This window comes from Pseudomonas sp. Ma2-10, assembly GCF_054330215.1.
In genome coordinates this window covers 57672-102047 of sequence record NZ_JBTEYL010000019.1, presented here as the reverse complement: position 1 = coordinate 102047, position 44376 = coordinate 57672, and the positions used below count along the sequence as shown (strand labels likewise).

Annotated in this window: 41 protein-coding genes and 2 pseudogenes (1 of these 43 cut by a window edge); 32 read left to right on the top strand and 11 right to left on the bottom strand. The window is 58.3% G+C overall.

Going from position 1 to position 44376, the window contains the following annotated elements:
* Positions 1 to 126: 126 nt before the first annotated feature.
* Positions 127 to 915, bottom strand: coding sequence for an MlaA family lipoprotein (locus ACXPVS_RS20470; RefSeq protein WP_458511551.1), 789 nt, complete (start codon positions 913 to 915; stop codon positions 127 to 129).
* Positions 908 to 2206 (bottom strand): serine/threonine protein kinase, encoded by a 1299-nt coding sequence (locus tag ACXPVS_RS20465; protein WP_458511550.1) that lies wholly within the window; start codon positions 2204 to 2206, stop codon positions 908 to 910. The genes ACXPVS_RS20470 and ACXPVS_RS20465 overlap by 8 nt, the downstream gene beginning before the upstream one ends.
* Before the next feature lie 224 nt (positions 2207 to 2430).
* Between ACXPVS_RS20465 and ACXPVS_RS20460 the strand changes: the two genes are divergently transcribed.
* Positions 2431 to 2799 (top strand): hypothetical protein, encoded by a 369-nt coding sequence (locus tag ACXPVS_RS20460; RefSeq protein WP_458511549.1) that lies wholly within the window; start codon positions 2431 to 2433, stop codon positions 2797 to 2799.
* Between the two features lie 51 nt (positions 2800 to 2850).
* Here ACXPVS_RS20460 and ACXPVS_RS20455 read toward each other — a convergent pair whose 3' ends face one another.
* Positions 2851 to 4446: a glycoside hydrolase family 17 protein gene (locus ACXPVS_RS20455; protein WP_458511548.1), complete on the bottom strand. Its 1596-nt coding sequence runs from the start codon at positions 4444 to 4446 to the stop codon at positions 2851 to 2853.
* 287 nt (positions 4447 to 4733) lie between these two features.
* Between ACXPVS_RS20455 and ACXPVS_RS20450 the strand changes: the two genes are divergently transcribed.
* From ACXPVS_RS20450 to ACXPVS_RS20430, 5 genes are all read left to right on the top strand, one after another.
* Positions 4734 to 5585, top strand: a complete 852-nt coding sequence (locus ACXPVS_RS20450) for a glycine betaine ABC transporter substrate-binding protein (protein WP_458511547.1) — start codon at positions 4734 to 4736, stop codon at positions 5583 to 5585.
* 227 nt (positions 5586 to 5812) lie between these two features.
* Positions 5813 to 6124: a DUF485 domain-containing protein gene (locus ACXPVS_RS20445; RefSeq protein ID WP_458511546.1), complete on the top strand. Its 312-nt coding sequence runs from the start codon at positions 5813 to 5815 to the stop codon at positions 6122 to 6124.
* Positions 6121 to 7779, top strand: a complete 1659-nt coding sequence (locus ACXPVS_RS20440) for a cation acetate symporter (protein WP_458511545.1) — start codon at positions 6121 to 6123, stop codon at positions 7777 to 7779. The genes ACXPVS_RS20445 and ACXPVS_RS20440 overlap by 4 nt, the downstream gene beginning before the upstream one ends.
* A gap of 433 nt (positions 7780 to 8212) precedes the next feature.
* Positions 8213 to 9883, top strand: coding sequence for a sodium:solute symporter family protein (locus ACXPVS_RS20435; RefSeq protein ID WP_458511544.1), 1671 nt, complete (start codon positions 8213 to 8215; stop codon positions 9881 to 9883).
* Complete coding sequence (locus ACXPVS_RS20430) at positions 9865 to 9996, top strand: putative transporter small subunit (protein WP_458511543.1); 132 nt, start codon at positions 9865 to 9867, stop codon at positions 9994 to 9996. The genes ACXPVS_RS20435 and ACXPVS_RS20430 overlap by 19 nt, the downstream gene beginning before the upstream one ends.
* 139 nt (positions 9997 to 10135) lie before the next feature.
* Here ACXPVS_RS20430 and gltA read toward each other — a convergent pair whose 3' ends face one another.
* Complete coding sequence (gltA, locus tag ACXPVS_RS20425; protein ID WP_458511542.1) at positions 10136 to 11425, bottom strand: citrate synthase; 1290 nt, start codon at positions 11423 to 11425, stop codon at positions 10136 to 10138.
* Positions 11426 to 11788: 363 nt separating this feature from the next.
* On the opposite strand from gltA, the gene sdhC reads away from it, so the two are divergent.
* From sdhC to ACXPVS_RS20365, 12 genes are all read left to right on the top strand, one after another.
* On the top strand, positions 11789 to 12163 hold the full coding sequence (sdhC, locus tag ACXPVS_RS20420) for a succinate dehydrogenase, cytochrome b556 subunit (protein ID WP_458511541.1): 375 nt from the start codon (positions 11789 to 11791) through the stop codon (positions 12161 to 12163).
* Complete coding sequence (gene sdhD / locus ACXPVS_RS20415) at positions 12157 to 12525, top strand: succinate dehydrogenase, hydrophobic membrane anchor protein (protein WP_123510546.1); 369 nt, start codon at positions 12157 to 12159, stop codon at positions 12523 to 12525. Before sdhC ends, sdhD begins: the two co-directional genes overlap by 7 nt.
* 3 nt (positions 12526 to 12528) lie before the next feature.
* Positions 12529 to 14304: a succinate dehydrogenase flavoprotein subunit gene (sdhA, locus tag ACXPVS_RS20410; RefSeq protein WP_458511540.1), complete on the top strand. Its 1776-nt coding sequence runs from the start codon at positions 12529 to 12531 to the stop codon at positions 14302 to 14304.
* An 11-nt stretch (positions 14305 to 14315) separates the two neighbouring features.
* Positions 14316 to 15020, top strand: a complete 705-nt coding sequence (locus ACXPVS_RS20405; protein ID WP_458511539.1) for a succinate dehydrogenase iron-sulfur subunit — start codon at positions 14316 to 14318, stop codon at positions 15018 to 15020.
* 263 nt (positions 15021 to 15283) lie between these two features.
* Complete coding sequence (locus ACXPVS_RS20400) at positions 15284 to 18115, top strand: 2-oxoglutarate dehydrogenase E1 component (RefSeq protein WP_458511538.1); 2832 nt, start codon at positions 15284 to 15286, stop codon at positions 18113 to 18115.
* A 42-nt stretch (positions 18116 to 18157) separates the two neighbouring features.
* The gene (odhB, locus tag ACXPVS_RS20395; RefSeq protein ID WP_458511537.1) at positions 18158 to 19375 is read left to right on the top strand and encodes a 2-oxoglutarate dehydrogenase complex dihydrolipoyllysine-residue succinyltransferase; all 1218 of its coding nucleotides are present in this window, start codon (positions 18158 to 18160) and stop codon (positions 19373 to 19375) included.
* Between the two features lie 110 nt (positions 19376 to 19485).
* Complete coding sequence (gene lpdA, locus ACXPVS_RS20390) at positions 19486 to 20922, top strand: dihydrolipoyl dehydrogenase (RefSeq protein ID WP_458511536.1); 1437 nt, start codon at positions 19486 to 19488, stop codon at positions 20920 to 20922.
* 200 nt (positions 20923 to 21122) lie between these two features.
* Positions 21123 to 22289 (top strand): ADP-forming succinate--CoA ligase subunit beta, encoded by a 1167-nt coding sequence (sucC, locus tag ACXPVS_RS20385; protein ID WP_458511535.1) that lies wholly within the window; start codon positions 21123 to 21125, stop codon positions 22287 to 22289.
* Positions 22289 to 23170, top strand: a complete 882-nt coding sequence (sucD, locus tag ACXPVS_RS20380) for a succinate--CoA ligase subunit alpha (protein ID WP_458511534.1) — start codon at positions 22289 to 22291, stop codon at positions 23168 to 23170. Before sucC ends, sucD begins: the two co-directional genes overlap by 1 nt.
* A 334-nt stretch (positions 23171 to 23504) precedes the next feature.
* A complete protein-coding gene (gene brnQ / locus ACXPVS_RS20375; protein ID WP_458511533.1) occupies positions 23505 to 24818 on the top strand; it encodes a branched-chain amino acid transport system II carrier protein in 1314 nt (437 codons plus the stop codon).
* 159 nt (positions 24819 to 24977) lie between these two features.
* Positions 24978 to 25715, top strand: coding sequence for a DUF599 domain-containing protein (locus tag ACXPVS_RS20370; RefSeq protein ID WP_458511532.1), 738 nt, complete (start codon positions 24978 to 24980; stop codon positions 25713 to 25715).
* Positions 25715 to 26116, top strand: coding sequence for an MAPEG family protein (locus tag ACXPVS_RS20365; RefSeq protein WP_458511531.1), 402 nt, complete (start codon positions 25715 to 25717; stop codon positions 26114 to 26116). The genes ACXPVS_RS20370 and ACXPVS_RS20365 overlap by 1 nt, the downstream gene beginning before the upstream one ends.
* Before the next feature lie 78 nt (positions 26117 to 26194).
* On the opposite strand, the gene ACXPVS_RS20360 is transcribed toward ACXPVS_RS20365, so the two are convergent.
* Positions 26195 to 26428, bottom strand: a complete 234-nt coding sequence (locus ACXPVS_RS20360) for a hypothetical protein (protein WP_458511530.1) — start codon at positions 26426 to 26428, stop codon at positions 26195 to 26197.
* A 158-nt stretch (positions 26429 to 26586) separates the two neighbouring features.
* Here ACXPVS_RS20360 and ACXPVS_RS20355 point away from each other — a divergent pair, with 158 nt between their 5' ends.
* The 4 genes and pseudogenes from ACXPVS_RS20355 to ACXPVS_RS20340 all read left to right on the top strand — a co-directional run.
* Positions 26587 to 27063 (top strand): PaaI family thioesterase, encoded by a 477-nt coding sequence (locus ACXPVS_RS20355; protein WP_458511529.1) that lies wholly within the window; start codon positions 26587 to 26589, stop codon positions 27061 to 27063.
* Entirely contained in the window at positions 27060 to 27497 is a 438-nt protein-coding gene (locus tag ACXPVS_RS20350; RefSeq protein ID WP_458511528.1) for a PaaI family thioesterase, read from the top strand. Before ACXPVS_RS20355 ends, ACXPVS_RS20350 begins: the two co-directional genes overlap by 4 nt.
* 96 nt (positions 27498 to 27593) lie before the next feature.
* Complete coding sequence (htpG, locus tag ACXPVS_RS20345; RefSeq protein ID WP_458511527.1) at positions 27594 to 29498, top strand: molecular chaperone HtpG; 1905 nt, start codon at positions 27594 to 27596, stop codon at positions 29496 to 29498.
* Positions 29499 to 29564: 66 nt separating this feature from the next.
* Positions 29565 to 29678, top strand: a pseudogene (locus ACXPVS_RS20340) (dienelactone hydrolase family protein); the annotation flags it as partial.
* A 70-nt stretch (positions 29679 to 29748) separates the two neighbouring features.
* On the opposite strand, the gene ACXPVS_RS20335 reads toward ACXPVS_RS20340, so the two are convergent.
* Both ACXPVS_RS20335 and ACXPVS_RS20330 read right to left on the bottom strand, forming a co-directional pair.
* The gene (locus ACXPVS_RS20335; protein ID WP_458511526.1) at positions 29749 to 30609 is read right to left on the bottom strand and encodes a pirin family protein; all 861 of its coding nucleotides are present in this window, start codon (positions 30607 to 30609) and stop codon (positions 29749 to 29751) included.
* 61 nt (positions 30610 to 30670) lie between these two features.
* Complete coding sequence (locus ACXPVS_RS20330) at positions 30671 to 31087, bottom strand: OsmC family protein (RefSeq protein WP_458511525.1); 417 nt, start codon at positions 31085 to 31087, stop codon at positions 30671 to 30673.
* A 251-nt stretch (positions 31088 to 31338) separates the two neighbouring features.
* On the opposite strand from ACXPVS_RS20330, the pseudogene ACXPVS_RS20325 reads away from it, so the two are divergent.
* The 4 genes and pseudogenes from ACXPVS_RS20325 to ACXPVS_RS20310 form a co-directional block, all read left to right on the top strand.
* Positions 31339 to 31824: pseudogene (locus ACXPVS_RS20325) on the top strand (MCP four helix bundle domain-containing protein); the annotation flags it as partial.
* 96 nt (positions 31825 to 31920) lie between these two features.
* A complete protein-coding gene (locus tag ACXPVS_RS20320; RefSeq protein WP_458511556.1) occupies positions 31921 to 32964 on the top strand; it encodes a methyl-accepting chemotaxis protein in 1044 nt (347 codons plus the stop codon).
* Between the two features lie 148 nt (positions 32965 to 33112).
* Complete coding sequence (locus ACXPVS_RS20315; protein ID WP_458511524.1) at positions 33113 to 34489, top strand: pyridoxal-phosphate dependent enzyme; 1377 nt, start codon at positions 33113 to 33115, stop codon at positions 34487 to 34489.
* Positions 34486 to 35664 carry a trans-sulfuration enzyme family protein gene (locus ACXPVS_RS20310; protein WP_458511523.1) on the top strand — a complete coding sequence of 393 codons (1179 nt, stop codon included), beginning with the start codon at positions 34486 to 34488 and terminating at the stop codon, positions 35662 to 35664. The genes ACXPVS_RS20315 and ACXPVS_RS20310 overlap by 4 nt, the downstream gene beginning before the upstream one ends.
* A 63-nt stretch (positions 35665 to 35727) precedes the next feature.
* On the opposite strand, the gene ACXPVS_RS20305 is transcribed toward ACXPVS_RS20310, so the two are convergent.
* From ACXPVS_RS20305 to purM, 3 genes are read right to left on the bottom strand one after another with little or no spacing between them, the layout of a single operon-like run.
* Positions 35728 to 36441, bottom strand: coding sequence for a DUF3108 domain-containing protein (locus ACXPVS_RS20305; protein ID WP_458511522.1), 714 nt, complete (start codon positions 36439 to 36441; stop codon positions 35728 to 35730).
* An 8-nt stretch (positions 36442 to 36449) separates the two neighbouring features.
* Positions 36450 to 37100, bottom strand: a complete 651-nt coding sequence (gene purN, locus ACXPVS_RS20300; RefSeq protein WP_458511521.1) for a phosphoribosylglycinamide formyltransferase — start codon at positions 37098 to 37100, stop codon at positions 36450 to 36452.
* Positions 37100 to 38158, bottom strand: a complete 1059-nt coding sequence (gene purM, locus ACXPVS_RS20295; protein WP_008148639.1) for a phosphoribosylformylglycinamidine cyclo-ligase — start codon at positions 38156 to 38158, stop codon at positions 37100 to 37102. Before purM ends, purN begins: the two co-directional genes overlap by 1 nt.
* 382 nt (positions 38159 to 38540) lie before the next feature.
* Here purM and ACXPVS_RS20290 point away from each other — a divergent pair, with 382 nt between their 5' ends.
* The 6 genes from ACXPVS_RS20290 to ACXPVS_RS20265 all read left to right on the top strand — a co-directional run bounded on the left by ACXPVS_RS20290 (position 38541) and on the right by ACXPVS_RS20265 (position 43892).
* Positions 38541 to 39602, top strand: coding sequence for a DUF2066 domain-containing protein (locus ACXPVS_RS20290; RefSeq protein WP_458511520.1), 1062 nt, complete (start codon positions 38541 to 38543; stop codon positions 39600 to 39602).
* Between the two features lie 46 nt (positions 39603 to 39648).
* Complete coding sequence (locus tag ACXPVS_RS20285; protein WP_458511519.1) at positions 39649 to 40722, top strand: AI-2E family transporter; 1074 nt, start codon at positions 39649 to 39651, stop codon at positions 40720 to 40722.
* Between the two features lie 230 nt (positions 40723 to 40952).
* Positions 40953 to 41657, top strand: coding sequence for a DnaA regulatory inactivator Hda (gene hda / locus ACXPVS_RS20280; RefSeq protein ID WP_458511518.1), 705 nt, complete (start codon positions 40953 to 40955; stop codon positions 41655 to 41657).
* Positions 41658 to 41871: 214 nt separating this feature from the next.
* The gene (locus ACXPVS_RS20275) at positions 41872 to 42522 is read left to right on the top strand and encodes a C40 family peptidase (protein WP_458511517.1); all 651 of its coding nucleotides are present in this window, start codon (positions 41872 to 41874) and stop codon (positions 42520 to 42522) included.
* Between the two features lie 164 nt (positions 42523 to 42686).
* On the top strand, positions 42687 to 43223 hold the full coding sequence (locus ACXPVS_RS20270) for a C40 family peptidase (protein WP_458511516.1): 537 nt from the start codon (positions 42687 to 42689) through the stop codon (positions 43221 to 43223).
* 15 nt (positions 43224 to 43238) lie between these two features.
* Positions 43239 to 43892: a class I SAM-dependent methyltransferase gene (locus ACXPVS_RS20265; RefSeq protein ID WP_458511515.1), complete on the top strand. Its 654-nt coding sequence runs from the start codon at positions 43239 to 43241 to the stop codon at positions 43890 to 43892.
* Between the two features lie 4 nt (positions 43893 to 43896).
* Here ACXPVS_RS20265 and ACXPVS_RS20260 read toward each other — a convergent pair whose 3' ends face one another.
* Positions 43897 to 44376: the 3' portion of a PQQ-dependent sugar dehydrogenase gene (locus tag ACXPVS_RS20260; protein ID WP_458511514.1), read on the bottom strand. 834 nt of this gene lie beyond the right edge of the window; the window shows 480 of its 1314 coding nt (coding positions 835–1314); its start codon lies beyond the right edge, outside the window; the stop codon is at positions 43897 to 43899.

The following is a 44376-nucleotide window of genomic DNA, read 5'->3' as shown; positions in this document are numbered from 1 at the left end:
GCCGGAACAATAGCTTTGCACGGCTGCGAGTTTTGCCCGCTCTGTGTACTTACCCATGACACCCTCAAAGGTTGTGTCCAACCTTTGGGGGTCAGTTCATAGCGTGGGAACGGTCTCAAGGAAGCATTACTCGGCGATCTGCAACTTGCGCGACTCGGTGTACACGTAGCGCACTTTCTCGTACTCGAACGGCGAGTTCAGCTGGCCATAGCGGAAGCTGGTCTGGTAGCGCTTGTCGACGCCACGCAGTAGCCAGACCTCAGGATGGTTGGAGCTGACTTCGGAGACGTTCAGGAAGTTGATCGCCGATTCCGCGCTGAAGTCCACCACCAGGCCGCCGGTGTCGCGGATGTTCGAAGGGCCGAGGATCGGCAACACGAAGTAGGCGCCGCTTGGCACACCGTAGAAGCCCAGCGTCTGGCCGAAGTCTTCGTTCTGGCGCGGTAGACCCATGGCGGTGGCCGGGTCCCACAGGCCCGCGATGCCGAGGGTGGTGTTGAACAGCAGCCGCGCGGTGGTTTCCATCGAGCGCTGACCCTTGAACTGCAGCAGGCTGTTCAACAGGTTCGGCACGTCACCGAGGTTGTTGAAGAAGTTGCTGACGCCGGTACGCAGGAAGTTCGGCGTGATGTAGCGATAGCCATCGACCACTGGCAGGAATACCCATTGGTCGAAGCGGTAGTTGAAGTGGTAGACGCGCCGGTTCCACTCTTCCAGCGGGTCGTAGATGTTCAGCGCGTTAAGCGTCGAGCGTTCGAACTCACGCTGATCCAGCCCCGGGTTGAATTTGAGTTTGCTCAATGGCTCCTTGAAGCCGTCACTGTCAATCACAACCGGTGCGTTGGCTTTGCTGTTGTCGGCATTGGCGACGCCTGCACAGAGTAACGCTGCGATAAGCAGGAGATATTTAGCCACGGAAGAACTCCAGCATGGCGTCGCTGTTGACGCGGTAATTAAGGTTGCCGCAATGGCCGCCCAGTGGATAAACGGTCAAACGATCACCAAAGGTCTTGCGCAGGAAACCAAGGTCGCCAGGGCCGAGAATGACGTCGTCGGCGTTGTGCATGACGGCGATTTTCGGGCTGTCGTGCAGGTAATCCTTGAGTGCATACAAACTGACCTGGTCGATCAATTGCAGCAGGCTGCCTCCGTCGGTGCGGGCGCGCCACATCGGGATGACCTGTTCGGTGATGTAACAGTCGAAGTCGCACTGCAGCGCGCGTTTGAGGAACGGCGTGAGGGTGGTGCCTTCGGTGATCGGGTATTTCGGTGGAGTGATCAGGCCGCGACGGTTGATCAGGTCCGAGGTGAAGGCAATGTCGGCTGCCGAGAAGCGGAACGAAGTGCCGATCAGCATGGCCATCTGTTCGTTGCTCAGGTGCTGCTTGGACTGCTGGAAGTCGTAGAGCAGGGCATCGTTGAGGTCGATGTAGCCTTTCTGCTGGAAGTAACGCGTCAGCTTGCTCAGCACCAGTTCATAGAACGTTGTGCTGTTGTTGATGCCTTTGACCTCGGTCTGGACCAGCTTGTCCAGGTTGGTAATCGAGGTGTAGAGGTTCACCGGCGGGTTGAGTAACAAGACTTTCTTGAAATTGAAACTACGGCGGGTTTCGTCCAGGTGTGCGACAAATGCCGCGTCCAGTGCGCCCAGGCTATAGCCGGTCAGGTAGTAATCAGTGACGGGCACTTTCGGGTTTTGTGCCCGCACAGCCTGCATCACCCGATACATGTCTTCGGCGTCTTCCTTGGTGATGCCGGGTGTGGCGAATCGTGAGGCGGCGCTTATGAAGTCGAAGCTGGTGGGCGACGACAGTTGCACCACGTGGTAGCCGGCCTTGTAGTAGAGCTTTTTCAGGTATTCGTTGTGGCTGCTGTCGTAGCGCGCGCCGGTGCCGGCGATCAGGAAGATCAGCGGTGCGGCTTTATCTTGTGTGGCGATGCGGTAGGTGAGTTTTTTCACCGCCCAGAAGTTGTCTGGCAGGTCGAACTCACGCTCCGGGCGCAATCTGACGCTACGGTCGGTCTGATTGATGTCGTCGTCCAGCGGCAACTCCGGACGCAAGTCCGGCGGTGTCGTGGCAATGGTCGCCTCGAACGGGTTGGTCAAGGGGTAGCCATAACTGGCGGCGTCGATGTCTACCGCCAGTGCGGACGCACTCAAAATAAGGCCGCCAAACAGGGCGGCGAAGCGCAAGGAATGGAGCATGACTAGATCCCTTAGAGAGAGGTACCGAATGAAGTTCGCAGGCTATGACCACGGGGTTTGCGTCAAAGTGCCCTGGATCGGCACCCATCAGGCCTAATTTCGGAGTAATAGTAGCTGGACGATACACTTTGCAGCTATTTCGTGACCAATTATCTGTTACACGCGCTTGCTTACCGCTGGCGGGGGATTAAGCTGGCCGCCGTTTTCGTTTATTGGAGTGTTTCATGTCCCGCCGTCTGCCTGTGATTCTGCTGCTCGTTCTCCTGCCGTTATGGCTAGCCGCCAGTTATGGCGCGCGTTATGGCTTCATGGAGGATGCTCAATGGGTCGGCATCTGCGTGGACGAAGCGAGTCGCTGGGAATGCCAGGCTCGTTCGAGCCTGGGCCTGATGATTCACTTCAATGTCTTGGGCTTCGCGGCATTGGCGGCAGCCGCTATCGGTTTTGTGCTACCGGGCCGGGCCGGGTGGTGGTTGGCCGTGCTCGCGCTGGTGTTCGGGTTTCCAGCGTTGGCGTTGTACAACACGACGTTGGCTGTTTTTGCGGTGGTGATTGCCGGGTTGCGGTTGGTTCGGGAAAACCGCGTCGCCTGATACAGAAAGATCGCAGCCGCAGGCTGCGATCTTTTGATCTTGCTTTGCCGATTACACCTTGCGCACCCGCAAACTGCGCCACAACGCTGCAACCATCAACACACTCACCAGCGCCCAACCCCAGGCCTGCTGATTCTGCAACCCTTCACGGTACAGTTGTGGCGCAATGCCAGCACCGATGATGAAGGTCAGCAGGGCAATCTCCCGACGCGGCACGCTTACCGGGCGGCACAGATAGACCAGCGCCGGCAGGATGAATGCGACACTCGGGAAGCTGCGATAACGCGGATCGAACACCAGTTCCAGCATCGTCACCGCAGCGGCAAAACCGGCCGCGGCGAGCAACCAACCCGCCCGACGTTCCAGCGTGCCGAACGCGCGTCCGCGCCAGCCAGTGCGAGCGCTCAGGGTCAGTGCCGCATGCGCCAGCACCCACAGATTCAAAGCCGTCAGCAAAGCGACCCACAACCATTCACTGGTAAACCGCGTAGTGACACGGGCCAGGTCGCCCCAGGCGCCAATCGAGCAAGCGGCCAGTGCACCCAGCAGCGGTAGAACCAGCGCTGCGCGAGTGCTGTGTACACGGCCGCCGAGAATCAACGTGCCAAGGAAGATCAAACCCCCCACCACCAGCCACTGCGCCCAGTAAGGCACGTTCGACACCGGACCGGCGAGCACGCCCTTGTCCTGGCGATCGGCATCGAACAGCCCCCAGTAACCCCCGACCGCCCCTTCGCTGGCGCGTTTCCATGGCTGGTCGAAGGCTTCGATCAGGTTGTAATGCCAGCCTTGTTGCTCGGCCATGATGACAAAACCGCGAATGAACTTGGCTTCATTGACCCGGCTTGGCAGGGCGGTTTCACGCTGGCGGCCTTCGCTGGGCCAGCCAGTTTCGCCAATCATCACCTCCTTGGGTGCGAACTTGTTGCCGAACACCTGACGGACCTCGGCCACATGTTGCAGGGCGGCGTCGATATTCGAGGGGTCATCTTCCCAGTACGGCAGCAAATGGATGGTCAGGAAATCCACCGCTTGGGCGATTTCCGGGTACTTGAGCCAGAACTCCCAGACGTCGGCGTAAGTGACAGGTTGTTTGACCTGGCTTTTGACTTTATTAATGAGCGTGGCCAGTTGCGCGCCAGTGACTTCCTTGCGCAACAGGGCTTCATTGCCGACGATCACCGAGGTCACCACGTCTGCGTTGGCGTTGGCCGAGGCGATCAGCAGGTCGACTTCCTTGGCGGTGTCAACCGGGTTGCTGTTGACCCAGGCGCCGATCATCAGCTTCAAGCCGTGCTTGCGTGCCAGGTCGGGCAGGGCTTCGAGACCGGTCATGGAATAGGTGCGGATGCATTCGAAGCGAGTGGCCAGCAACGCAAGGTCGGCGTCCATGCGCTCGGGGCGCAGCTTGAACGGCTGGTCGAACGGCGATTGGTCCTTGTCGAACGGGGTGTAGGAGGCGCATTGCAGCTTGTGCGTCGCGCTGGCGACGTCCGGCAGCACCACCGGTTTACCGAGGCCGTACCAGAAGCCACCCAGGGCAAAAAGCCCCAGCAGGCAGGCGAATAGATAAGCAAAAAAAGGAAAGCGGGATGTCGCGGGCATGGTCAGGCCGTCTGGGAGCAAAGCCGCGCATGTTACCTTCATTTGCCGCGAGCTTGGTGGCCTGCATGATTTTGACATGCAAAGTTTGGGCGGGTTGGCCGTCGGGCTTTCGGTGGTCTACATTAATGGCGTTCTGATGTCGTTTCTCGATGCCTTGAGGTCGTTGACAGAGCAGGTCTCGGTTGGCGTCAGGTTGATTATCAAGGCATCAGTACTCCGCTGATGTTCGAACGAGTTTGCGGCGAGGCGTGATGGGGGCGCTGTGTACCATAACAATATGTTGAAGTCGCTCGGCAACCGCCGGGCGCAGCACTTTCGGGGAAGTAACGATGAAGATGCGACGACTTATAGGCGCGAGTGCCGTTCTGGCACTTGCGGTTGGCTCCACATTCGCCAATGCCGAGAGCAAAACCCTGAGCATCGGTTACGTTGATGGTTGGACCGACAGTGTCGCGACCACTCACGTGGCCGCTGAAGTGATCAAGCAGAAACTTGGTTATGACGTGAAACTGCAAGCCGTCGCCACCGGGATCATGTGGCAAGGGGTGGCCACTGGCAAACTCGACGCTATGCTGTCGGCATGGCTGCCGGTGACTCACGGCGAATACTGGGCCAAGAACAAGGACGACGTTGTCGACTATGGCCCGAACTTCAAAGATGCAAAAATCGGCTTGATCGTTCCAGAATACGTCAAGGCCAAAAGTATTGCGGATCTGAAAACCGACGCGAGTTTCAAGGATCGCATCGTTGGCATCGACGCCGGTTCAGGCGTGATGCTCAAGACCGACCAGGCGATCAAGGATTACGGTCTGGACAACTACTCCCTCAAGGCCAGTTCCGGCGCCGGCATGATTGCCGAGTTGACCCGCGCCGAGAAGAAAAAAGAATCCATTGCTGTGACCGGTTGGGTGCCGCATTGGATGTTCGCCAAGTGGAAGCTGCGATTCCTCGACGACCCGAAAGGCGTTTACGGTGAGGCTGAGACCGTGAACAGCATCGGTAGCAAAGAACTGGCAACAAAAGCGCCGGACGTTGTGAAATTCCTGAAAAACTTCCAGTGGAATTCGAAAGACGAAATCGGTGAAGTCATGCTGGCGATTCAGGATGGCACCAAAGCGGAAGAAGCGGCGAAAGCCTGGGTGGCCAAACACCCGGAACGCGTTGCCGAATGGATCAAGTGATTTGATCACAAGCGTCTAGTCAGTACCTTTCAGAGCCCCCTGGCATTTATGCCCGGGGGCTTTTGCGTTTCTGCGGTTCAACAGGGTGCAAAGCAAGCTGATTATTTTCTTCTGGAAAATGGCAAAACGATCATGTCGTTCTAATACTAAGGTCGTCTGGAACCAGTTCCGCAGCCGCATAGAGTGGATAACGTTCCAACTTCATCTGTGCTGCGAGGATAAAAACAATGAACGACAGCATTTACCTCTCGATTCAAAACAGCCCGCGTTTCAAGGAGCTGGTTAGTAAGCGAGAAAGATTCGCCTGGACTCTTTCGGCGATCATGCTTGGGCTTTACGCCGGATTCATCCTTTTGATTGCTTACGGGCCGCATATTCTGGGGGCGAAAATCAGCCCCGAGTCTTCGATTACCTGGGGGATACCCATTGGTGTCGGGCTGATTCTCTCGGCCTTTATCCTGACTGCAATCTACGTACGACGCGCCAATGGCGAATTCGACGACCTGAACAATGCGATTCTCAAGGAGGCTCAGCAATGATCCGGCGTCTAATGGCTCTATTGAGCATCGCAGCCTTTGCACCTGGCGCCTGGGCAGGTGAAGCCCTGACCGGCGAAGTGCAGAAACAACCACTGAACGTTTCCGCGATCCTGATGTTCGTCGCGTTCGTCGGTCTGACCCTGTGCATCACCTACTGGGCCTCCAAGCGCAACAATTCGGCGGCTGACTACTATGCGGCGGGCGGCAAGATCACCGGTTTCCAGAACGGTCTGGCGATTGCCGGTGACTACATGTCGGCGGCGTCCTTCCTGGGTATTTCCGCCCTGGTGTTCGCCTCTGGCTACGACGGCCTGATCTACTCGATCGGGTTCCTGGTGGGCTGGCCGATCATTCTGTTCCTGATCGCCGAGCGCCTGCGTAACCTGGGTAAATACACCTTTGCCGACGTGGCGTCTTACCGCCTTGGGCAAACCCAGATCCGCACGCTGTCTGCTTGCGGTTCGCTGGTGGTCGTGGCGTTCTACCTGATCGCGCAAATGGTCGGTGCCGGCAAGCTGATTCAGCTGCTGTTCGGTCTCGACTACTACGTTGCCGTGATCCTGGTCGGTATCCTGATGTGCATGTACGTGTTGTTCGGCGGCATGCTGGCGACCACGTGGGTGCAGATCATCAAGGCAGTGTTGCTGCTGTCCGGTGCTACGTTCATGGCACTGATGGTCATGAAACATGTCAACTTTGACTTCAACTTGCTGTTTTCCGAGGCAATCAAGGTTCACCCTAAAGGTGAGGCGATCATGAGCCCTGGCGGCCTGGTGAAAGATCCGGTGTCGGCATTCTCGCTGGGTCTGGCGCTGATGTTCGGTACGGCTGGCCTGCCGCACATTCTGATGCGTTTCTTCACCGTGAGTGATGCGAAAGAAGCTCGCAAGAGCGTGCTGTATGCAACCGGCTTCATTGGTTACTTCTACATTCTGACGTTCATCATCGGCTTCGGCGCGATCCTGCTGGTCAGCACCAACCCTGCCTTTAAAGATGCGGCTGGCGCGCTGTTGGGCGGCAACAACATGGCGGCGGTGCACCTGGCTGACGCGGTGGGTGGCAGTATTTTCCTTGGCTTCATCTCGGCAGTCGCGTTCGCAACCATTCTGGCGGTAGTGGCTGGTTTGACGCTGGCCGGCGCTACGGCGGTGTCTCACGACCTTTACGCCAGCGTGATCAAGAAGGGCAAGGCCAACGACAAGGATGAGATTCGCGTCTCGAAAATCACCACCGTCTGTCTGGGTGTGTTGGCGATCGGTCTGGGCATTCTGTTCGAAAGCCAGAACATCGCGTTCATGGTAGGCCTGGCGTTCTCCATCGCGGCGAGCTGTAACTTCCCGGTGCTGCTGCTTTCCATGTACTGGAAAAAGCTGACCACGCGTGGTGCGATGATCGGCGGTTGGCTGGGCCTGATCAGCGCCGTTGGTTTGATGGTCCTTGGGCCAACCATTTGGGTGCAGATTCTGCATCACGAGAAGGCTATCTTCCCGTATGAGTACCCGGCGCTGTTCTCCATGGCCATTGCGTTTATCGGGATCTGGTTCTTCTCGATCACTGACAAATCGATCGCGGCTGACAATGAGCGGGCGCTGTTCTTCCCTCAGTTTGTTCGTTCGCAGACTGGCTTGGGGGCGAGTGGGGCAGTTGCTCACTAAGGGTTCGCAAATTCATGATTAAGCTGCGCTAACAAGAAAATGCCCTGGTCGAGAGACTGGGGCATTTTTTGTTTGCTGATGGTCCCGTAGCGCGCTTGAGCCACAAGCTGTGCTTCCAAACAGCACAGTTCGCTCCAACTCTGTATAGTCTTTGCCTGTCCGCATCAGGGTCATCGGTTTCTGATGCAGGACTCATCTTCCGGTTATTACCGGCTCTTGCTGCAAGCACTGGGTTCAACGTGCTAGCGCACGCTTTGCCTTCAGACATGGAGCGCTCTTTGCGCGCCGTCTCTTGTCAGCCTTCACAATGACAACCCCTCGGGCGTCTGTCCGATGTTGCCTGCCTGTCAGGACTGCGGGTTGTTGCGCGCCTGCCAAATTTGGACTGTCGTCCCCTGTACGGTGGCTTTGGCGCGTAAAAAAGGAGAAAGGAATGTTCCAACTTTCCACCCCCACCGTTTTGCTGCTTCTGTTCTGTTTCTATGGCCTGACCTTTTTGGTGTCATTGCGCGTGGGTCGCAAAGACGAAAATGTCGACGGCTATATGGTTTCCAATAACTCAATTGGCTTTGGCATGGCGGCTGCCAGCATGACCGCCACCTGGATCTGGGCCGCCTCGTTCTATGCGTCGGCCAGTTCCGGCTATAAGTTTGGTCTCTCTGGTGCGCTGCATTACGGCTTCTGGGGGGCGCTGATGATTTTATTTATCTACCCCTTTGGTCGGCGGTTTCGCGCGTTGGCCCCCAAGGCCCACACTCTTGCTGAGATCATGCATGCCCGTCACGGGCGGTCCAGCCAGATGATTCTGGCTGGCTCCAACATCGTCGGGAGCATGATCAGCCTGATGGTCAATTTCACCGCTGCCGGAGCGTTGGTGGCCGTGCTCTCTCCGCTGAGTTTTATTCACGGAGTATTGATCGCCGGTTGCGGGGTTCTCTGTTACACCATCTGGTCAGGCTTTCGCTCGTCGGTAATGACCGATTTTGGGCAGTTAATCGCAATGATTTTTGCCGCGGTGGTGATCATCCCGATTATTTTCTTTCAGTTGGGGGGGCCGGAAATCTTCGCCCAAGGCATGCCGAACATCACTGCGGAGCAAGCTAGTTTCTATTCGAAAACGGCCATTTTGGAGCAAGGGGCCCCCTATTTTGTTGCGGTCCTGGCCTACGCTATCGGCAATCAAACGATTGCCCAACGGCTGTTTGCGGTGCGTGAAGACTTGATGAAGTCGACATTTATCACGGCCACCATTGGTTACGCTTCGATTGTGATTGGCCTGGGCATGCTGGGTTTTCTGGCATTGCTGGCGGGTGTACAACCGGTAGACGGCGACTTAAACAACCTGATTCCGCAAATGGCCTCGACTTACCTGTCGCCGTTTGCAGTCGGGCTGTTTTTTATCATGGTGATTGGTTCGTTGTCGTCAACCGCCGATTCGGACTTGTCGGCCCTGTCTGCGCTGGTAATGACCGATGTTTACGGAAAAAACCTGGCCAATGGCAAACCTGATCCCAAAACCATGCTGTTTGTCGGGCGCTTGACCATGGTCGTTGCGACCATGCTCGCCGTAGTGTTCGCCAGCCTTAAGCTGGACATCCTGACCATGCTCATTTTTGTAGGCGCGTTATGGGGCGCCATCGTGTTTCCGGTCATTGCCAGTCTGTATTGGGGGCGAATTACCAATGCGGGCTTCACCAGTGCCGCTATCGCGGGCTTCTTGATGTTTTTGGCTGCGCGCTTTGAGGTCCTCGAGTTGCAAGGAGCGGTCGCACTGTTTTTCGAGCTATTTGCCTCTATCGGAGGCGGCGTAGTGATTGGGTTGATGGCCTTTGGTTTCTTTGGGCGCAAAGTAGGGTTCACCTTGGGCGGGCTCGCATTTTTGGTTCTCGCCCCCTTTGCGTTCGGCTTTTTGCGCGATTACCCGGTATTGCTTAGCTCGCTGACCGCCTACGGCGTCAGTACGGTGGTCTGCGTATTGGTGAGCTTGTTGTCTAACGAAGATTTTGATTTTGACTGCATCAACGACCGGGTCGTGGCATTCCACTACAACACCGATTCCGTTACTGAAGACAAAGGAGTTCCCCTATGTCCAGCTTCGCGTTAACCCTGTATGTGTTGATCTGGCCGGCCATTGCAGCGCTAGTGATGATTACCTTATGCGTCAGCGTGTACCGCGACTTGCGAAAGGCCAAGCGTGATGGCACCGACCTGGTGTAGGTTTTTTCAGCGCTTTAAGCGCGAGCTCTAAGCGGGCCTGCTTTCTATTGCAGGCCTGCGTCGCGCACAAATCAAAACGGCCTCTATTTATATAGAGGCCGTTTGCGTTGCAGCTTAAGACGTTATCGTAAGACAGGTCTTAGTTGCGGTCTTCCAGCTTGGTGATGTCACGCGACTCGTAGCCGGTGTACAGCTGGCGCGGACGGCCAATCTTGTACGGGCTGGAGAGCATTTCCTTCCAGTGGGAGATCCAGCCGACAGTCCGCGCCAGGGCGAAGATCACGGTGAACATGCTGGTTGGAATGCCGATCGCCTTGAGGATGATGCCCGAGTAGAAGTCGACGTTCGGGTACAGCGAGCGTTCGATGAAGTACGGGTCGGTCAGGGCGATCTCTTCCAGGCGCATGGCCAGTTCGAGTTGCGGATCGTTGGTGATGCCCAGTTCCTTCAGCACTTCGTCGCACGTCTGCTTCATGACTGTTGCACGTGGGTCGCGGTTTTTGTAAACCCGGTGACCGAAGCCCATCAGTTTGAACGGATCGTTCTTGTCCTTGGCCTTGGCGATGTACTTGTCGATGTTCGATACATCGCCAATTTCATCGAGCATGGTCAGAACAGCTTCGTTCGCGCCGCCGTGAGCAGGGCCCCACAGTGCAGCGATGCCGGCGGCGATACAGGCGAACGGGTTGGCACCCGAAGAACCGGCCAGGCGCACGGTGGAAGTCGATGCGTTCTGCTCGTGGTCGGCATGGAGGATGAAGATCTTGTCCATGGCGTTGGCGAGTACCGGGCTGATCGGTTTGATCTCGCACGGGGTGTTGAACATCATGTGCAGGAAGTTTTCCGCGTACGTCAGGTCGTTGCGCGGGTACATCATGGGTTGCCCCATCGAGTACTTGTAAACCATCGCTGCCAGGGTCGGCATCTTGGCAACCAGTCGGATCGCGGAAATTTCGCGATGCTGCGGGTTATTGATGTCCAGGGAGTCGTGGTAGAAGGCCGAGAGGGCGCCGACTACACCGCACATGACGGCCATCGGGTGGGCGTCGCGACGGAAACCGTTGAAGAACGTCTTCAGTTGCTCGTGAACCATCGTGTGGTTCTTCACGGTGCTGACGAACTGGGCCTTCTGTTCTGCGGTCGGCAACTCGCCGTTGAGCAGCAGATAGCAGGTTTCCAGGTAGTCCGACTTTTCAGCCAGCTGTTCGATCGGGTAGCCGCGGTGCAGCAGGATGCCGTTGTCGCCGTCGATATAGGTGATCTTCGACTCGCAGGAAGCTGTCGACATGAAACCTGGGTCAAAGGTGAAACGGCCCGTGGCCGTCAGGCCCCGAACATCGATAACATCGGGACCAACGGTGCCGGTTAAAATGGGCAGCTCGACGGGGGCTGCGCCCTCGATGATCAACTGCGCTTTTTTGTCAGCCATGTGGCCTCCTATTTATGCTTGAAATCATCAGACAGACCCCCCACGCAGGGCCCGCACCACTATAGTGAGATAAATTCGAATGTCAATTTGCCTAAAGTCTTGCTCCAGAAGGCTTTAACCGGACTTTTTCCTCGAAATTGCCTGCCGTTTACGCCTTTTATCCAACTTGTGCAATGAGCTATTAGGGGGAGGTGAACGCGTTGTCATTAGTAGCCTAACTGTCTATACTCGGCCACCGACCGCCAGGGGCTTTTTGGCCTGCTTTGTTGGGGGTCGCATCCCTGGGTAGTGGTTACCTGACCAGTGCACTCCCCAACAACTTTGCCCTGATTGTTAGGGGCTCTTCAGTGTGAAAAAAAAGCCGTGAAAAGCCAACGACCTGTAAACCTAGACCTTAGGACCATCAAACTTCCCATCACCGGCGTTACGTCGTTTCTTCACCGTGTTTCCGGCATCATCCTCTTCCTGGGCCTTGGCTTCATGCTGTATGCATTGGGCAAATCTCTGGGTTCCGAGGAAGGTTTTGTCGAGGTGAAGGCATGCTTGACCAGTCCACTGGCCAAGTTCGTAGCATGGGGCCTCCTCTCCGCCTTGCTGTATCACATGGTAGCCGGCGTGCGCCATTTGATCATGGACATGGGCATCGGTGAGACGCTGGAAGGCGGCAAGCTGGGCTCGAAAATCACTATCGCCGTGTCTGCGGTGCTGATCGTTCTGGCGGGAGTTTGGATATGGTAACCAGCGTAACGAACCTGTCGCGTTCCGGCCTCTATGACTGGATGGCGCAGCGTGTGTCTGCGGTAGTTCTCGCGGCTTATTTCATTTTTCTGATTGGATACCTGGCAGCGCACCCTGGCATTGGCTACGCCCAATGGCACGAGCTGTTTGCAAGCAACGGGATGCGTATCTTCAGTCTGCTGGCCCTGGTGGCCCTGGGCGCTCATGCCTGGGTCGGCATGTGGACCATCGCGACCGACTACCTGACGCCGATGGCGCTGGGCAAGTCCGCGACTGCAGTACGTTTCCTCTTCCAGGCAGTATGCGGCGTTGCAATGTTCGCCTACTTCGTCTGGGGTGTGCAGATTCTTTGGGGTATCTGATTCATGTCTACTACAGTTAATACGCTTTCGTTCGACGCCATCATTATTGGCGGCGGCGGTGCTGGCATGCGCGCTGCGCTGCAACTGGCACAAGGTGGTCACAAGACTGCCGTGGTAACCAAGGTTTTCCCGACTCGCTCGCACACCGTCTCCGCCCAGGGTGGCATCACCTGCGCCATCGCGTCCGCTGATCCGAACGATGACTGGCGCTGGCACATGTACGATACCGTCAAGGGTTCCGACTATATCGGTGACCAGGACGCTATCGAATACATGTGTTCGGTAGGCCCGGAAGCGGTTTTCGAGCTCGAGCACATGGGTTTGCCTTTCTCCCGTACCGAACAGGGCCGCATTTATCAGCGTCCGTTCGGCGGGCAGTCCAAAGACTTCGGTAAGGGTGGCCAGGCTGCCCGTACGTGCGCCGCTGCCGACCGTACCGGTCACGCACTGCTGCATACCCTGTACCAGGCCAACCTCAAGGCCGGCACCGTATTCCTCAACGAATACTACGGCGTCGACCTGGTGAAGAACGAAGACGGTGCCTTTGTCGGCATGATCGTCATCTGCATCGAAACCGGCGAAACTTCCTACGTCCGCGCTAACGCCACTGTACTGGCGACGGGCGGTGCAGGTCGTATCTACTCGTCCACCACCAATGCCCTGATCAACACCGGTGACGGCGTCGGCATGGCTCTGCGTGCTGGCGTGCCGGTGCAAGACATCGAAATGTGGCAGTTCCACCCAACCGGCATCGCCGGCGCCGGTGTACTGGTCACTGAAGGCTGCCGCGGTGAAGGCGGTTACCTGATCAACAAGCACGGCGAGCGTTTCATGGAGCGTTATGCTCCGAACGCCAAAGACCTGGCGGGTCGTGACGTGGTTGCTCGCTCGATGGTTAAAGAAATCATCGCCGGCAACGGTTGCGGTCCGGATGGCGACCACGTAATGCTGAAGCTCGATCACCTTGGTGAAGAAGTTCTGCACAGCCGTCTGCCAGGCATCATGGAACTGTCCAAGACCTTCGCCCACGTCGATCCAGCCGTGTCGCCGATCCCGGTCGTTCCAACCTGCCACTACATGATGGGCGGCGTGCCGACCAACATTCATGGTCAGGCAATCACTCAGGATGCTGAAGGCGTTGACCAGATCATCCCGGGCCTGTTCGCGGTAGGCGAAGTGGCTTGCGTATCGGTTCACGGTGCCAACCGTCTGGGCGGCAACTCGTTGCTCGACCTGGTGGTATTCGGTCGTGCTGCCGGCCTGTTCCTGGAACAGACACTGAAAGAAGGCGTTGACTACGCTCGCCCTCGCCAGTCCGACATCGACGCTGCCCTGGCACGTCTCGATGGCCTGAACTCGCGGACCGAAGGCGAAGACGTCGCCACCCTGCGTAAAGAACTGCAAAGCTGCATGCAGAACTACTTCGGTGTGTTCCGTACCGGCGAATACATGCAGAAGGGTATTGCCCAGCTGGCTGATCTGCGTGGCCGTATCGCCAACGTCAAGATCAACGACAAGAGCCAGGCGTTCAACACCGCTCGTATCGAAGCTCTTGAATTGCAGAACCTGTTGGAAGTGGCCGAAGCTACCGCCATCGCCGCAGAAATCCGCAAAGAGTCCCGCGGCGCTCACGCCCGCGAAGACTTCGAAGAGCGCGATGACGTTAACTGGCTGTGCCACACCCTGTATTTCCCGGGTGAGAAGCGCGTTACCAAGCGTGCCGTGAATTTCTCGCCAAAAACAGTCCCGACCTTTGAACCAATGATTCGGACTTATTAAGGGTGGCCGCCATGTTGCAAGTCAGTGTTTATCGCTACAACCCTGATCAGGACGCCGCGCCGTTCATGCAGGAATTCCAGGTCAATACCAACGGTAAAGACCTGATGGTGCTGGACGTGCTGGCCCTGATCAAAGAGCAGGACGAGGGTTTCTCCTATCGTCGCTCTTGCCGTGAAGGTGTTTGCGGTTCCGACGGCATGAACATCAACGGCAAAAACGCGCTCGCGTGCGTTACGCCGCTGTCCGCGGTCGTAAAAGGTAACAAGCTGATTGTTCGTCCTCTGCCAGGTTTGCCGGTAATCCGTGACCTGGTCGTCGATATGAGCATCTTCTACAAGCAATACGAGAAGGTTAAGCCATTCCTGCAGAACGACACGCCGGCTCCGGCCATCGAACGTCTGCAGACCCCTGAAGAGCGTGAAAAGCTCGACGGTCTGTACGAGTGCATTCTGTGCGCTTGCTGCTCGACCTCTTGCCCGTCCTTCTGGTGGAACCCGGACAAGTTCCTGGGTCCAGCTGCCCTGCTGCAAGCGTATCGCTTCCTGGCAGACAGCCGCGACACCAAGACTGCCGAGCGTCTGGCTTCGCTGGATGATCCGTTCAGCGTATTCCGCTGCCGCGGGATCATGAACTGCGTCAACGTCTGTCCGAAAGGCCTGAACCCGACTAAGGCCATCGGTCACGTACGTAACATGCTGTTGCAAAGCGGCGTGTGATTCAGCTGCTGTAAATGCAGTACCGCTGTAACCGTAGATGCTACGGCGCAGGCTTCAACCGGCGCCGTAGTCTTAACCTGAGCAGCAGCTTACTAAGGCTGCGGCTCTTATTTTGAAGAAATGAGACAAGCAGGGGCATCCGGGCTGGTACCCGGACTATCAGCGTGATCCTAAGTGGCTTGTTTTAGTCGCTGCATTCGGACTTCTGCAAGTGTGCTCGGTGTCGACGCCGGTGGTGTTCCCCTAACCGAGGGTGACCAAGCATGCAAGAAAGCGTGATGCAGCGCATGTGGAACAGCGCCTACCTATCCGGTAGTAACGCTGCCTATGTGGAAGAGCTCTATGAGCTCTACCTGCACGACCCTAACGCTGTGCCAGAAGAGTGGCGCACCTACTTCCAGAAGTTGCCTGCCGACGGCAACACTGCCACCGATGTTTCGCACTCCACAATTCGCGATCATTTCGTCTTGCTGGCAAAGAACCAGCGCCGCGCACAACCGGTTTCCGCCGGCAGCGTGAGCAGTGAGCACGAGAAGAAGCAAGTTGAAGTGCTGCGATTGATCCAGGCCTACCGTATGCGTGGCCACCAGGCAGCCCAGCTTGACCCGCTGGGGCTGTGGCAGCGTCCTGCACCTGCAGACCTGTCGATCAATCATTACGGCTTGACCAATGCCGATCTTGATACGACCTTCCGTGCCGGCGACCTGTTCATCGGCAAAGAGGAAGCGAGCCTACGCGAAATTCACGAAGCGTTGCAGCAGACATATTGCCGCACCATCGGCGCTGAATTTACGCATATCACCGATTCCGAACAGCGCCAGTGGTTCCAGCAGCGACTGGAAAGCGTACGCGGCCGTCCAACGTACTCCGCCGACATCAAGAGCCACCTGCTCGAGCGCGTCACCGCCGGCGAAGGTCTGGAAAAATACCTGGGTACCAAATACCCGGGTACCAAGCGTTTCGGTCTGGAAGGCGGCGAGAGCCTGATTCCGATGCTCGACGAGCTGATCCAGCGTTCCGGTTCCTACGGCACCAAGGAAATCGTTATCGGCATGGCCCACCGTGGTCGTCTGAACGTGCTGGTCAACACCTTCGGCAAGAACCCGCGCGAGCTGTTCGACGAGTTTGAAGGCAAGAAGAAGGTCGAGCTGGGTTCCGGTGACGTTAAGTATCACCAGGGCTTCTCATCCAACGTGATGACCACCGGCGGCGAAGTTCACTTGGCCATGGCGTTCAACCCTTCCCACCTGGAAATCGTTTCCCCGGTGGTCGAGGGTTCGGTTCGCGCCCGTCAGGATCGTCGTAACGACCCGACTGGCGAGAAGGTTCTGCCGATTTCCATCCACGGTGACGCGGCATTCGCCGGTCAAGGTGTGGTCATGGAAACCTTCCAGATGTCGCAGACCCGCGGTTTCAAGACCGGCGGCACCGTGCACATCGTGATCAACAACCAGGTCGGTTTCACCATCAGCAACCCGTTGGACTCGCGCTCCACCGAGTACGCGACCGACGTTGCGAAGATGATCCAGGCGCCGATCCTCCATGTGAATGGTGATGATCCGGAAGCCGTGTTGTTCGTGACCCAGTTGGCCATCGACTACCGCATGCAGTTCAAGCGTGATGTGGTGATCGACCTGGTCTGCTACCGTCGCCGTGGCCACAACGAGGCCGACGAGCCAAGCGGTACCCAACCTCTGATGTATCAGCAAATCGCCAAGCAGCGCACCACCCGTGAGCTGTATGCCGATCGTCTGACCCAGGGCGGGGTACTGGACGTTGAGCGTATTCAGGCGAAAGTCGACGAATACCGCAACGCCCTGGACAACGGTCTGCATGTTGTAAAAAGCCTGGTCAAAGAGCCGAACAAAGAGTTGTTCGTGGATTGGCGTCCGTATCTGGGCCATGCCTGGACCGCGCGTCACGACACTCGCTTCGATCTGAAAACCTTGCAGGAACTGTCCGCCAAGCTGCTGGAAATTCCGGAAGGCTTCGTGGTTCAGCGCCAGGTCTCGAAAATCTACGAAGACCGTCAGAAGATGCAAGTCGGCGGCCTGCCGATCAACTGGGGTTACGCCGAAACCATGGCGTACGCAACCCTGGCGTTCGAAGGTCACCCGATTCGCATGACGGGTCAGGACATCGGTCGCGGTACGTTCTCGCACCGTCACGCTGTCTTGCACAACCAGAAAGACTCGGGTACCTACATCCCGCTGCAAAACCTGTACAAGGGCCAGCCACGTTTCGACCTGTACGACTCGTTCCTGTCCGAAGAAGCCGTACTGGCGTTCGAATACGGTTACTCGACCACCACGCCTGAAGCGCTGGTGCTCTGGGAAGCCCAGTTCGGTGACTTCGCCAACGGTGCTCAGGTGGTGATCGACCAGTTCATTACCAGTGGCGAGCACAAGTGGGGCCGTCTGTGCGGTCTGACCATGCTGCTGCCGCACGGTTATGAAGGTCAGGGTCCGGAGCACTCTTCGGCTCGTCTGGAGCGTTACCTGCAGATGTGCGCCGAGCACAACATTCAGGTTGCCGTACCGACTACGCCGGCTCAGATCTACCACTTGCTGCGTCGTCAGGTAATTCGCCCGCTGCGCAAGCCATTGATAGTTCTGACGCCGAAGTCGCTGCTGCGTCATAAACTGGCCATCTCGACCCTGGAAGATCTGGCCGAAGGTTCGTTCCAGACCGTTATCCCGGAAATCGATACCCAGGACCCGAAAAAGGTCGAGCGCATTGTTCTGTGTAGCGGCAAGGTCTACTACGACCTGCTGGAAAAACGCCGTGCCGAAGGTCGTGATGACATCGCCGTCGTGCGTATCGAGCAGCTGTACCCATTCCCTGAGGACGACTTGAACGAAGTCCTGGCTCAGTACACCAACCTCAAACATATCGTTTGGTGTCAGGAAGAGCCGATGAACCAGGGTGCCTGGTACTGCAGCCAACACCACATGCGCCGCATCGTTGGCAATCACAACAAGTCGCTCGTACTCGAGTACGCGGGCCGTGATGCTTCTGCTGCACCTGCTTGTGGTTATGCATCGATGCACGCTGAGCAGCAGGGGAAACTGCTGCAAGACGCCTTTACTGTTTAACGCCTTCGCGCACCTGAAACCGAATTTAAGGACCCACAGATAATGGCTATCGAAATCAAAGCCCCCACTTTCCCGGAATCGGTTGCCGATGGCACCGTTGCCACCTGGCACAAAAAGCCGGGCGACGTCGTCAAGCGCGATGACCTGATCGTCGACATCGAAACTGACAAAGTCGTACTGGAAGTGTTGGCCACCGCTGATGGCGTGCTGGGCGCTATCGTCAAGAACGAAGGCGACACCGTTCTGTCCGACGAAGTCCTGGGCTCCATCGAAGCGGGTGGCGTTGCTGCCGCTCCAACGGCTGCCGCTGCTCCGGCCGCTGCTCAAGCTGCTCCTGCCGCTGAAGGCGAAGATGATCCGGTTGCTGCACCGGCTGCTCGTAAGCTGGCTGAAGAAAACGGTATCAACATTGCTTCCGTTGCCGGCACTGGCAAAGGCGGTCGTGTGACCAAGGAAGACGTTGTTGCCGCTGTAGCGGCCAAAAAAGCCGCTCCGGCTGCCGCGCCTGCCAAGGCTGCTGCTCCTGCCGCTGCTGCTCCAATGTTCGCTGCCGGCGATCGTATCGAGAAGCGCGTACCGATGACCCGCGTGCGGGCCACGGTCGCCAAGCGTCTGGTTGAAGCACAATCGAACATGGCGATGCTGACTACGTTCAACGAAGTCGACATGACCGAAGTCATGGCGCTGCGTTCGAAGTACAAGGACCTGTTCGAGAAGTCCCACAACGGCGTGCGTCTGGGCTTCATGTCGTTCTTCGTCAAGGCGGCCACCGAAGCGCTGAAACGCTTCCCGGCTGTGAACGCCTCGATCGACGGTGCTGATATCGTTTATCACGGCTACGCTGACGTCGGTGTTGCTGTTTCCAGCGACCGCGGTCTGGTGGTACCGGTTCTGCGTAACGCCGAACTGATGAGCCTGGCTGAAATCGAGGGCGGCATCGCCACCTTCGGCAAGAAGGCTCGTGACGGCAAACTGTCGATGGACGAGATGATCGGCGGTACGTTCACCATTACCAACGGTGGTACTTTCGGTTCGATGATGTCGACGCCGATCGTCAACCCGCCGCAAGCAGCCATCCTGGGCATGCACAACATTCTGCAGCGTCCTATGGCGATCAACGGTCAGGTTGTTATCCGTCCGATGATGTACCTGGCTCTGTCCTACGATCACCGTCTGATCGATGGCAAAGAAGCTGTGACCTTCCTGGTTACCATCAAGAACCTGCTGGAAGACCCGGCTCGTTTGCTGCTGGATATCTGATTTCGTTGCACGGGCCGTTCAGTGATGGACGGCCCTGCTGTAATGACCAGCTTCGTCCCACGACGGTCCCCAAAAGGGGCCGTCCGGTTTGATTCGAGAAGGAATGACACATGACTCAGAAATTCGACTTGGTAGTGATTGGTGCGGGCCCTGGCGGCTACGTGGCTGCCATTAAAGCAGCGCAACTGGGCCTCACTACTGCCTGTATCGAGAAATACACCGACAAGGAAGGCAAACTGGCCCTCGGCGGTACTTGCCTGAACGTCGGCTGCATTCCATCCAAGGCGCTGCTGGACAGCTCCTGGAAATACAAGGAAGCCAAAGAAGGCTTCGCGATCCACGGCATCAATCACGCTGGCGTGACCATGGACGTGGCGGCAATGGTTGGCCGTAAAACCACCATCGTCAAAGGCCTGACCTCTGGCGTTGCCACCCTGTTCAAGGCGAACGGCGTGACGTCCCTGCAAGGCCACGGCAAACTGCTGGCCGGCAAGAAAGTCGAGCTGACCAAGCCAGACGGCACCGTCGAAATCATCGAAGCCGACAACGTAATCCTGGCTTCGGGTTCGCGTCCGATCGACATTCCACCGGCTCCGGTTGACCAGAACGTCATCGTCGATTCGACTGGCGCGCTGGAATTCCAATCGGTGCCTAAGCGTCTGGGCGTGATCGGCGCTGGCGTGATCGGTCTGGAACTGGGTTCGGTCTGGTCCCGTCTGGGTTCCGAAGTCGTTGTTCTGGAGGCGCTGGAGAAGTTCCTGCCAGCCGCTGACGACGCGGTTTCCAAAGAAGCCTACAAAACCCTGACCAAACAAGGTCTGGACATCAAGCTGGGCGCTCGCGTCACCGGCTCCAAAGTGAACGGCGACGAAGTTGTCGTGAACTACACCGATGCCAATGGTGAACAGAACATCACGTTCGACAAGCTGATCGTTGCCGTTGGTCGCCGTCCGGTGACCACCGAGCTGTTGGCAGCTGACAGCGGTGTGAACATCGACGAACGTGGCTTCGTTTTCGTTGACGACCAGTGCGTCACCAGCGTTCCGGGCGTTTACGCGATCGGCGACGTGGTTCGCGGCATGATGCTGGCGCACAAGGCGTCCGAAGAAGGCATCATGGTGGTTGAGCGCATCAAGGGCCACAAAGCCCAAATCAACTATGATCTGATCCCGTCTGTTATTTATACTCATCCGGAAATCGCGTGGGTCGGCAAAACCGAGCAGGCCTTGAAGGCTGAAGGCGTTGAAGTTAACGTTGGCACCTTCCCGTTTGCAGCCAGTGGCCGTGCCATGGCAGCCAACGACACCGGCGGTTTCGTGAAAGTCATCGCTGATGCCAAGACCGACCGCGTATTGGGCGTCCACGTGATTGGCCCGAGCGCTGCAGAACTGGTTCAGCAGGGCGCGATCGGTATGGAATTCGGCACCAGCGCGGAAGACCTGGGCATGATGGTTTTCTCCCATCCGACCCTGTCCGAAGCCTTGCACGAAGCAGCTCTGGCTGTGAATGGCGGCGCCATCCACATTGCCAACCGCAAGAAGCGTTAAGACAAGACAATAAGAAACCACGGCGGAAGGCCCGTCGTGAGCCTTGCGTGCAAGACTCACCGCGGAATGTCCGCCGGACGCAGCCTTGGGTAGTCTCACCGGTTATCCGGAACACCTACGCAAGCAGCAGTCACAGGTGGTGCGGCACTTGAACAAGTGCAGCACCGAATGCGCAGTACCTAACGAAGACGGTAATAAGCATGAATCTTCACGAGTATCAGGGTAAGCAGCTGTTCGCTGAATACGGCCTGCCAGTATCCCAGGGTTTCGCCGTAGACACCCCGGAAGCAGCAGCAGAAGCATGCGACAAAATCGGCGGGACCGAATGGGTTGTCAAAGCCCAGGTTCACGCAGGTGGTCGCGGTAAAGCGGGCGGCGTTAAGCTGGTTCGCAGCAAAGAAGACGCCAAAGCATTCGCTCAACAGTGGTTGGGCAAGCGTCTGGTGACTTACCAGACTGATGCCAATGGTCAGCCAGTCACCAAGATCCTGGTTGAATCGTGCACTGATATCGCTAAAGAGCTCTACCTGGGCGCTGTCGTTGACCGTTCGAGCCGTCGCATCGTGTTCATGGCTTCCACCGAAGGTGGCGTGGACATCGAGAAAATCGCTCACGACACCCCAGAGAAAATCCTCAAGGCCACTATCGATCCACTGGTTGGCGCTCAGCCATTCCAGGGTCGCGAGCTGGCATTCCAGCTGGGTCTGGAAGGCAAGCGAGTTGCTCAGTTCGCCAAGATCTTCGTAGGTCTGGCCAAGCTGTTCAAGGATCACGACCTGGCTCTGCTGGAAGTGAACCCGCTGGTGATCAAGGCTGACGGCGACCTGCATTGCCTCGATGCCAAGATCAACATCGACGCCAACGCCATGTACCGTCAGCCTAAGCTGAAGACTTTCCACGATCCGTCGCAAGACGATCCGCGCGAAGCGCACGCTGCCAAGTTCGAACTGAACTACGTAGCGCTGGAAGGCAACATCGGTTGCATGGTCAACGGTGCTGGCCTGGCCATGGGTACCATGGACATCGTCAACCTGCATGGCGGCAAACCTGCCAACTTCCTCGACGTGGGCGGCGGTGCTACCAAAGAACGCGTTACCGAAGCGTTCAAGATCATCCTGTCCGACACTAACGTCGCTGCAGTATTGGTCAACATCTTCGGCGGCATCGTTCGTTGCGACATGATTGCCGAAGGCATCATCGGCGCTGTGAAAGAAGTCGGCGTGAAAATCCCGGTGGTTGTTCGCCTTGAAGGCAACAACGCTGAGCTGGGCGCTAAAGTACTGGCAGAAAGCGGTTTGAACATCATCGCTGCTACCAGCCTGACCGACGCTGCTCAACAAGTTGTCAAAGCTGCGGAGGGCAAATAATGAGCGTCCTGATCAATAAAGACACCAAAGTTATCTGCCAGGGTATTACCGGTTCGCAAGGTAGTTTCCACACCCAGCAAGCCATCGAATACGGCACCAAGATGGTTGGCGGCGTAACGCCAGGCAAAGGCGGTACCACTCACCTGGACCTGCCTGTTTTCAACACTGTGAAAGAAGCTGTAGAAGCCACTGGCGCCACCGCCAGCGTGATCTACGTTCCAGCTCCTTTCTGCAAAGACTCCATCCTGGAAGCAGCATTCGGCGGCATCAAGCTGATCGTTTGCATCACCGAAGGCATTCCTACCCTGGACATGCTGGATGCCAAGGTCAAGTGCGACGAACTGGGTGTAGTCCTGATCGGTCCTAACTGCCCAGGCGTGATCACTCCAGGCGAATGCAAGATCGGCATCATGCCAGGTCACATTCACTTGCCAGGCAAGGTCGGTATCGTTTCCCGTTCCGGCACCCTGACCTACGAAGCTGTGAAGCAAACTACTGACGCCGGTTTCGGTCAGTCGACTTGCGTCGGCATCGGCGGTGACCCGATCCCAGGCTCGAACTTCATCGACATCCTGAAGCTGTTCCAGGAAGACCCGAAGACCGAAGCGATCGTTATGATCGGTGAGATCGGCGGTTCGGCTGAAGAAGAAGCGGCTGCCTACATCAAGGCACACGTGACCAAGCCGGTTGTTTCCTACATCGCTGGTGTGACTGCCCCTGCGGGCAAGCGCATGGGCCATGCTGGCGCAATCATCTCCGGCGGCAAAGGCACTGCAGACGAAAAGTTTGCTGCCCTGGAAGACGCAGGCGTTAAAACCGTGCGTTCGCTGGCAGACATCGGCAAGGCATTGTCCGAGCTGACCGGTTGGGCGATCAAGTAAGCCTCGCGCTTATCTGACGCTTCACCAAACAAAGGCCACCTTCGGGTGGCCTTTGTCGTTTCTGGCGTTTGTATGTCGCCAGCGATGGCTGACGTCAGGACGACAACCATTTACATGCAAAAACGCGACACAGAAGTGTCGCATATCGGACAGATCGCACCCTAACAGTGCGTTTGTTGGGCAAATTCGTTAGGCTGGCAGCCATTTTTGCGTCCGCGGCCCACAAGGCTGCTATGCGCTAAACGGGTCAGTCCTATACGGACCGACAGCATTTCCCTCACCCCTCAGGGAAATCCCTCTCTAAATTCCGATTCAGTAGTGTGGTATTTCCTTAATGAAAGTGTTGAAAGGCCAGGACATCCTGGCACTTGGTTTTATGACATTTGCCCTGTTTGTCGGGGCTGGCAACATCATCTTCCCGCCTATCGTCGGTCTGCAGTCCGGTCCAAACGTCTGGATGGCAGCGCTGGGCTTCCTGATCACCGCGGTCGGTCTGCCGGTCGTCACCGTTGTCGCCCTGGCCAAGGTCGGTGGCTCCATGGATGCCTTGAGCAGCCCGATCGGGAAAGTCGCCGGTGGCCTGCTGGCGGCCGCGTGTTACCTCGCGGTCGGCCCGCTGTTCGCGACACCGCGCACCGCCACCGTGTCATTCGAAGTTGGCCTGGCGCCACTGACTGGCGAGAGCCCGCTGGCGCTGTTGCTCTACAGCTCGGTGTACTTCCTGCTGGTGTTTTTCATCTCGCTCTATCCGGGCCGGCTGCTGGATACCGTAGGACGTTTCCTCGCGCCGCTGAAGATCATCGCCCTGGCCGCGCTCGGCATCGCCGCGTTTGCATTGCCGGCCGGTGATGTCGGCGTGGCCACCCCGGAATACGTGACGGCACCGTTCTCCCAAGGCTTCATCAACGGTTACCTGACCATGGATACCTTGGGTGCGCTGGTGTTTGGCATTGTCATTGTCAACGCAATCCGTTCCCGTGGCGTCGAGTCGCCGGTGTTGATTACTCGTTACGCGATCATCGCCGGGCTGATTGCCGGCGTGGGTCTTGCGCTGGTTTACGTCAGCCTGTTCCGTCTCGGTTCGGGCAGCCACGAAGTGGCCGCGGGTGCCACCAACGGCGCGGTGGTGTTGCACGCTTATGTGCAACACACCTTCGGCTCGCTGGGCAGCGGTTTTCTGGCGGTGCTGATCTCCCTGGCCTGTCTGGTGACGGCGGTGGGTCTGACCTGCGCCTGCGCCGAATACTTCAGCCGTGTGCTGCCGCTTTCCTACAAGACGTTGGTCATCATCCTGGCCGCATTCTCCCTGCTGGTGTCCAACCTGGGCCTGACCAAGCTGATTGCGTTCTCGATCCCGGTGCTGACCGCGATCTATCCGCCGTGCATTGCCTTGGTCGCCTTGAGCTTCTGCAAGGACTTCTGGCATGAGCAAGGCCGAATCGTCGGTCCGGTGATGCTGGTGTCGTTCATCTTCGGTTTGATCGACGCCCTCAAGGGCGCGGGTCTGGCCGACTGGATGCCGACTCAGTTGTCCCACCTGCCGCTGAGCGAGCAAGGCCTGGCTTGGCTGGTGCCGTCGGTCATGACCCTGGTCGTTGCGGTGGTTTGCGATCGCCTGTTGGGCAAGCGCGAAGAAGCACTGGCTTAAGCCGCTTCACGGCCCGCCACAAGCGGGTCGTGTACACATAAGGAAATGCCCCGTATCAATCGATACGGGGCATTTTTTTTTGGAGGTGGTGCAGTGTCTTTTTCATTGCGCTAACGTCGAAGCACTACTTGCTTTGCCAAACACCTCACAAGGACCTGTATGTCGTTCATCCACGCCAACATGATCCACCTCCTCGCCGCGCTCTGGTTCGCCATCTGCTGGGGCGGCTACACCCGTTATGCGACATGGAAGGGCCGCGACACCGCGTGCCTGGCCAGCGTGCTGCACCTTTATCGCGAAGACTGGATGCGCCGCATGCTGTTGCGCGACAACCGCATCGCCGACGCCAGCGTGATCGGTAACCTGGAGCGCAACGCCTCGTTCTTCGCCTCTAGCACACTGATTATCCTGGCCGGTATTCTTACGGTGCTCGGAGCCTCCGAAAGGGCAGTATCGTTATTGGCGGATATCCCGATGGTGCAGCAGGCCTCTCAAGGGATGTCCGAGATCAAGTTGCTGTGCCTGGCGCTGGTGTTTGTCTATGCGTTTTTTACGTTCAGCTGGTGCATGCGTCAGTACAACTTTGCGGCAATTGTGGTGGGCTCGGCACCTATGGTCGGTGAGCGTCACGTTTCCGAGCAAGAGCGCAAAGCCTTTGCGGCCCGGGCGGCCCGCGTCATTTCCATGGCCGCCAACCAGTTCAACCTCGGGCTGCGCTCTTACTACTTCGGCATGACCCTGCTGGCCTGGTTCGTCAGCCCGTGGTTGTTCATGTTGATCAGTGCCGGCGTGGTGCTGGTGTTGTATCGCCGGGAGTTTCATTCCGACGTTCTCGACGTGATGGTCTATACACCTACAGAGGCGCCATTGCCCGAGGCGATTAAAGAGGCTGTTTGATGAGTATTCCGTTCTGGTGTGTGTTTATCAGCGCCTTGCTGATTTTTGTGGCAAGGATTCCCGTGGCCAAGGCGATGAATGAGCAGGGCGGTTACGACAACCACTTGCCGCGCCAGCAACAGGCGCAACTGACAGGTTTTGGTGCCCGTGCGTTGGCGGCCCATCAAAACTGTTTTGAGGCATTCATTCTGTTCGCGGTGGGGGTGTTGATGGCTCACACCACGCAGACAGCGGGGTGGCTTATCGATTTGCTGGCAATCATTTTCGTGATCACGCGCATTTTTTATTTGCTGTGCTATTGGGTTGATCTGGCCTGGCCGCGGAGCCTGGTATGGTTCATCGGACTCGTGTGTTCGTTGCTGTTGATGATTAGTCCGACGTTTAGCACTGTTTTGCTGTAGCGCTTGCATTGCAAACAAAAAACCAGGCAAAAGAAAACCCGCACTTGGCGGGTTTTCTTTATCACGCTAAAAACTGTTTTAGTTTTTAGGTTCTTCTTTCATGGCTGCTTCGTTCGATTCAGCCTGATCTTTGGCGGCTTCGGCGTTTTCTTTCGCCGCGTCGTTCACTTTATCCTGAGCTTTACTCATATCTTGCTGAGCTTGCTCGGCATGTTGGGTAGCATCTTGAGCTTTGTCCTCGGATTTTTTATCGCAGGCTGCGAGACCGAGGGAAGCGGTCAACATCAAGGCAATAGCTAAAGTCTTACGCATGGGGTGTTTCTCCTTATCAAAAATATCTACTGGCCTTTCGAGGGCCACCCATAGCGTTAAGTTCCTCAATTAAGACGGATATATAAGTTTATTCCGACGGGAACTTTTACTAAAAACGCCTCGTGCGTAGCCTGAACACTAAGAAGAGTTTTATCAAAATGGCCGAAACCCCCGTTTTTGAGCGCGCGACACGATTTCTATCGGCGCTGCGACATTGTCAGGTACTTGGGCTGCGGGTTCACAGCGCCTGCGGCGAAGGCCTGACGGTTATCCTGCCGTACAGTCCTCAAATTGTTGGCAACCCGCAAACCGGCGTGATTCATGGCGGGGCGCTGACCTCGCTGATGGACACGGCCTGCGGCATGTCCACCCTCTGCGTGCTGCCCGAGTTTGAAGTTTGTCCGACCCTCGACTTGCGCATCGACTACATGCACGCTGCCGAGCCGCATAAAGATGTCTACGGTTTTGCCCAGTGCTACCGGGTGACCACGGATGTGATCTTTGCTCGCGGTTTCGCCTACCAGGACGATCCCGAGCAACCCATCGCCCACGTGGTGGGCACCTTCATGCGCATGGGCAAAGCTATCAAAGGGCCCAAAGGTTTTGGCGGCGTCATCGCCGCAGGTGCGAAATGACCGACACCTTCAAGGAACAACTTCAACAGGCACATGAGCAGGGCGACTACGCTTCGTTGCTGCACCTGATTCCCTACGCCAAATTGATCGGCATCGAATGTTCGCGGGTGGGGGATGATCTGCTGTTTCGCTTGCCGGCCAACAAGGACAACATTGGTAACCCTTTATTGCCGGCGATTCACGGTGGCGTGATCGCCGGGTTCATGGAGTTGTCCGCCGCGCTGCACCTATTGATTTTCACCGGGTCACCGGGTGTGCCGAAGATCATCGACTTCTCCCTCGACTATCTGCGCGCCGGGCAGTTTCGCGACACCTGGGCCAGATGCCAGGTTTGTCGGCAGGGCCGCCGGGTGGCAAACGTTGCGATTACGGCCTGGCAAAGCACTGAAGCCGAACCGATTGCCACAGCCCGCGCTCATTTCAAAATTGAATAGCCCTTGAAATCCTGAACTCAGCCCCCAACTTTGATGACAACCCGCCGCCGACCCTTCAGGTCGCGGCCACTGCCATCTGATTGGAGTTTGATGACCATGAGTGTGGAAACTCAAAAGGAAACCCTGGGCTTCCAGACCGAGGTGAAGCAACTGCTGCACCTCATGATCCATTCGCTGTATTCCAACAAGGAAATTTTCCTTCGAGAATTGATCTCGAACGCCTCTGACGCTGTCGACAAATTACGTTTCGAAGCCCTGTCCAAGCCTGAGTTGCTGGAAGGTGGGGCCGAACTGAAAATCCGTGTGAGCTTCGACAAGGACGCTAAAACCGTCACCCTCGAAGACAACGGCATCGGCATGAGCCGTGAAGACGCGATCACCCATCTGGGGACCATCGCCAAATCCGGCACCGCCGATTTCATGAAACATCTCTCCGGCGATCAGAAAAAAGACTCGCACCTGATCGGTCAATTCGGTGTGGGTTTCTACTCTGCATTCATCGTCGCCGATAAAGTCGACGTGTTCAGCCGTCGTGCCGGTGCTGCTGGCAGTGAAGGCGTGCACTGGTCGTCCAAGGGTGAAGGCGATTTTGAAGTTGCCACCGTTGATAAAGTCGAACGCGGCACCCGTATCGTCTTGCACCTGAAATCCGGTGAAGACGAATTCGCCGACGGCTGGCGTCTGCGCAACATCATCAAGAAGTACTCCGACCACATTGCTCTGCCGATCGAGTTGCCGAAAGAAGTGGCCGCCGTTGAAGGCGAAGAGCAACCGGCCATTGAATGGGAAACCGTCAACCGCGCCAGCGCCCTGTGGACCCGTCCGCGTACCGAGGTCAAGGACGAGGAATACCAGGAGTTCTACAAACACGTCGCTCACGACTTCGAGAACCCGCTGAGCTGGAGCCACAACAAGGTCGAAGGCAAGCTCGAATACAGCTCGCTGCTCTACGTGCCGGCCCGTGCTCCATTCGATTTGTACCAGCGTGAAGCGCCGAAAGGCCTGAAGCTGTACGTGCAGCGCGTGTTCGTGATGGATCAGGCAGAGTCGTTTCTGCCACTGTACCTGCGCTTCATCAAAGGCGTGGTCGATTCCAACGACCTGTCGCTGAACGTGTCGCGGGAAATCCTGCAGAAAGACCCGATCATCGACTCCATGAAGTCGGCGCTGACCAAGCGCGTTCTCGACATGCTGGAAAAGCTGGCGAAGAACGAGCCTGAGCAATACAAAAGTTTCTGGAAAAACTTTGGCCAGGTCATGAAAGAAGGCCCGGCAGAAGACTTCGCCAACAAAGAGAAAATCGCTGGCCTGCTGCGTTTCGCATCGACCAGCGGTGATGAAGGCGAGCAAGTGGTGGGTCTGGCCGAATACCTGGCTCGCGCCAAGGAAGGTCAAGACAAGATCTACTACCTGACCGGCGAAACCTACGCGCAAGTCAAGAACAGCCCGCACCTGGAGGTCTTCCGCAAGAAAGGCATCGAAGTGCTGCTGCTGACCGACCGCATCGACGAGTGGCTGATGAGCTACCTCAGCGACTTCGACGGCAAGAGCTTTGTCGACGTGGCGCGTGGTGACCTGGACCTGGGCAATCTGGATTCGGAAGAAGACAAGAAAGCTGCGGAAGAAGTCGCCAAGTCCAAAGAAGGGCTGGTTGAGCGTCTGAAAACGGCACTGGGCGACTCCGTTGCTGAAGTGCGGGTTTCGCACCGTCTGACCGACTCCCCAGCGATTCTGGCCATCGGCGAGCAGGACCTGGGCATGCAGATGCGTCAGATCCTGGAAGCCAGCGGTCAGAAGGTTCCGGATTCGAAGCCTATCTTCGAATTCAACCCGGCTCACCCGCTGATCGAGAAGCTCGACAACGAGCAGAGCGACGAACGCTTCGGCGACCTGTCGCACATTCTCTTCGATCAGGCGGCCCTGGCCGCCGGCGACAGCTTGAAAGACCCGGCCGCCTACGTGCGCCGTCTCAACAAGCTGCTGGTTGAACTGTCGGTTTAACGGCGTTGTACAAAAACCCGCTTCGGCGGGTTTTTTTGTTCTGGTGTCTTTCGCCGGGCGTTAGTCATGAGCCAGATCACCGTTCGTTCTGTCCTTTATCAGATTGATGGCCCGTCGTATGAACGCCGTCTGGCGTTCGATGCCGACCACAAAGGCCCACGCCCTGGCTGGTTGATGGCGCATTGCTGTCAACGCATTCCCCTGTAGAGCGAGCCTGCTCGCGAAAGCGGTTTAACGGAGTCGCAAGGTCTTAAGGCAATTCAATCCGCTCACTTTCCCCCGGTACCGTCGGCCAATCCCCGGCCGCCCAACGTCGCCGCGCTTGATCGATCAACGCCGGGTCGCTCGCCACGAAATTCCAGTTGATCCGCCGCGGCCCATCCAGCGGCGCACCGCCAAACAGCACGGCATGACAGTCGCTTTCAGCGAACAGCGTCATCTCTTCCCCGACCGGCAAAACCACCAGCGAATGCGGTTCTATCCGTTCGCCATCCAGTTGCGCCTCGCCGTCCAGTACATACAGCGCCCGTTCTTCATGCTCGGTAGGAATCAGCAAGGTGGTCGCCGTTTGCAGGTTCAATTCGGCATACAAGGTAGGAGAAAGCACCGGGACCGGTGACGCCAGGCAAAAGCCTGCCCCGGCAATCATCCGGATCTTCACCCCCAGGTTATCGCTGACCGGCAGCGTGGCCGCCGGATGGTGGCTGTAGTGTCCGGGACCGAGCTCTTTATCTTTGGGTGAGGCCAGCCAGATCTGCAATCCATGCAGGGTGAAGCCGCTGTCCTTCAGCGCCTCAGGCGTGCGCTCGACGTGGGCAATCGCGCGGCCTGCCGTCATCCAGCTGACATCACCGGCTTCCACCACCTGATCGGAGCCGAGGCTGTCCTTGTGCTGGATTTTTCCTTCGAACAAGTACGTGAGGGTCGACAGACCAATGTGCGGATGCTGACGGATGTTCATGCCTTTTCCCGCCTCATAACGGGTTTCGAGCATGTGGTCGAAAAACACGAAAGGCCCGACGCTGCGGCATTTGGCTGACGGCAACGGGCGAAGAATCGGTTGGCCTTCGACCTCTTCGGCGCGGGGATGGATCACCAGAGGAGTGTTCATGCTGCATTCCAGGCTGAGCGGGTAATGCGTGGAGCATAACCCGCTCGCGCGGTCCTTGCCGCTATTGGCTGAAGGCCCCTTCAGACAGGTGTGTTTCGATGCTGACGTCGGTGCTGGTCATCAACTTGTGGACCGGGCAACGGTCGGCCACGCGGTGCAACTCGTCGCGCTGGGCGTCGGTGAGCACCCCCTTGAGGGTCAATTTGACGTGCAAGGCATATTTACCTTTCTGCTCTTCGCTGTTGTCACGTTTGACTTCGACCGTGACACCGGTCAGCGGGATGTCTTTCTTCTTCGCGTACATCTTCAGGGTCAGGGCCTTGCAGGCACCCAGGGCCGCGTCGAAGTAATCGTGTGGTTCGGGCGCCGAGCCTTCGCCGCCGGAGGATGTCGCTACGTCGGCAAAGAGTTCGTGGTCATCGATCTGTACGCTGTGGCGAAAACCTTCGGCGGAAACGGTATTGACGGTGACTGTCATGGGAAACCTCGCAGGCAACAGGAAAAGTTATTCGGTCAAACAAGACCTTGAAGTTATAGAGCATTGTTATTGTTACGCGTTCCACTTTCTGACTGCGCATTGCCGTGCGCTGAATCGTTACCGCCCGGCGATCGAAGTAGTTGGGTGTTTTGATATCACGTTTTCGTCTTACGCAAAATTTCTCAGGGCCGATACCTTCTAAAGCAACCCGCTGCAGGGTTGATGCAGCGCTTTTGGAAGGAACCAGAGCAATGAGTATCAGAAATCTCAATATTGCGCCGCGCGCGGGCCTGGGTTTTGGCCTGCTGGCGTTGATGGTGTTTGGATTGGGGGCGTTCGCCCTGCTGCAAATGTCGAACATGCGCGCGCAGTCCGATCAGGTCGATGATAATTGGCTGCCCAGCGTGATGGCGGTCGGGGAGATGAATCAGGACATGCAGCGGCTGCGGGCATTGACCATGCGCCTGCTGATCAATCGGGACCAGCAGGCGCTGACGCAAAACGTCAGCAAACTCAACGCGCTCAAAGGCGTCCTGGGTGAGCCTCAGCAGCGTTATGACGCGCTGATCGTGCTGCCCGAAGAGCGTGTGTTGTTCGACCGCTTCAAAGCCTCGGAGCAACAATACCTGCAGTTCCAGGCTCAGGTGATGACGCTGTCTGCTCAGGGACGGGTGGAAGAGGCGGCCGCCATGCTCAATGGCGAGATGAGTCCGTTGGCCGATGAAATCGCCGTCACCCTCAAGGCATTGGTCGAACTGAACAAACACAGCGCTAACCTGGCGACCGAGGCGGGGCGCCAGGTGTTCAACCATTCGCGGGTCTGGGTTGGGGTGATGATCGGCCTGACGGCGCTGATGACCATCGGCCTGGCGCTGCTGCTGACCCGCAGCATCGTCGTGCCGCTTTCCCAATCGTTGAAGGTGGCTGAAGGGGTGGCAGGCGGCGATCTCACCGGTGATATCAGCATCAGCGGCAAGGACGAGCCGGCGCGGCTGTTGCAAGCCCTCAAGCGCATGCAGGGGAGTTTGCGCGAAACCCTGCGGCACATTTCCGACTCATCCAGCCAATTGGCCTCGGCCTCGGAAGAGCTCAGTTGTGTGACCGAAGAGGCCACCCGGGGCTTGCATCAGCAGAGCCTGGAAATCGACCAGGCCGCCACGGCGGTGAATCAGATGACCGCCGCGGTCGAGGAGGTCGCGAGCAATGCGGTGGCCACGTCCGAAGCGTCTCGCGAATCCGACCGGATCGCCCAGCACGGTCGCGAGCAGGTGCATCAGACCGTGTTGTCCATCGAATCACTGGCTGACGATGTCACGGCCAATGCGACCCAGGTCGAGGACTTGGCGCAGAAAGTTTATGGCATCAGCAAAGTCCTGGATGTGATTCGCTCGATTGCCGAGCAGACGAACTTGCTGGCCCTGAACGCGGCCATCGAAGCGGCGCGGGCCGAAAGTGCCGGGCGCGGGTTTGCGGTGGTGGCCGATGAAGTGCGGGCGCTGGCGCACCGGACTCAGCAATCGACCCAGGAAATCGAGCAGATGATCTCCGGCATCCAGCAAGGCACCGATGCGGCGGTCCGCTCGCTGCAGCAGAGCAACACTCGGGCGCGTTCGACCCTGGAAGTGGCGAAAGCAGCGGGCACGGCGCTGGAGGAAATCGCCACGGCGTTTACCCTGATCAATGAGCGCAACCTGGTGATCGCCAGCGCCTCAGAGGAACAGGCAGCCGTCGCGCGCGAGGTGGATCGCAACCTGATGAATATTCGCGATCTTGCGTTACAGACGTCGGCCGGGGCGAATCAAACCAGCGCGGCGAGCCAGGAACTGTCTCGGTTGGCGGTCGATCTGAATACGATGGTGGCGCGGTTCTCGGTCTAGGCCGCGACGCTACCGGCTGGCTGTGTGAGGTTGCGGGTGGTGCCATCCCGGCCTATGGTCCAAGCGATACTTTGCCTGCGACTGGGGGGCGATGATTCGCCGCCGGTTGCTGTCCACCCAGTGCTGATTTGCGTCGCGAGGTGACGACATGCCCACCGATTCCCGACCCGCCGTGCTCGAACTGATCGGCAATACGCCGCTGGTGCGCGTCAGCCGTTTCGATACGGGCCCGTGCACACTGTTCCTCAAGCTTGAATCGCAGAACCCCGGCGGTTCAATCAAGGATCGCATCGGCCTGGCGATGATTGACGCCGCCGAGCGCGATGGCCGCTTGCGCCCCGGCGGCACCATCGTCGAAGCCACCGCCGGCAACACCGGCCTTGGCCTGGCCCTGGTCGGCCGTGCCAAGGGTTACCGAGTGGTGTTGGTGGTGCCGGACAAGATGTCCACCGAGAAGGTTTTGCACCTCAAGGCGATGGGCGCCGAAGTGCACATCACCCGCTCCGACGTCGGCAAGGGCCACCCCGATTACTACCAGGACGTTGCGGCGCGGCTGGCGCAGGAAATTCCCGACGCCTTCTTCGCCGATCAATTCAACAACCCGGCCAACCCGCTGGCCCACGAATGCAGCACCGCGCCGGAGATCTGGGCGCAGACTCAGCATGATCTGGATGCCATCGTCGTCGGCGTCGGGTCGGCCGGTACGCTGACGGGGCTGACTCGTTTCTTTCGCCGCGTGCAACCGGAGCTGGTCATGGTGCTGGCCGATCCGGTTGGCTCGGTGATGGCTGAATACAGCCGCAGCGGCCTCCTCGGCACGCCCGGCTCCTGGGCGGTGGAGGGCATCGGCGAGGACTTCATTCCGTCGATTGCCGATCTAACGAGCGTGCGCCACGCCTACTCGATCAGCGACGAGGAAAGCTTTGATCATGCCCGCCAACTGTTGCGCGCCGAAGGCATACTCGGCGGCTCTTCGACCGGCACTTTGCTGGCGGCAGCGCTGCGTTACTGCCGCGCGCAGACCGAGCCGAAGCGGGTCGTCAGCTTCGTCTGCGACACCGGTACGCGCTACCTGTCGAAGGTCTACAACGACCAGTGGATGAACGATCAAGGCCTGTTGCAGTACAAACATTATGGCGATCTGCGTGACCTGATCTCGCGGCGCTTCGAGGATGGCCGGGTGATCAGCGTAGGCCCGGACGACACGCTGCTCACCGCGTTCCAGCGCATGCGCCTGGCGGATGTGTCGCAATTGCCGGTGCTGGAAGGCGGGCAGCGGCTGGTCGGCGTGATCGACGAGTCCGACATTCTGCTGGGCCTGCAAGCAGAGGCTTCGCACTTTCGCATGAGCGTGTCCAGCGCGATGACCGATAAGCTGCAAACCCTGCCTCCAAGCGCCAGTCTGGCGCAGCTACGGGCGGAGCTCGACCGTGGGCTGGTGGCGATCATCGCCGACGCTTCGGGCTTCCACGGCTTGATTACTCGAGTCGACATGCTCAATCACTTACGGAGATCCCTTACATGAGTCAACACGATGAAAACGCTGTGCCACGCGCCTTCGCCACCCGTGTGATCCATGCAGGGCAAACGCCCGACCCTACCACCGGGGCGCTGATGCCGCCGATTTACGCCAACTCCACCTATTTGCAGCAGAGCCCCGGAGTGCACCAGGGCTTCGACTACGGGCGCTCGCACAACCCGACGCGCTTTGCGCTGGAGCGTTGCGTTGCAGACCTCGAAGGCGGCACCCAGGCCTTCGCGTTCGCCTCGGGGCTGGCGACGATTTCCACCGTGCTCGAATTACTCGATGTTGATTCGCACATCGTCTCCGGCAACGACCTGTACGGCGGTACTTTCCGCCTGTTCGACAAGGTACGCCGGCGCAGCGCCGGGCATCGCTTCAGTTTCGTCGACCTGACTGATTTGGCGGCCTTCGAAGCGGCGCTGCAGGACGACACGCGGATGGTCATGGTCGAGACGCCGAGCAACCCTTTGCTGCGCCTCAGCGACCTCGCTGCCATCGCGCGCATCTGCCGCCAGCGAGGCATCATTTGTGTGGCCGACAACACCTTTGCCAGCCCGTGGATACAGCGCCCGCTGGAACTGGGCTTCGACATCGTGTTGCACTCGACCACCAAGTACCTGAACGGCCACTCCGACGTGATCGGCGGCATCGCGGTGGTGGGACAAAATGCAGACCTGGCGGAGCGTTTGGGCTTCCTGCAAAACGCCGTCGGCGCGATCGCCGGGCCGTTCGACGCGTTCCTCACCCTGCGCGGCGTGAAGACCCTGGCGCTGCGCATGGAACGCCACTGCAGCAACGCGCTGGACCTGGCGCAATGGCTGGAGCGTCAGCCGCAGGTGGCGCGTGTCTATTATCCGGGCCTGCCGTCGCACCCGCAGCACGAACTGGCGCAGCGGCAGATGCGCGGTTACGGCGGGATGATATCCCTCGACCTGAACAGCGATCTGGCCGGCGCCACGCGCTTCCTCGAGCGTGTGCGGATCTTCGCCTTGGCCGAGAGCCTGGGCGGGGTGGAAAGCCTGATTGAGCACCCGGCGATCATGACCCACGCCAGCATCCCCGCGGACATCCGTGCGCAACTCGGCATCGGCGATGCGTTGGTGCGGTTGTCCGTGGGGGTCGAGGATGTCGAAGACCTGCGCGCCGACCTGGCACAGGCGCTGGCGCGGATCTGAATGTCAGCAGGCAAAAAAAATCCGGAACCCTTAGCGGATTCCGGATTTTTGTGTCGAGCCGGATCAGCTGCCTTTGACAGCCTTGCCGTTAACCGTACCGTCGAGGAGCATGATGTTGTACTCCTTGCCGTCGGTTTCAACTTGTTGCAGACGAACCAGCAGGTAATCCCAGTCCTTGGCAAACCACAGGACGGTGATGCGCTTGCTTTGCGTCGGGTCGCGCACGCGCTCGACCTTGATTGCTTCGATCTGGCCCGCTTTGGTGTCGACCTTTTCCGAACCCAGCACGCGGAAATCATAGGTATCGACTTCACCATCGTCGACGACTTGATAGCTCATGCTTTTCTTGCCCGCGGCCACGTCGTGCTGCAGGGCGAGTTGATAAGTGGATTTGTCGACCATGCCGCGGTTGAGCGGGATCTTGACCGGGTCACCGCGATCGGTGCCGGTGACCATTTTGTTGGTCCAGTCGAAATCCAGGTCAGCCTTCTTGGCTTTACCCAGGCCGCCCCGTTTGAAGTGGTAGGACTGCGGCAGCAAGGTGTCCTTGTCCAAAGTCAGGGTGCTTTCTTCGGTCAGGCTGGCGATCATCATCGAGGCCTTGAAGCTGAGCTTCCAGGCGCCATTGGCTTGCTTGGTCAGGCTGCGTTCAGCGGTGCCGCTCATGGGCAACTGCTTCCAGTCAGCGGTGTAGCTGGCGGAGAAAGGTTGAAGTTCTGCAGCCTGCGCAAATGGCAGTGCGAGCAGAGCGCAAGCGAAGAGCAGGGCGCGACGCATAAAATCTCCTAGGTTCGAATCAAGTGGCCGCTGGCCGCGAGTAACTTCCCATCCAGTAAAGCACCTTGCTCACCGAGAGATAAACGACCTTCGGCAAACCAGCGTACAGCCAGTGGGTAGATCAGGTGTTCCTGGGTATGAACTCGCTGCGCCAGACTCTGCGGCGAATCGTGCAACTCTACCGGTATTACTGCCTGTACGACCAGTGGTCCGCCATCGAGTTCCTCAGTGACGAAGTGCACGGAGCAGCCGTGCTCAGTGTCGCCGGCTTCCAGGGCGCGCTGATGAGTGTGTAACCCTTTGTATTTGGGTAGCAGCGAGGGATGGATGTTGAGCAGGCGAGCGGCGTAGTGGCGCACGAAGTCAGCGCTCAGAATGCGCATGAAGCCGGCCAGTACCACGAGTTTGGGGTTGAACGCGTCGATCAGTTCGATCAATGCGGCATCGAAGGCTTCGCGGCCTTCGAACGCCTTGTGATCCAGGGTGCGGGTGTCGATACCCGCGTCCCTGGCACGTTGCAGGCCGTAGGCGTCGGCGCGGTTGGAAATCACCGCAGCGATGCGGGCCGGGCTGTCGCCGGTCCGCGTGCTGTCGATCAAGGCCTGCAAGTTACTGCCGGTGCCGGACAACAGCACCACCACATCACAGGTCTGGGACATCAATGAGCCTTGAGGTTCTTCAGTTCAACCTGAGCCGCGCCTTCGGCAGCGGTGGAGATCTGACCGATGACCCACGGCTGCTCGCCGGCTTCGCGCAGGACGTTCAGCGCGGTTTCGACGTGCTCTTGAGCAACGCAGATGACCATGCCCACGCCGCAGTTCAGCACGCGGTGCATTTCGTTTTCGTCAACGTTGCCTTTCTCTTGCAGCCAGTCGAACACGGCAGGGCGGGTCCAGCTTGCAACGTCAACCACGGCTTGTGCGCCTTTTGGCAGAACGCGCGGGATGTTGTCCAGCAGGCCACCACCGGTGATGTGGGCCATGGCTTTGACCGCGCCGGTTTCCTTGATCAGCTTGAGCAGCGGCTTCACGTAGATGCGGGTCGGGGCCATCAGCAGGTCGGTCAGCGGTTTACCGTCGAGCTGGATGTTTTCGATGTCGGCACCGGACACTTCGATGATCTTGCGAATCAGCGAGTAGCCGTTGGAGTGCGGGCCAGAAGATGGCAGGGCGAGCAGGGCATCGCCGGCAGCGACTTTGGAGCCGTCGATGATTTCGGATTTTTCCACGACGCCGACGCAGAAGCCGGCCAGGTCGTAGTCTTCGCCTTCGTACATGCCTGGCATTTCAGCGGTTTCGCCGCCAACCAGAGAGCAGCCGGACAATTCACAGCCAGCGCCAATGCCGGTCACAACCTGGGTCGCGGTTTCGACGTTGAGTTTGCCGGTGGCATAGTAGTCGAGGAAAAACAGCGGCTCGGCGCCGCAGACCACCAGGTCGTTCACGCACATGGCCACCAGGTCGATGCCGATGCTGTCGTGCTTGTTCAGGTTCAGCGCCAGACGCAGCTTGGTGCCGACGCCGTCGGTGCCGGAAACCAGTACGGGCTGCTTGTAGCCGGCCGGGATTTCGCAGAGGGCGCCGAAACCGCCCAGGCCGCCCATGACTTCCGGGCGCGCAGTGCGCTTGGCGACGCTCTTGATGCGTTCGACCAATGCTTCACCGGCGTCGATGTCTACACCGGCGTCCTTGTAGCTCAGGGAGGGTTGCTTGCTCATGATCCAGGCCTTTAGGGGGGATTCAGGGGTAACGACCGAGTCCAGTGGGACCACCGAAACTGACGAAGGCGATTGCCATCCGCGAATTTCAGGGTGCCCGGCTGTTGCCGGTCTGCGAAGGCGCGCGATTTTATCAGGCTTGAGGGGCAGCGGCCATCCTCAGGCCGACGGCAGGGGCATATCCGCTTAAAAAAACCTTCATTGCCCGTGTTGGCCGCAGCCTTCATGGCTGTATAAGGTATCGCTATTAACTGTCTATCGTCAGGGCAGTGCAAAAACTTACCAGGGTCAGGTGAATGTTTGGCTTGAAGGCGTGGTCATAGCCTTGCTCAATCCGGTTCACGCGGCCTGTTCCAGCCGCTCTTGTCGTCAGGAATCCTCCATGCGTTTTTTTTCTAGCTTTTTGTTTGCAGGCTGTATGTCATTGGTCAGCCTGGCGAGTCATGCCGAAACCCTCAAAAACCTGTATCAGGTGCGTCAGCCTGTCAGTGGGCAAAGCCCGGAAGTGCGTGATCAAGCGACTCAACAAGCGCTGGATACGCTGGTGTTGCGTCTGACCGGCGATCCCAAGGCTGCGCAAAGTCCGGGGTTGGCGGCACTGCGCAAGGACCCGCAGCAAATCATCAGTCAGTACGGCTTTGACGCCGGCCCGCCGGAAGTGCTGAGGGTCGATTTCGACCCGGCCACCACCGAGCAAGCGTTGCGCGGTGCCGGGCTGTCGTTGTGGGGGGCGAGCCGGCCTTCGATCCTTGGTTGGTGGTTGAACGATTCCATCGAGGGCTCGAGCCTGGTGGGCGATGCCCAGGCCAGTGCTGCACCGCTGCGCCGAGCGGCTCAACACCGCGGTCTGCCGCTGCGCCTGCCGCTGGCAGATCTGAGTGAGCAGATCGTCGCCACTGCGCCGAATCTGGAAGGTATGGACGCGACACCGCTGCGCGAAGCATCGGAGCGTTACAACGCTGACGCCTTGCTCGCGGTGCATGCGCGTGAAGAGAGTGGACAGTGGCAGGCCAAGTGGAATTTGTGGCTCGGTGACAAGAAGGAGGCGGGCAGCGTGCAGGGCGCGGATCAGGCCGCGGTGGCCGATGCGGTGATGCTGGCGGTCAGTGAGCGGCTGGCGCCGCGGTTTGTCGTCAAGCCAGGTGCTTCGGGCGAACAATTGATCGAAGTGCAGGGCATGAATCTGGAACACTACGCGGCGCTTGGGCGTTTGCTGGAGCCGTTTGGTGCGCGCCTGCAAAGTGTCGACGGCGACCGGATTCTCTACCGGGTCAATGGCAGCGCCGAACAGTTGAAGGCGCAATTGTCATTGGCCAGGTTGCAGGAAATTCCGGCGGGTGAAGCGCTAGCCCCCGCTGCGCCGGTTCAACCTGCAGACGACGGATCGGCTCCCGTCATAGCGCCACCCCCGGCCCCGACGCCGCAATTGCGTTTTCGCTGGTAAGTTTTTCTTTCCTTCCTTTATATAAGTGCAGAAGCAGGAGTTGTACATGGCCGATACGCGGCGTTGGTTCTGGTTGGGTGGGGTGATCCTGCTCTGCGCGTTTGTCTGGCTGTTGCATCCGATCCTGACGCCATTTCTGGTGGCGCTGCTGTTGGCTTATTTGTTCGATCCATTGGTGGATCGGCTGGAGAAGACCGGTCTGTCTCGAACGTGGGGCGTGGTGGCGGTGTTTACGCTGTTCACCTTGATCTTCACGACCTTGCTGCTGGTGTTGGTGCCGATGCTCGCCAAGCAGCTGTTTCGCTTGTACGAACTGGCGCCGCAGATGCTTGATTGGTTGCAGAACACCGCACTGCCATGGGCGCAATCGAAATTCGGACTCGCGGATAATTTCTGGAAATTCGACAAGCTCAAGGCGGCAATCAGTGAGCACATGGGCCCGACCACTGACATTGTCGGGGTAGTGCTGAGTCAGGCGACGGCTTCCGGGCTGGCGCTGATCGGTTGGTTGGCGAATCTGGTGCTGATCCCGGTGGTGAGTTTCTATCTGCTGCGCGACTGGGGCCTGATGATGGCCAAGATCCGCAGTCTGCTGCCCCGTGACCGCGAAGAGCGCGTTTTGACCTTGGCGGGTGAATGCCATGAAGTGCTGGGTGCATTCGTGCGCGGACAGTTGCTGGTGATGGTGGCGCTGGGCGTGATCTACGCGGCGGGCCTGATGTTGATAGGGCTGGAGTTGGGGCTGTTGATCGGGCTGATTGCCGGTCTGGCAGCGATCGTGCCGTACATGGGGTTCGTTATCGGGATCGGTGCGGCCTTGATTGCCGGACTGTTCCAGTTCGGTGGCGATCTGTACCCCATGGTCGGAATCGTCGCGGTGTTCATGGTGGGGCAGGCGCTGGAAGGCATGCTGCTGACGCCATTGCTGGTGGGGGATCGGATCGGTCTGCACCCGGTGGCGGTGATCTTCGCGATTCTGGCTGGGGGTGAGCTGTTCGGTTTTACCGGTGTGTTGCTGGCGCTGCCGGTGGCAGCGGTGATCATGGTGCTGGTGCGGCATATGCATGATTTATATAAAGATTCGGACATCTATGGCGGTGTCGACGAACCTGAACACTAAGGTTCGTTGATGGCCGTTAACGGGCGGCCTGGTTCCAGGCCAGGCTGACCCGGATCCCTCGTGCGGCGGTCACATGCGCCGTCAAAGAAACTGGCATAAAACCAGTGTGTTAACGCAAACCTTTGATTTTGCTTGTGGTCTGTCGCATTGTGCGACCCGCCTCACGGGTATAAACTTCGCAAACTTTACACAGAGGCCACTAACGGTTCCTTTGGAACTGTTCAGTCAGCATGAAACCGATTCAGCTGCCCCTAGGTGTGCGTCTGCGTGATGACGCTACCTTTATCAATTACTACCCCGGCGCCAATGCCGCTGCACTCGGCTATGTCGAGCGGCTCTGCGAAGCCGACGCCGGCTGGACCGAAAGCCTGATTTATCTCTGGGGCAAGGACGGGGTAGGGCGTACGCACTTGTTGCAGGCGGCCTGCCTGCGCTTCGAGCAACTGGGGGAGCGGGCTGTGTATTTGCCGTTGGCCGAGCTGCTTGATCGTGGTATCGCCATCCTCGACAACCTCGAACAGTACGAACTGGTCTGCCTGGATGATTTGCAGGCGGTAGCCGGTCGGGCGGATTGGGAAGAGGCGCTGTTCCATCTGTTCAATCGTCTGCGTGACAGCGGCCGACGCCTGCTGATCGCCGCCTCGACATCCCCGCGTGAACTGCCGGTGAAGCTGGCGGACCTCAAATCCCGTCTGACGTTGGCGCTGATCTTTCAGATGCGTCCGCTCTCCGACGAAGACAAATTGCGGGCCTTGCAACTGCGCGCATCTCGTCGCGGCCTGCACCTGACCGATGAAGTCGGGCATTTCATTTTGACCCGCGGTACGCGCAGCATGAGTGCGCTTTTCGAGCTGCTTGAGCGTCTTGACCAGGCGTCCCTTCAGGCTCAGCGCAAGCTGACAATTCCGTTCCTGAAAGAAACGCTAGGCTGGTAAGGCCAAGGCCTGGAGCGTGATTCGGCATATTCCAGGCGTCAAGAAGTGCGCTTTCCTACAAGGTTGCAGGCTGCGCAAACGTCTAAAACGGGCTTGAGCGCTTAGATGTAAACGCGAAACCAGCAAGTCACATTAAGTTCGATTGAATTTGCAAATGAGGTTGATAGTAGGCATAGTCTCGGCTTCTTTTGAGCCATCAGCCACGGTCGTGCCCATGCTAAATCGCTTCGCACCCCTCGTGCCTCTCGCACTCGTCACCCTGTTGTTCGGTTGCGCTGTCCACGCTCCAGTGTCCCAGCAAGAGCAACAACAGCAGGTTAAAAATTCTGCTACCGCCCAATCTTCCGTTCTTGATCAGCAAGCTCTTTTCCAGGAAGAGGCGGCCACCGAAAAAGAACTGGCAGACTTCTCCGGCGGCAAGTCGTACCAGCTTCCGGTTCTGGCCGACAGCATCCTCGAACGCGGCATCTCCCTGATCGGTACCCGTTACCGTTACGGCGGCACCTCCGAAGCTGGCTTTGATTGCAGCGGCTTCATCGGTTACCTGTTTCGTGAAGAAGCCGGCCTGAACCTGCCACGCTCCACCCGCGAAATGATCAACGTCGATGCTCCGCTGGTTTCTCGCAGCAAGCTGGAGCCAGGCGACTTGCTGTTTTTCGCCACCAATGGCCGCCGCGGCCGTGTCAGTCACGCCGGGATCTACCTGGGTGACAACCAGTTCATCCATTCGAGCAGCCGCCGCAGCGGTGGTGTCCGGATCGATAACCTGGGCGACAGCTACTGGAGCAAAACGTTCATCGAGGCCAAGCGCGCATTGGCGATGGCACCGGCTGCGGCCCCGACGATCGTCACGGCTCGCAAGTAAACGGACTATTTGTAAGGTTAACTTAAAGTCTTACTTGAAGTTTGCCACGTAGCAGCTAGAATCCAGATCTATTATTGATGGCAAACCGCCTGCGCCCTGCGCCGGCGGTTTTCTTTTCTGCGCCCCTGCAGAAAAAGCCGCAGCCAGATCAGGATGCTCTGCATATGTCGACGTCGGCCCGCCTCGCAATCATGTTCTTCGCAGCGCTGCTCAGCGCCTGCGCCAGCCGTACACCGCCACCTGCGCCGGTGGTTCGCGCGCCCATTGTTTTCGGTTCCTCCCAAGCATTCTCCCTTGAGGCCGAAGACGTATTGTTCCGCGCGCTCGGCCTGGTGGGCACGCCGTATCGCTGGGGTGGCAACACGCCGGATTCGGGTTTCGATTGCAGCGGGCTGATCGGTTATGTCTACCGTGATGTCGCCGGCATTTCGCTGCCGCGCACCACGCGCGAACTGATCGGCATGCAGGCGACCAGCGTGAGCAAGGACGGCCTGCAAACCGGTGACCTGATCTTCTTCGCCACCAATGGCGGTTCCCAGGTCAGTCACGCCGGGATCTACGTCGGCGAAGGTCGCTTCGTCCATGCGCCAGCCACAGGCGGCACGGTGAAGCTCGACAGCTTGTCCAAAGCTTACTGGCAGAAAGCCTATCTGAGCGCCAAGCGCGTCTTGCAACCTGAGCACTTGGCGCGCAACCCTTAAAGGGCAGAGGTTGTCATGACCGCTCGCACACTCAATCTCAACGATTCCCTGTATCAATACCTGCTCGACGTTTCTCTGCGCGAAACGCCGTTGCTCAAGCGTTTGCGTGATGAAACCCAGGCGCTGCCCATGGCTCGCTGGCAGGTGGCGCCCGAGCAAGGTCAGTTCCTCGCGCTATTGGTGAAGCTCACCGGCGCCAAGCGTCTGATGGAGGTGGGCACCTTTACCGGTTACAGCGCCTTGTGCATGGCGGCTGCATTGCCGGATGACGGCTCTTTGATCTGCTGTGACATGCCCGGCGACTACAACGCCACTGCGCAGCGTTACTGGCAGGAGGCAGGGCTTGCCGGGCGGATCGATCTGCGTCTGGGGCCCGCGCTGGAAACCCTGGCTCAGATGAATCAACAAGTGCCATTCGACCTGATTTTTATCGATGCCGACAAAGCCAACTACCCATGCTATCTGGAGCACGCATTGCGTCTGCTGCGGGTCGGCGGTCTGGCGGTGTTTGATAACACGCTGTGGAGTGGCCGGGTGCTTGAGGACAATCCCGAGAGCGACGACACCCGAGCCATCCAGGCGCTCAATCGCGCCTTGAAGGATGACTCGCGTGTGGACCTGTCGTTGTTGCCGTTGGGCGATGGATTGACGTTGTGTCGCAAGCGCTAAGCGCTTATTTAGCTGTCGACACACGCCACACCTTGTTGCCCACGTCATCCGCCACCAACAAATCACCCTGCTGGTCAATTACCACGCCTACCGGCCGGCCCATGGCCTTTTCCTCGTTGTCGAGGAAACCGGTGAGTACGTCAATCGGCTGCCCGGCCGGTTTCCCTGCGCTGAACGGCACGAAAATCACTTTGTAGCCGCTGTGCGGTTGACGGTTCCATGAGCCGTGCTGGCCGATGAATGCCCCTTCCTTGAACTGCGCCGGCAGTCTGTTGCCTTCAGCGAACGTCAGGCCCAACGATGCGGTATGCGCGCCGACTGCGTAGTCCGGCGCAATGGCCTTGGCCACCAGGTCGGGGTTTTGCGGCTCGACGCGGATGTCGACGTGCTGACCGTAATAACTGTAAGGCCAGCCGTAGAACCCGCCGTCCTTCACTGAAGTGATGTAGTCCGGTACCAGATCGCTGCCGATTTCGTCGCGCTC

Bases quoted from the DNA above. Each gene is read 5' to 3' on its own strand.
- sucD (WP_458511534.1), top strand. From the start codon at position 22,289: ATGAGCGTCCTGATCAATAAAGACACCAAAGTTATCTGCCAGGGTATT.
- ACXPVS_RS20370 (WP_458511532.1), top strand. From the start codon at position 24,978: ATGTCGTTCATCCACGCCAACATGATCCACCTCCTCGCCGCGCTCTGG.
- htpG (WP_458511527.1), top strand. From the start codon at position 27,594: ATGAGTGTGGAAACTCAAAAGGAAACCCTGGGCTTCCAGACCGAGGTG.
- brnQ (WP_458511533.1), top strand. From the start codon at position 23,505: ATGAAAGTGTTGAAAGGCCAGGACATCCTGGCACTTGGTTTTATGACA.
- ACXPVS_RS20350 (WP_458511528.1), top strand. From the start codon at position 27,060: ATGACCGACACCTTCAAGGAACAACTTCAACAGGCACATGAGCAGGGC.
- lpdA (WP_458511536.1), top strand. From the start codon at position 19,486: ATGACTCAGAAATTCGACTTGGTAGTGATTGGTGCGGGCCCTGGCGGC.
- sdhA (WP_458511540.1), top strand. From the start codon at position 12,529: ATGTCTACTACAGTTAATACGCTTTCGTTCGACGCCATCATTATTGGC.
- ACXPVS_RS20315 (WP_458511524.1), top strand. From the start codon at position 33,113: ATGCCCACCGATTCCCGACCCGCCGTGCTCGAACTGATCGGCAATACG.
- ACXPVS_RS20365 (WP_458511531.1), top strand. From the start codon at position 25,715: ATGAGTATTCCGTTCTGGTGTGTGTTTATCAGCGCCTTGCTGATTTTT.
- ACXPVS_RS20450 (WP_458511547.1), top strand. From the start codon at position 4,734: ATGAAGATGCGACGACTTATAGGCGCGAGTGCCGTTCTGGCACTTGCG.
- purN (WP_458511521.1), bottom strand. From the start codon at position 37,100: ATGTCCCAGACCTGTGATGTGGTGGTGCTGTTGTCCGGCACCGGCAGT.
- ACXPVS_RS20460 (WP_458511549.1), top strand. From the start codon at position 2,431: ATGTCCCGCCGTCTGCCTGTGATTCTGCTGCTCGTTCTCCTGCCGTTA.
- ACXPVS_RS20435 (WP_458511544.1), top strand. From the start codon at position 8,213: ATGTTCCAACTTTCCACCCCCACCGTTTTGCTGCTTCTGTTCTGTTTC.
- ACXPVS_RS20290 (WP_458511520.1), top strand. From the start codon at position 38,541: ATGCGTTTTTTTTCTAGCTTTTTGTTTGCAGGCTGTATGTCATTGGTC.
- gltA (WP_458511542.1), bottom strand. From the start codon at position 11,425: ATGGCTGACAAAAAAGCGCAGTTGATCATCGAGGGCGCAGCCCCCGTC.
- sucC (WP_458511535.1), top strand. From the start codon at position 21,123: ATGAATCTTCACGAGTATCAGGGTAAGCAGCTGTTCGCTGAATACGGC.
- ACXPVS_RS20445 (WP_458511546.1), top strand. From the start codon at position 5,813: ATGAACGACAGCATTTACCTCTCGATTCAAAACAGCCCGCGTTTCAAG.
- ACXPVS_RS20335 (WP_458511526.1), bottom strand. From the start codon at position 30,609: ATGAACACTCCTCTGGTGATCCATCCCCGCGCCGAAGAGGTCGAAGGC.
- ACXPVS_RS20270 (WP_458511516.1), top strand. From the start codon at position 42,687: ATGTCGACGTCGGCCCGCCTCGCAATCATGTTCTTCGCAGCGCTGCTC.
- ACXPVS_RS20285 (WP_458511519.1), top strand. From the start codon at position 39,649: ATGGCCGATACGCGGCGTTGGTTCTGGTTGGGTGGGGTGATCCTGCTC.
- ACXPVS_RS20355 (WP_458511529.1), top strand. From the start codon at position 26,587: ATGGCCGAAACCCCCGTTTTTGAGCGCGCGACACGATTTCTATCGGCG.
- ACXPVS_RS20400 (WP_458511538.1), top strand. From the start codon at position 15,284: ATGCAAGAAAGCGTGATGCAGCGCATGTGGAACAGCGCCTACCTATCC.
- ACXPVS_RS20310 (WP_458511523.1), top strand. From the start codon at position 34,486: ATGAGTCAACACGATGAAAACGCTGTGCCACGCGCCTTCGCCACCCGT.
- ACXPVS_RS20455 (WP_458511548.1), bottom strand. From the start codon at position 4,446: ATGAAGGTAACATGCGCGGCTTTGCTCCCAGACGGCCTGACCATGCCC.
- ACXPVS_RS20405 (WP_458511539.1), top strand. From the start codon at position 14,316: ATGTTGCAAGTCAGTGTTTATCGCTACAACCCTGATCAGGACGCCGCG.
- ACXPVS_RS20440 (WP_458511545.1), top strand. From the start codon at position 6,121: ATGATCCGGCGTCTAATGGCTCTATTGAGCATCGCAGCCTTTGCACCT.
- ACXPVS_RS20430 (WP_458511543.1), top strand. From the start codon at position 9,865: ATGTCCAGCTTCGCGTTAACCCTGTATGTGTTGATCTGGCCGGCCATT.
- sdhD (WP_123510546.1), top strand. From the start codon at position 12,157: ATGGTAACCAGCGTAACGAACCTGTCGCGTTCCGGCCTCTATGACTGG.
- ACXPVS_RS20360 (WP_458511530.1), bottom strand. From the start codon at position 26,428: ATGCGTAAGACTTTAGCTATTGCCTTGATGTTGACCGCTTCCCTCGGT.
- ACXPVS_RS20465 (WP_458511550.1), bottom strand. From the start codon at position 2,206: ATGCTCCATTCCTTGCGCTTCGCCGCCCTGTTTGGCGGCCTTATTTTG.
- ACXPVS_RS20305 (WP_458511522.1), bottom strand. From the start codon at position 36,441: ATGCGTCGCGCCCTGCTCTTCGCTTGCGCTCTGCTCGCACTGCCATTT.
- ACXPVS_RS20265 (WP_458511515.1), top strand. From the start codon at position 43,239: ATGACCGCTCGCACACTCAATCTCAACGATTCCCTGTATCAATACCTG.
- ACXPVS_RS20275 (WP_458511517.1), top strand. From the start codon at position 41,872: ATGCTAAATCGCTTCGCACCCCTCGTGCCTCTCGCACTCGTCACCCTG.
- hda (WP_458511518.1), top strand. From the start codon at position 40,953: ATGAAACCGATTCAGCTGCCCCTAGGTGTGCGTCTGCGTGATGACGCT.
- odhB (WP_458511537.1), top strand. From the start codon at position 18,158: ATGGCTATCGAAATCAAAGCCCCCACTTTCCCGGAATCGGTTGCCGAT.
- purM (WP_008148639.1), bottom strand. From the start codon at position 38,158: ATGAGCAAGCAACCCTCCCTGAGCTACAAGGACGCCGGTGTAGACATC.
- ACXPVS_RS20330 (WP_458511525.1), bottom strand. From the start codon at position 31,087: ATGACAGTCACCGTCAATACCGTTTCCGCCGAAGGTTTTCGCCACAGC.
- ACXPVS_RS20320 (WP_458511556.1), top strand. From the start codon at position 31,921: ATGATCGGCCTGACGGCGCTGATGACCATCGGCCTGGCGCTGCTGCTG.